Genomic DNA, 57,671 nt, shown 5'->3' with positions numbered 1-57,671 from the left:
TCCATATTTGTAAATTTTGAAATATCCTCTATGTCCATTCCGTTTTTATACATATCCTGAATCAATTGTATTTTCCCTTGCTCCATTCCTTTTTTCTCTGCATGTGCAGCCGCCACATCCTCATCTAACAAGCTTTTCTTCCTTGCTTCATACTCGCTACGAAACGACTGATTATGACTCATATCATCCCACTTCTGAATCGCTTCCTGCAATGGTTCATCTTGCTCCATCGCAATCGCCTCCAACGTTTCTATAAGATTCTGATCTTTATGTGACGCTAACAAAAGTAACCACCGTGCTAAAACGTCATGCCACAGGTTGACTGAATCTGGTGCAAAAAAATTAGGTTAATTGCAAGTAATCTTCTAATTTTGGACATACTGATACGATTACTCTGCAAAAGGGATGTGATCAGTATGAAAAAGGACAATTTGTTTAAATGGAAGCATTACCAACCAGATATAATTTTATTAACTGTACGTTGGTACCTACGGTACAATCTAAGTTTTCGAGATTTGGTGGAAATGATGGAAGAAAGAGGATTATCCTTAGCACATACAACGATTATGCGCTGGGTCCATCAATACGGACCGGAACTGGATAAACGGATCCGATGTCATCTTAAACAAACAAATGATTCATGGCGAGTGGATGAAACGTATATAAAAGTAAAAGGGCAATGGATGTATTTATACCGTGCGGTTGATTCTGAGGGAAATACGATTGACTTCAATCTTAGTAAAACTAGAAATCATAAGGCTGCAAAGCGATTCTTTAAGAAAGCTTTGCAATCTTTTCATGCCTCAAAACCTCGTACAATTACAATTGATAAAAATCCTGCTTATCCAGTTGCTATCACCAAATTAAAGAACGAGAAAAAAGTGCCGTTAGGCACTCAAATTCGGCAGATAAAATATCTAAATAACGTAGTGGAGCAAGACCATCGATTCATTAAAAAACGTGTACGCTCTATGTTAGGATTTAAATCTTTTGGCACCGCTACATGTATACTTGCAGGAGTAGAAGCCATGCATATGATAAAAAAAGAACAGGTTGATTTACGGGATCAGTCTGTTCAAAATCAAAAAGAATTTATTCATCAATTATTTGGATTAACAGCGTAAAGAATAATTCCAATAGGAATCCTCATTATTTCTTGGGAACGTATCCTTTCTTTGCACCAGAACCGAATTTATTTATATGTACTATCATTCCGTTCGCCCTCATTCATCATTAAATGGCTTGACTCCGTATCAATATTCAAAATCAATTGCATAATCTAATTGATGTTCCAGTTTTTCTTGACCAGGTCATCCTATATTGCTACACCTAACATATAATGACTATATAGACTAAGGGGAACTCTCTTTGCTTCCATCACTTCCACCGAATTATGAACGCTGAAATTATACAATAAGAAAATCATTTCTCGTATTACAAAAAACGGTATAACTAAGTAAATAATTTATAAAATAAAACAAAGGATTTTGATTTTAACGTGCTACTTAATTATGCCATCCGCGATCCTCATTAATTGTAAAGATAATTTCTTCATGGTAAGCAAAATAAAGGGTGATGTAAAATATAAGATTAATAAAATTTATGTTCTTCATTTACTTAATAGAAAAGTAATTCCTTCGTAACCAGAATAGTTTGAATTACTCGAACAGATGAAAATCTCCGTAAATATAGCTTGAAATATATAAATCTTTCTATTCGAAAATACAGTAACCTAAGTATACTATGAAAGGAGTAAATAAATTGCTCACAAGTATCATTGTTTTAACCCATAATCAACTCCCTTATACAAAGGAGTGTATTCGAAGTATACGAATGTATACAAAGTCAGAAGAATACGAATTAATCGTTGTCGACAATGCCTCCACAGACGGAACAACGGAATGGCTAACAAGTCAACCTGATAAGAATATAACTAATATGGGGTTTCCAAAAGGTTGTAATCAAGGGATTTTAAAGGCAAAAGGGGACAACATTTTATTGTTGAATAACGATGTTATCGTAACAGAGAGATGGTTAACAAATTTATTACGGTGTTTGTATAAACACGAAAATATAGCTGCTGTTGGACCCGTGACAAATAATTCCTCCTATGATACCGCCATTCCAGCTACTTATACAACTCTAAAAGAAATGCAACAATTTCCGTCTAGATATAATATGGGTGATGAAAACAAATGGGAAAGACGGTTGAAGTTAATTGGATTTTGTTTATTAATAAAACGACACGTCCTAGATGAAGTTGGTTTATTAGACGAGCAATTCACACCAGGAAATTATGAAGATGATGATATATGCCTTCGAATCACGCAACTAAATTATACATTTTATTTGTGTAAAGATACATTTGTACATCATTACGGAAGTCTATCTTGGAAAAAAGATAGACAACAATATGCACATATTTTAACTGAAAATTCACAAAAATTCAAAAATAAATAGGGGTTCTCAGCTACTACTTTAAATATCTATACGGGCTTAGTAAATCAACTACAACAAAATATCCCTTTTAAAAATGAGTTGCGGATTTTGCATGTCGGATCAGGATGTGGTGCAACATTATTAGAAATACAAAACTGATATCCACATTTCAAGGTTTTTGGTATAAAAAATAACTACCATGCACACTTGTTTTCAAAACAAATAGCACCTACATTATGTATGCCTTATGAGAATATAACTAAAGCATTCATCAACACTAAATTTCATGCAATTTTATTAACCATTCCTCCTTCAAAACAGCAGTTAGAAAATATATGTAATTCTCTCTCGTCACTCTTAACAACTAATGGTTTAATTTATATACCAAATGAAAATTTATAATATAAATTTTGCTCCCATTCCTATATTCAAATATTTGTAACATCATCGCACAAGAAAAGTATTGCCCAAATACCTTTTAATATTTTTAGTGTTGCTAATAGGGAAACAGCACATTTCTATTTATAAATTTTATGAATGAAAATTCCATAATGAGCGCCTATATTCATTTTTTCAAACGCTAATAGAAAATTGTGCCATTAAAAAAGAAGGAAAAAATCTTTTATCCCACATCAATACCAACAGAAACACCTATTTTTTATACGATTTGTATTTCTATTTATATAAGAATGGGCTCAAATTTCCTACCTCTTAGATTTCGTCTAATCGTAGCAGATAAAGTATATCCTTGTCCTTCTACTTCACGATTTTTAGCAAAATGAACAAGGTCAAGTAACATCCTCCTTTCCTTTGAACTACCTCCCTTAGAAGTGAGGAATCCTAAGTAAATAGTTAGAACGAACTCTAATTTATTAGGATAGCTCCGCAATCCTTGCAGTTAGAAAGATTTATTGATACGAAACGTATAAGCTGTATATATGTCTGTGGAATAAGTAAGATAGCTTTCTTTCATCCCTTGTCTGAATCCCTCACTACGCGTTCCTTGAGAAAGGAATCCCCTTGGTTAAAATGGTAAAATAACCTAACGATTTATATATTATTGGCATTTTTCAGCTTAATATTGTATTTCAATCCTCCATAAAATGGTGTTATTGTTATGTCAAAATCATATATGTTCAAAAATAACTTTTTAATAGTATATTTCATATTCTCCTTGAACTCCCTCAACTTCAAACCGCTAGCAACAAAATCTCTTTTCTTGATATTTCGCCTCTATACTATTTCGTCTTGATTTGTTCAAACCATTTTTTGAACTCTGTTCTACTATGCTTACCGCTAATACGGCTCGATTCCTTACCCTCCTTAAAATGAATAATAGTAGGAGTACCTGTTATTTTATACTCATCCCAAGGACCATCTAATGTTTCAATATCCATAACTTTCATATCAATATTCAAGTGTTGCGCCATCGGTACTATAATTGGAGATATTTTTTGACAATGAACACAAGAAGTTTGATAAAAGTAAATTATTTCTTCTTTGTTCTCTTCTAAATTTTTTTGAAGATTTGAAAAGGAAATTTTGTTTGTGTAGTAGTCAGAACTATTTATTTGACTACTACTAACATTATCCTTTTGCGTATTAGTGGAATCCGTTTGTTTTTCTATTTGTACGATAATTAAAATTGTTGCAAACAAGATGATAAGACTACCACCGAATATGAACATTTTTTTCATTTTTTCATCTCCTTGTTTGTTGTTGATTACAATGAAACTACAGACAGCGCTTGTGAAAAAACGATAAGTGTTGAATTCTCAAAAAAATAGCCGCATACATACATTACTACCAACAAATTCAAAACCTATATAATCTCAGAAAAATATATGTTTCCTACCTTAGCAACACATAAAACGCCTTATTCAATTCATAAATAATTTAACCTTTTATCGCCATCTGGATACCCCTTATATAGACTTTACAATCTTTTTATGTTTTTGATACACACGTAATTTTATAAAAATGTTAATTTAAAATCGAGCAATAGTATAATTACAGATAACCTTCATCAAATTTTATTACACAGTTTAAATTCGCACTAAAATCAAATTTACTCCTTACTTACATATACTGATTTTGATAATAAGTAATACATAGTAAATATCTTGCAATATTAAATGATATAACTTTTTAAGTTTAAGACCGGCAAAATTAAAACAACCTCCATAAGGAGGCTACATAGTCATATTGATTTGAAAATCAAATTATTGCTCTATTAAATTCAAATTATTAGTAAATGCTACACTATCATCAACTGGCCAAATATACATGCTTGGATTTACTTCCCCTATTTTAAAATGATTGTATTTTGCTGTTTTTCTACTTTTCTTATTTTTTCTACAGGAGCTCCTACAGGATTGTTATAATTAATATTCCCAGCTACATCTAACTCATAAGCCTGATAGATTACCGTATACGAATCATCCGTTTCTTTCCTGTCTATCATATTAATAACTCCTTTAAAGATAACTTCTTTCGTTCGATTATCGAGAGAAAATCCTAACTCCTGTAGTTTCTCCCAAATAATTGGGTTGTGTTGAGAGATTACCCTGAATTTATTATAAATGCCCAATCGAATCCACGTTAGATAAGTATCGACATAGTCCGTATAGTACCCTGCAATTCTAGAGATTCCTAATAGTTTTGATGCATATATAGGTTTACTCAATTTAGCAGTTTTTATAACAGCTGTACGAGGAGCCACTTCTAAGTTTTCTGGTAAAATTCGAACAAACTTTATTTCAATATCTATGGTTTTAGTTGCATTCATATATCCATGATTGTAATTAAATTCAACAATTCGATCAGTTTGCGCCTTAAGAATATCTTCCAAACCACCTGATAATGTAAGTTTCAAGGGTTCTTTCGCTCCCACATTCAGAATATGTCTGACAGATAATTCCTTACTCATTTGATAAGTCGTTACTATTTCTTGAGTTGATGCGGTTATTTTATTGGTGTAAAACTGATTAATGACTTTCATATCAATAGTCTGATACTGATTTGAATTAGAGTCCGGTCTAGGTGCTTCCAAATATTTATCTGCATTGGGATTAGAAATCTGCAATGTGTCAATACCAGTAATTGTATTTGTGTTACTATGATAGCCATCTATCGCTTTAAGGATCTGCTGAAGTGTTACATTGTCTTTTGGAATTGCATTTAACTTATTTAAAACACCTTGTTCTTGGCTTGGTAAAATTAAATAATTAAGACAAACAAAGTTATATGAGTCCCCTTTCCAATTAGTTTGTTCATGTAAATCGTCAACTTCTACAAGATGATTTATAGTTTCATACATAGAATAAATACGCCTATGATTACTTGCATCATTCTGTTCCACACACCCCTGAAAAAATACCTGTTTCATATAAATCTCAAGATTAGTTGCTGTAAAGTAACTAATTGTGTGCTTAATACCCCAACAGGTGGAGCGATTTTTAACATTTTATTATATCGTTTCATACGTTTTCCTCCTTCTTATGTATGTTGCAATTTAATTTTATCAAAAAAGAGCAGACACATAATACAAAGAAAGGGATTTTACAAAGGGATAATTCGAATTAGTACTTTTACTATCAACATAAAAATATAATTTCACCTTAAATGGAATTGGAACCCTTATTTCAGATTTAATTCTACAATTATTAAACTACCTGGTGAAGATGAAAAAATACGTACATGACAAAAAGAATACATTACAGTTGCAATTCAAATAGGATTTAAATTTGACCGAAAAAAATTGAAATTGATGATAATTTTATAGAAATTTACAAAAAAGTTCTCTTTCTAAAAAAGAGGTTGGCTTTTCTTATTCTTCCTCTAGTGAAGGACCTCGCATGGGCCCTACTTGCACATATCTTTACGAGCTCAAAAGAACAGACTAATGAACCAGTCTGTTCTTAGGTAAAACGATATAATTTGAGCGTTTTTTCACTAGGACCCATTTCATATAAATAATATCATTCCATTAAATTTATTTCGGAAGCACAATTTTTTTATACAATTGAACTGTACTGAAGTAATAAATTGAGTAAATCACTACGAAAATAACAATGGGTAACCAAATTCGATAATATGGATCAACCAAAAGGACACCGAATATATTCATACCAACTAATATGTGAACAATACCGATAATTACTGGAACTAAAAATACAAATAATAACTCTTTATAAATGGATTGTGTTAATAGCTCTCGGCGAACACCGATTTTTATAAAGCATTTGATAACGTGTACAATCTTTGGATGCACCAGCAGCATTCTTACACGAAAAATGAGGCCTCTTTTGCAAAAATGATATCATAAAAGTATAAAAATTACGCTTGTCAAAAGACCTTTTCATACATATCGATGCTCTCCCGTTTCGATATAATAAATATCTCTATAATAAATATTATTTTTCACGCCACCTATTTGATAAGGACCAAAAGAAACGGACAATATAAGCATGAAGCGTATATTGTCTTTTTCGTGTGGATTCAATCATGCGAAAAAGTCGGTTTCGGATATTTCTATCAAAAAAACAAAATAGAAATAAAACATAGAAAGGAGCAAGTGATGAAACTAATTTTATACCTATGTATCGCCATCAGTATCTTTGCTACAACTGGTTGTTCTTTTAATGCAAATAAATCATACACGTCCCATTCTAAACAATCTAACCAACAAACAAAAAATACATTAAATAAAGAAGAACGCCAAACATATTTACAGCACCAACTGCAAGGGGCTAATGCTTTTATCCAAGATCCTACGATTCGTGCAAACAAATATAAAAAAATGATGGCATCACCATTCAACTTTTATAGGGGGACAACCCCTTTATATTATAGTGACCTTCGAGCCGGAGTTATTCCGATACCGGCTGGATGGAATCAACATACCCCTATCCAAACCTGGTTAGAAGGAGACGCGCATGCTCAAAACGTAGCTATTTTTGATGATTGTGAGGGGACTTTACGATTTGATGTCACTGACTTTAAGAATTCTTATATAGGACCATTCTATTGGGATATTCTTCGTTTTATGAGTAGTATCTTTTTATTTACAGATGAATTGCCTCATATTAAGGTATCGACAGCACAACAAAAACAAATGGCTTCCGCATTTTTACAAACATATCAAACAACATTACAAAAAATCATCGAAAATCCGACGGAAAAATACAAGGAACTTCGTGCTGAACAATTGAAAGATGGATTTATCAAAAAACAAATGGAAGAAATGAAATCGTCCTATACATACGAGGTCTTTCTTGGACAGACTACTACATTACTGCAAAATGGAAAGCATATCTTTCTTCCAAATGACTCCTCTTTCGTTTCTCTTGGTGCAGAAGAACAAGAAGATTTTACAAAAGGGTGGAACGGGTATATCAAAAGTATAGCGTCTTTCGCTGATACGAAATCCGAAGGATATTTTACTCGAAAAGATGTGGTGCATAAACAAAATTCAGGTGTCGGCAGTGTGGGAAGGGATATTTTTTATGTCTTGATAGAAGGAAATACGGCAGAACCAGAAGATGATATTGTGTTGGAAGTCAAAGAACAACAACTACCCGCAATGTTTACAGAAGGCCAATTATCCAAAGAAGAATATGACGGATGGTTTTCATCTCATGCAGAACGGACGCGTATTGCTACGCTTGCAACAGGTATAAACATCGATTCGCATCTTGGTACTCTATATACACGAGGGCGGTCCTATTCAGTAAAAAAATTATCTCCTTGGTATCATGAGTTTGACTCAGCAGATTTCCGTAAAATTTCAGATGTAGAAGAATTTGTACAATACGCCGCAATAGCATTTGCTCGTATGCATGCACGGGCAGATTCAGATTATAATCAAACATATATTCCCCATCGTTTTGCAGAAAATACTGTGGAATTTATGAAAAAAAATCCACAGTTCCCTCAACAATTTTTGCAATGGAGTGAGGACTATTATCATCAAGTAGTCGAAGATTACACATTATTTCAAGAGTTAGTTCAAAATAAGAAATTATAAGATTCTGCTGCAAAGTTTTTTGAACTAAGCTAAATTGTAGGAAAATTGAACAGAGGCCGATGGTACATAATGCTTTAAAGGAAAACAATTTAGGAAAAATATTATTTTGGTAGCCGTTGGTTACTACTTTCATTTTCTTTAAACTATCGTGATATATCGGAACTTTTGAGCGAACATGGCATATCCATTTATCCTACAACAACCCTCATGCGTTCAGTTTATGAATATGAAAATTTGATTTATCAAATGCGGAAGGAGAAAACAAATCAACATATTTGGCATTTAGAGGAGACCTATATGAAAGTCAAAGGTAAGCGATGTTATCTGTATCATGCAATTGATTGAGAAGGGTATCACCTTAAGTATTCAATTTCGTAAAACCAAAAATTATCAAGCTACTTATATATTTATATAAAGACTCATGAAATTTGTTGGAGACCACCGGTTCTCACAACAAATCCGATTCCAATCCTACTTTGTACATTCAAAAAATTGAAAAAGATATGAAACATTGTACTGTTACGGTTAAACATTTGAATAACCTCATCAAACATGATTATAGATATATTAAACGACGTTTTGCTAAATCCGCAGGATTTCAAAATCTTCGTCATGTCTCACCTACCATTCCTGCTATATACAAACAAAAGAGAAGTCATAGTTCAGACTTCTCTTTTTCGACATACAAAGAATTACAGCCTTTACTTAGCACTGCTTAAACTAAAGTTGTATTTTATAAACGTACTTATGTTTTGTCAAAATTTGCAACAGAGCCGTCACTCTCCCTACTGAGATGAAGCGTTTCCATGGGGGGTGAGTTAGAACACTAGGTCTTTTCGTCTATCGCTAGACAGTTTGACATTTTAGCATTCATGCTCCCTTACGGTAACACCCCAAGTATATTTTTGGTTAATACCGCAATAATACGTTCTGATTCAAGGGTATGTCGGATTCCGAAAATAAAACCAATGGTCATAACCGCAAATGTAACTTCCATCAATTTTCTCCGCCATTTATTTTATTATTAAAACCCAAGGGGTTCCATTAGTTGGTAAGCCATGAATATTAGTATTTCCTTAGAAAGCTAGGGGGTTTATTAAACCATTCGTGACTAATTATATGGTGAAATTCAGAGAATAAATTTTCAATGGTTTGTGTAGTATTAGCTAAAACTCGTATGGTGAATCCCGGAATTAATAAGGATGACAATCCGACCTTATATTCCTTTGTATTAGCATCAATAGCATGATATAAAACATCAAGTAAATCTGGATTTGCTTTTTCACCAATCACAATCATAGATCCCAGGTGCGAATACCCTTCCATTAAGCCCATCTCTTTCATATCCTGTATAGCAGGCTTTAGTTTAATATGATCATATACTACCAACTCGCTTTCCATATAAATCTCATTAATCAACTGAAGCATATCATAACTAAATTCTTCTCCATCAGGAGACCATCCCGGAGTAATGATATCCGAATAAAAAAGTGTAGAACCTTTTTTCATATAAATAACATTTTTTTGTTTATATCGTGCATCCCGATAACCAATCAAAGGATCAGGAATATATTCGAGATAGCTACCTTCCTTAAGGTTAATTTCTGTTTCCTGATAAGCAGGCTTGTTTGGTGTCTTGTATATTTTTGTAGCTGACTGTGTGGTTAATGTTAACTTTGCATGTTTCTCTAACGAAATCTGGATTTGATAGCGATCACCATCCAGATAACCACCTCCTGGATTTAAAATATAATAACAGGCTTGACCAGATTCATCATGATAAATAGGACGCATGACTTTATACGCCCCTTGAAAATATACTTTCTTTGCTACTGTTTTTCCGTTCCTTTGCTGGGCGTCTAAACGTAAAATACCTGTCCAATTCTTCATCTTTATTCCAAGCCTTTTAAAAATGCATTCTTACTAATCCAATCAACGACTTGGTCAAGTCCTTCATTAGTTTTTAAATTAGTAAAAATAAATGGCTTATCACCACGGAATACTTTAGTATCAGATGCCATAATATCCAAATTTGCTCCAACTAAAGGAGCCAAATCCGTTTTGTTGATGATAAATAGGTCTGACTTAATCATACCTTGTCCGCCCTTACGTGGAATTTTTTCTCCTTGGGCTACATCGATGATATAGATGGAAAAATCAACAAGTTCTGGGCTAAATGTAGCAGCTAGGTTGTCCCCGCCGCTTTCTACAAAAATAAGCTCAAGATTAGGATGTCTCTTGATTAATTCTTCAATGGCTGCGAAATTCATAGAAGCATCTTCACGTATGGCAGTATGAGGACATCCACCTGTTTCTACACCAATAATACGATCTTCTGAAAGTACACCGTTGGTCATTAAAAATTTAGCATCTTCTTTAGTATAAATATCGTTTGTCACAACAGCCATGTCGATATCATCTTTCAGATGACGAGTTAATTTTTCAACCAATGCGGTTTTCCCTGCTCCTACAGGTCCCCCAACACCAATTTTAATGAGTTCCATCAAAAACACTTCCTTTCCATTAAGACATGAAAATGCGAATATTCACACGTTCATGTTGCATTTGCGATAGTTCCAATCCTGGCGAGACAATACCAAAGTCTTCTTCATTCAATGCCTTTATCTTAGCTATGGTCTCCTCTGTTAAAATCGTTTGAAATTCTTGAATAATTTTCTGACCTGAAGTTTGTCCCAAAGGAATGGCTCGTACTGCATTTTGGACAAGACTCAAAACAACTGAGTATAAATAATATAAAATAGTGGTAAATGTAGGAACCCCTAAATGGTAGCCCACAATCGCAAATACAATCGCTGGATGACCGAAAGATTGCATTTGTTTAATGCGCTCACTATATTCAGATAGAAGCGGAATATCATACAGAGATTTTACGAGCAATAACATCCGGTGCCCCATTCTTTGGGTGCCCTCTCTCGTTTCTCGTGGTAAATTTTGTACAGTCACCATCCGATCAATCTTCCATATCTTTTGGAAGTCTTCCTTTTCTAGTGCCTCGTATACAAGACGGCAAGCAAGTCCATCGGAATAAACGAGCTGCTCATTTATATATACACTCAACCAATGAAAAAATGATTTCTGATCATACACTTTGTCTGCTTGAATATAAGTTTCCAGCCCGTATGAATGACTAAACGCCCCTGTTGGTAAATTAGAATCGCATAGCTGTAATAATACAAGTAAATTTTCACCCATGACTATGTCCAATATGACGGAAAGCTTTTTTCACTTTCCGTTTTTCACATTTATAAGGAATTTGAAGTTCTTGCAGTAACTCTTCTACAAGATAATCATACTGAACAAGCATTTCATTTTTTTCAAATTGAGCGGGAAGATGGCGATTCCCCAATTGATGAGCAATTGTCCCCATCTCTTTTAAGCTGTGTGGTTTAATCACAATTAAATCATCGGACAGAACATCTATTATAATTAAATTTTTATCGTCCATATATAATACATCACCAGCAACGAGGTCACGCGGTTCTTTTAATCGAATTCCAATTTCCTTACCATGGTCCGTTTTTGTTCTTTGAACCCGTTTCATCAAATCTGCGCTTTCTAGGTAAATTTTCTCAATATGACGTTTTTCAATCTCTTCTTTTTCCATATTTTCAATATTTGTTATAATTTGTTCAACTATCAATATCTTCACCTCAAAATAGGAAATATCGTTGTCCCATCGGCACTTGGTCAACAGGTTCACATGTAATTAACTCGCCGTTTACTTTTACTTCATAAGTCTGTGGATCTACTGTGATTTCAGGAGTTTCACAGTTCAACTTCATATCTTTCTTCGTCAGTTTTCGAATGCCGTGAACTGGAAGAATCATTTTTTGCAATCCAAGCTTCTCATGTAGTTTTTCATCGAAGGATACTTGAGAAATAAACGTAATAGACGATTTGGATAGAGCTTTTCCGAATTGTGCATACATAGGACGATAAATAACTGGCTGAGGTGTTGGGATAGACGCATTTGCATCTCCCATCAAGCTTTCCACAACAAATCCATTTTTCAAAATCATTTCAGGTTTTACCCCGAAAAAGGCCGGATTCCACATCACAAGGTCAGCAATTTTTCCAACTTCAATAGATCCAACATACTCAGAAATTCCATGAGTAATAGCGGGATTTATAGTATATTTAGCCACGTAACGCTTCACACGATTATTATCAGAAAACTCACTGTCACCTTCCAATGTCCCTCTTTGTTTTTTCATTTTGTCAGCCACTTGCCAGGTGCGTAAAATGACTTCGCCGATACGCCCCATCGCCTGTGCATCTGAGCTAGTCATACTAAATACGCCTATATCTTGAAGAATATCTTCAGCAGCAATAGTTTCACGCCGAATACGCGAATCGGCAAATGCTAAATCTTCTGGAATAGAGGGATTTAAGTGATGACAAACCATCAACATATCCAAATGTTCGTCCACTGTATTCACTGTATAAGGTAAAGTTGGGTTTGTTGATGACGGAAGAATATTCATATGGCTAGCGGACTTAATTAAATCTGGTGCATGCCCCCCTCCTGCTCCTTCTGTATGATACATATGAAGGACACGACCTTTAATCGCTGCCATTGTATTTTCCATAAATCCTCCTTCATTCAAAGTATCTGCATGAAGTGCGACCTGTATGTCATATTTATCAGCTACCCTTGATGCATAGTCAATGGCGGAAGCCGTTGATCCCCAGTCTTCATGGACCTTCAACCCGATAGCACCGGCGCGAATTTGTTCCACAAGTGGATCTTCGGAAGCTGCTTGACCTTTTGCAGTGAAACCGACGTTAATCGGCATTCCTTCCGCTGCTTCCAGCATCCGGTGCATATGCCATTCTCCAGGAGTAACCGTTGTGGCTTTTGATCCTGCCGCTGGACCTGTCCCTCCACCAATCAACGTGGTAAGGCCTGAAGCTAATGCTACTCTTATCTGTTCAGGATTAATAAAATGAACATGGGTATCGACACCACCAGCTGTTACAATCATGCCTTCACCAGCAATAATTTCTGTACCCGATCCAATCACGATATCCACTTTGTCCATAATCAATGGGTTTCCTGCTTTACCAATACCAGCAATTTTACCATCACGGATACCAATATCAGCTTTGTAAATACCAGTATAATCCAGAATAACAACATTAGTAATAACCACGTCTGCGATTCCATCTCCACGTGTTACTAGGGGATTTTGCCCCATACCATCACGAATAACCTTCCCACCTCCGAATACCACTTCATCACCATAGGTAGTATAATCCTTCTCAATTTGAATAATTAAGTTAGTATCTGCTAAACGAATAGAATCTCCTGTGGTAGGTCCATACATTTGTGTATATTGTTTTCTAGACATTTTGAAACTCATTTTTCTCCCTCCTTTTCTCTCGAACCGTTCATTTTATTATTGAAGCCATAAATACGACGTTCGCCAGCATAATCAACCAATTGAACTTCCTTTTTGTCCCCTGGTTCAAAACGTACAGCAGCTCCTGCAGGGATGTTCAATCTTTTTCCCAATGCCTTTTCTCTATCAAATTGGAGGGCTGCATTAGTTTCATAAAAATGAAAATGCGACCCTACTTGAACAGGACGATCCCCCGTATTTATTACAGTTAGCTTGATGGATATCCTTCCCTTATTACAAATAATGTCTTCTTCTTTCAAAAATAATTGTCCTGGCTGCATGTATATAGCCTCCCGTCTTTTTATTTAATCGGATTATGTACTGTCACAAGTTTTGTACCGTCAGGAAACGTAGCTTCTACCTGTATATCATCAAGCATTTCTGGAATCCCTTTCATAACATCGTCACTCGTTAAAATGGTTGCTCCATATTCCATCAATTCTGCAACAGTTTTTCCATCCCGTGCTCCCTCTAATACTTCATAAGTAATAAATGCAACAGCTTCTGGATAATTTAATTTCAATCCTCTCTTTTTTCGTCGCTTAGCAAGATCTGCGGCAACAACGATTATGATTTTGTCGATCTCACGTGGTGATAATTGCATAAAAAATCCCTCCTCATTTTATCATGTAATCAACAGTATTTTGCTATAAAAAACATACTCAATTAATACATTCCCCTATTCCTTCCTTATTTATGCAAACTTTACCAGTAATCAATCATCAAGTAGCTATTCACATTTAAAATATGCTTTTCTACGTAATCAATAGTTTAGTGTAGCTAATGGTTGTAGAATAAACCGATAAAACACGTTCTTTCAGAATTTTAAGTGTATCTCGATAATTTAAAGAAACCAACAAGCATAACCTGACGAATTTGTTTTTCTTTTAAAATCGTTTATTTAAAATTAATCCCATTTTCACAAAATTTTAACTTCTTTCCAAAAACATAGAATTTTCCGATTATAGATTTGGCAAAATTTTTCTAGCTCCTAAAAAAATCCATGTACTTAAAACGAAAGGCATAGTCAAAGTCGGCAGTCCGTATGGTAAAAGCCAAGTAGCTATACTACCGGTGAACACCACGGTTAAACAAACCGCGACAATACCGGTGAACAATGTAAAACGATTTGGGAGGGTTTTAAATACTACCGATACAGCTAACATAGTCAAAATAGCATTGTATCCATAAAGTCCTAAATATATTAGATTATGCTCTCCCCCCAGAGTATACGATATCAACAAAGCACACGCATTTCCTACTATAGCGTACAGACCAAGTTTCCATCCTGCCAAACAAACTGCAATAATAATTAAAATCCCTGATAGGAATCCATGGATGAAGAAAATCTGTGCAAATCCGTTAAATACCCCTTCTCCCCAATCTATTTTCCCAGATATCTCTAATTTCCAATGAGAAAGATCCTGTGGGAGCAAATTTGAAGTTAAGTGAAAAACCTTTAAGCGATAAGAAGCCAACAGCATGAGCCATGTTAAAATGATAAAAGGAAAAGTAAGGACCGGAATCTCTGTCCTCTTCATGATATGCATCATAGCAGCTGTTAAAACCGCAGCTAATGCTGCGCTAATAAGAGCAATAATCCAGTTGTATGGTCCTGTTAAAAATATGGTCAACGCCATTCCCGTCAATACAGAATTATAGCCGAATAATCCCTGACTGATGATTTTGTCCTCCACTCCCCCTATTTTTCCGACTATAATGCTAATTAAGGATGATAACAAAGCAACAGCTCCTAAATAATAGGAAAAAATGGTTATCGCGAGAAGTATGATAAGCCCAGAAATAGCATTTTCAATAAGCATAACTTGAGATATATTTTTTAAAGTAGCTGTAAAAAAAGAATACCAATTTTCTTTAATCCATAGCTTATAATTAGTAGGTAGCATGACACTCCTTCTTTCAAAATATTTTTAATTTGTTGACTACACACAAAAATTAGGATTTAATGTAGTGTAGCCTAACCATACTATTTTTGGGGTATATAATTTTTTTACCTTCTCCACATCATTCTTAAAATATTCAAAACACTGTTATCATACATATTTAAATATTTTTTCTCATTAGATTAATTTTTTCATGTTTCCAAACCGGAAACATATACTCTGTATTTTCCTGAAAATATTAAACATCACAACGATTTTGTAATTTTAAATCCATAGAATCTTCCATCTTCAATACAAACATTGTTCGTAATACCTTTCGCTATAACTCCTATCCAAAATACATTTTTAACGTTTGTTTCATACCTGTCTGGATTAAAGCTAATCACCAATATTTGAGAATTGATGGTAATACCGATATTGTGCAACATATCGGTATCTGATTAATAGTCAACCAATGAAAGTATATAATCCTTGGGGAATTGTGAGTCTACCTTTTTGGGTTTGTATGCGAATTATCATTTCCTTAATTTCTTCTACACTGGCATTATGATAAAACTTTGTTTTACTTTTCCATAACATTTCGAGCATTCAAAAATAAAGATAGTTCAATTCCTTTGCAATCGCATGAACTGTACCAAAATTATTGCTTTTAAAACAAAATCAACCTTCTGATAACAGTCAATATTAATAACTTCTCGTTCTGTTACAAGGCGATAATATTCTAACAACTCCGTACGTATTAACTGAATTTCTTGAGATAAGAAAGGGATGTTCTCTATTTCCAGACAATCTGAAGTACTATAGAAGCGCATATCTAGTGAACAATTTACATTGGAATACACTTTTCAACTATTACATAGCTAATTCTGCTTCTTGTAGGGAAAGGACGTTTACTAAGCACGGATAATAACAACATCATACATAGTTTGATAATTCTCCATTTGATTTCTCCTTTTACTATTATCATTATACCTACTGTAAGACTATTGATACTCATGCACGTTTTTTATTAGGCTCGGGTACAAATATAATAGGCTCTAAAAAAGACCATTAGCTTCCTAATGGAATCCATTCTTCTGCTGATAAGTCAAATAGATGCTCGATTAACTATATCTATTTTTCGACAGACTTTATCCATTGATATTTTCTTAATATATATATATATTAAGTAATTTCATCCCCATCGGTCGTCATCGTACAGGGTTTATGACATGCCAAGAAACCCTGGCCTTCTTTAAAAAGCGCTTGGCATTTCGTCTTTGGCTTAAGTAAAAATCAACTATGTTTCCTTCAGAATCAATCGTACGATATAAATACATTTTCTCAATCAAAATGTTTGGTACATATAATAAAATAAATATAGATAGGAAATTTACGTATATTTGTCAGTATATCGAGGGATAGTATTAAAATCAGTAACTCACAAATCAACAAATAGTTATCAAAGATTCCTTCTACCTATTGGGCAGATAGAATAGAGTTAGATTTCCGGATTTTTTATCGGAATCTTCCGAAAATAAATAATATAACTAGAATAAATGATGATAGAAGAAGACTTCCACGTGATTGAGAGAAAAACCTCCGCGGTTCATGCAGTTGTAAAATTGATAAACGCGTTCTGATTTTATTATTGCTAGAAATGTACCAAATAAACACGCTGTTGAAAATCAAAAAATAGGAGAATTAAACGCATGCCACAAACCCTAACAGTGAAAGTGATTCCAACAAAATAACAGGTCTGTTTATTGGAACAAAGTAGTCAAGAATATATACAATTTATACATAGACTTGTATCGAACATAATGGAAACAAAGAAAATTACGAAAAAAATACGGCACGAGCTCGAAAATATAAATCTCAATGCGGATTTGAGAAACACAGCGATATCGTTGGGACGATGAATATTTGCTACGCCACTGTGATTGGCGCTAATAGTTAAACCAGCCTAAGAACCAGTATGGTCTCTCAAGGGGGATGGCACACCCTCCTCTTGTTGTTATTTGTACAGGGTTCGTTTCATTAAATCTTGGATAGCTGCAACGATACTAGTACTGTGAACACTTACAAATCATTATTATGGCACTTTTCTTTTCAAGAGTATTCAATTTCAAGTAGAAAGGGTTAGTAACTATGTGGAAAAGAGAACTAAAAAAGGCAATTAACTTTTTTGTTATTATTCTATTTCTTCATGTGCTTGGAGTTCTCTTATTATTACCAGCACTGTATAAAGGTAATAGCATAATTGGGATGGCTATCATTGCATATTTTTTAGGATTGCGTCATGCGTTTGATAGTGATCATATTGTCGCAATTGATAATACTGTTCGGAAGCTAATTGAAAAAGGTAAAAGCTCACAGGGGGTAGGTTTTTACTTTTCATTGGGACACTCTACTGTAGTATTTATAATGATTGTACTAATTGCTTTAATTGGACGAACGGCAAAACATGGAATGGAGAGTTTTTCTACTATAGGTGGGATTATCGGCACAATCATTTCTAGCACATTCCTTATTATTATCGGGTTTACTAATCTGTTGTATCTTATTAAAGTGCTACAAAGCCAAGAAGATACGCAGCCAGAAAACTTAGGAGTTATATATCGGGTCACGCAGCGTCTATTTAGTTTTATTGATAGTCAGAAACAATTGTATATAATCGGTTTTTTATTTGGTCTGGGCTTTGATACAGCAAGTGAAATTGGATTAATTGCTCTTTCTACAGTAACAGCAACAAGTCAATCTATTCCACTTGCAAGTATCTTTGCTTTTCCAATTTTATTTGCTGCAGGAATGTCATTGATGGATACATTAGATAGTACATTCATGAATACAAATTATAAGTGGGCAATGGACAATAGTCGAATAAGAAATTCGTATAATATATTAATCACCTCTATATCTGTTATAACGGCTTTTCTAGTAGGAGGTTATCAACTTTTATCTTTGCTTATTGAAAACTATAATTTACAGGGACCATTTTGGAATTTCATACAGGTAGTTAATTTTGATTATTTGGGTATATGTCTTGTTGTATTCTTTATTATTTCTCTTATTATTTTTGCTATATGGAACAAAAAGGCTTTTAAAGAGCCACTTTAATCTAAAGGAGAATGGGATGAATTTTGTTCTGCGAATCTTCCTCCTCAATATGTTGTCATGTTGAAACCCTTAGTAATATCGTAACTATTCAGCTTCCTTACAGCTCTTCCCGAACGAGAAAGCCCTAAGGTTTGTAGCACTTTAAGTATCCAAAATGTTGGTTTTATATTTTTTCATCTTACTCATTGCAGGTTTTTATCGAACTGATACAACGTGAACATGATAAATGAGTGTAGAAGAACCAAAACAACCGTATCATGAATGAACTATCATTTTGTATTTTGCCCACGATACAGAAGAAAAATTTTTCTTCACACAAAAGTAGAAGAGCGGTTCAAAAAGTCGGTTCAAGAAATATGTCACGAACTAGACATTGTTCTTGCATACACTTCTAACACGTAATCCTGCTGATACAATGGCGAAAATCAAAGGAGTGACTTCTAAAAAATGAAGAAAAGAATTTCTTCATTTCGAGCATGTGCCAAGCCTGTGGACACATTCTACTATAGAACTCACATTCCCCACCCGTATAATTGTTTCCTAATAACTTCTAGTATATATTCTTCTTCATACCGTTTTGTTTTTCTAAAAACATCTCCATAAAAAGCCAATATTCCGATTGTAACCAGTCCACAATTAGATCCTGTTGATTTAATTGCGACTTGTATTACTTTGGAGAATCTGTACCTCTACTTTTATGTTATTTTCATCTCCTCCGTATCAAATTCACTCCTTTCTTTTTCCATACTTGTTTTATCACATCTCACCTTAGATGGGCATATTATAATTAGGGACAGCAAAAAGGCATCTCCCCCAGGAAGATGCCTTTTTATATAGATTTCTTTAGATGTTACTAATATTATATATAATTTAATCATAAATATACCAAATAATCGTAGGTTAGTAAATTAGACGTGTTGTTCTTTGCAAACACAGCTATTCATATGCTAGGAAAGTTGCTGGCTCCACTACCCGATCCTTCATAACAATTTCGCTTGTGCCAGCAAAGAATCACTAATACACTTTTTTTCATCATAAAGTTTACTTCTTATTTTGTCAATAGCAGACCAATATAAACAAGATAAACAATAAAATAGTATACACATTTCAATTCTAGGATTCATACCTAATGATTTTTTATCCTTGAACAGAGTTTGATTGCATGCCCCAATAGTTCATATTGGTTTACATGGCAGTGTCCACTTCTTTTAAACAATATACTTTTTTCGTCAGATTAATTTAAGTACTTGCCAACTTTCTTTGTAAGATAACTTAATTTATTACATTAATTTTTAACGTATATTCATGAATGGGCTCCGTTTCCCATGGACGAGCATATTTTAATTGTATTTTATTCATACCTAAAGAATCTCCTTTAAATACAAACGTATGTAATCCACCACGCCCCACACCAATAGGGCCATTTTCTTCAGACAAGGGATCAATATTTTCTATATAATTCGTTATTAAAGAAATATTTTGTTTCATAGGGTCTAGCATCCACACATATCCCGCTGTAGGGTTCTCTTGCAATCGGATTGCAAAGATCTCCCCTTTTTTAATGGAAAATGTTTTATTGTGACTAGCCTCTGTAAAAATTGCGGAGTACGGAGCCTTATCAAGATAATTCATAGTTTCTGTAGTTAAAACAGATTCCGCGCTCAGATTGAGTGGTATAATAGTTAAGCTACTTACAACAACACCGCTTACAAATAAAAAATCTTTTATAGTTTTACATAAATTCATAAAAAATCTCCTTTATATTTTTATTGAAAGAACAAATTCATTGTATAAAAAAATAACTATACTGCCTATAAAAGATAGGTTGAGAAATAAATATACTGTATGGATTTTCGCCTAATGAATTTTAAAAAAATATAAAGAGACGCGTTTCTATTCAACATCTACGACTTAATGACGTATCTCCTTCTCTACTGTTTATATCCCTTGATTCTCTACACACTCTAGAGTTTTTGTACCAGAACACCAAATCATACGAATAACGTTTAACATTGCCACAGTGAGGTGGTACAGTAAAACTGGAACACAGTATAGAGATAAATTATTCTATATAAGAGGTGTTTCAGATGAAAAAACAGTATGATGAAATGTTTAAAAAACAATGTGTAGAATTGGTGGTTAAAGAAGGGCGTACAATTTCGAGTATTCAAAGAGAATTTGACCTAGGAAACGGGACCTTAAATGCATGGATAAAGAAATATTCTTCCCATTTTTGGATAATGAGAAATCTGATATGGAAGAACTACGTTCTTTGCGGAGAGAAATCCAGGCCTTAAAAAAGGAAAATGAATTTTTAAAAAAGGCGGCAACCTTCTTTGCCAGCAACCAAAACTAACACGCTTTCAATTTATCGGGCAATATCATCACATATTTGGAGTACGCTGGCTTTGCCATCGATTACAAGTTTCTGTTAGTGATTTTTACGATTATACTCATCGTAAGCCCACTGAAAATCAGAAAAAACGTAAAAAGACAGCGGCTTATATTGTCATGCAATTTAAATGTTTAAAAGGTAGAATGGGCTATTGAAAACTGTACCGTTACCTTGTAAATAAAAACGTAGTGGTGAGCTTATTTCAAGTGAGACAAGCTTTATGTGAAGCTGGATTAAAGTCAAAAGTTGTCACCTATTATAAGAAAAGAAAGCACGAACATCATACATTTCCAAATGTACTAGAGCGATCCTTTAAACCTGGCAAGAAAGACGTTCCGACTGTTGTATGTGATATCACAGAATTTCGTTTAATGAATGGGATGAAAGTATATTTTTGTGCCGCATTAGATATTAGCACCCGTCGGGTGCTTGGTTATTCGTTGGATACTCACCAGGATGCTCAATTAGTAAAAGACACAATTCAGCAAGTTAAACAAGCTTATGAAAGTCAAAAAAGAATCCTATTTCATAGTGATCAAGGATCTCAGTTTGCAAGTTATAAGGTTACTGATTTTTGTAATCAACAAAAAATTCAGCAAAGTATGTCCCGCAAGGGAAACTGTTGGGATAACGCTGTGATGGAATCTTTTTTTAGCATCTTTAAACGCGAATGCTTACATGGAGAAAATCTAATTTCTCTCGCTCAAGTAAATCAGTTAGTCGCTGAATTTATTTATATGTACTATCATTCCGTTCGCCCTCATTCATCATTAAATGGCTTAACTCCGTATCAATATTCAAAATCAATTACGCAATCTAATTGATGTTCCAGTTTTTCTTGGCCAGGTCACAGCAAAAAATAAAATTACTTTCATAGATAGTTTTTTTGTAGAATATCATTTTCGAAATTAACGTAACATTCAGATGGGAAATATTTTTTGTGCGCATCCAAACGGTATGAACAGAATGGCATTTTCAAAATCCCATAAAAAATTATTGATACAATTATATTTCAAATTCAAGTTTCTGCGTTCTTTATTATTTGCTAAGCTATGAATCCAATAAAATTAATATCATTTTTTATTGGTTTAAATTAAAACGTGGCGCAGAATACATATTCTGTAACAAAAATCCATAAGATACCTTACTACAGCATTTGAAAAATCACAAAATTATCGATTTACTCGAAGTCACTAGTTTTCAGTCCAATTTAAAGGCTGTCCCACATTCATCAACGTAAGGAATATTTTTAAATATCAAAGTGCTTACCTACAGCGCACGTCTTGCTTTTACATAATGAATGGTCCACAAGATTATAAGTCCAATCAAACTGTAGGTAATAAATGTAGAAACCAGTAGAAAGGTTTCTACTGGCAATGAATATACTAGCACAATTTTAATCATCGCCTCAAAGAGTAACGTAATTCCCCATGCCCTTGTTAAAACACGAAATGTACGCCTCATACTGGCACTCTGTTCCCACTTGTAATCTAATTGTGGATTATTTGAAAACCTCCTCGCAAAATAGAATATTAATGGTTTCGAAAATAAAAGAGAAACTAAAAAAACACTGCCCATTATCCCTGTTATATAAGATTCCCTGAGTAAAATGAATCTCTCATTGCCGCCGATTAAAACAGCAATAATACTCAGAACCAATGAGAAAAAAATAACAGCTGAAAACACATCTACTTTGTGCATCCGAATTAAACTATATAGCGTTTCAAGCAACGGAGCTATCGATGAAATAATTAATGCGTTTATATGACTAGTATATGGAACTAATACTATATAACTGATGTAGGGTACTATGATATTGATAACCAATGTAAAAATTAGGGATTTTTGGATTGAATTCATTATTTTTTCATCCTCTTATAGTATGCACGTATTATAGATGGAAAAAGATTTCTATAGAATTTCCCCCAAGTGAATATCCCCTTCTCTTTCACAACTTTTGGCAAAGCGATTACAACTAATCATTTTAACAATTCATATCTCTTGTTTCTTATATCGGTATATACGAAATATATGTTCTACTCATTAACATAGGTTGCACCTTAATTTATTGTAGAATATAAAAAAGTAGGCTGACTCCTATAGACATTCATCTCTCACCTAAAATTATTGTTTCACACTTTCACATTATTGAGGGAAGAACGTTCCTATTCTTCGCTATTTTGAGACAAAAAATGACCCTCTTCTTCTTCACGTACCTGAAACCATTCATTTTTTCTTAAATATTGATATTCTCTTTTGGTAATTTTGCATTCTTTGTGTAATAGAAAACGTTTCCCAAAAGCGTAGTAAGATGCGCCTTTGATTAAAGTTGCGTAATACATGCATTAACAGTCCCTTTCATACAAAGATAAGAATAAAAAGGAAACAAACTCCTTGTTTCCTTTCAATAAAAAAGATGGATTGTACAGCCTACTCTCTTTTTACTAGGATAGTTAATTAAATGGTTTTTTATACCAATTATTTTAAAACCCTAACTCTAGGGAAGTATCTAGACTTCATTACATCAAAAAACAAATTATACATTTAGACATATTTTAGATGCGAATTAACCGGTATCTTATACGTTAAAAAATCGGTTAATAATGTTGCTGTTCTCTTACTAAGTTTATTTATATTAGTTTCGTCAACTACCCCACCACTGAGATAAAGCGTTTCAGTAAGGATTGAGTTAGAACGCTAGGTATGTTTTTAGTTGGTACTGGAAACAAACTGTTGCTTTCCCACTTGCACCACCCTTTCGAAAAAGAGCAATTCTTCCTTGTGGAAGAAGCCACCACTCAGATAAATTCGATGTGCACTACAAGTCCTGACAAGTCGCATACACATGGATTCTTCTTGTTTTAAAAATCGGATGCCTTCTTTTACATAGTTATTCTCAATTGCTGTAATCCGTTTATAAAATGGGATTGGGAAAATGTTTGATTATTCTTTTCCCCATACCAGATGTTTGTTTCCAACCAGCATTATACCTTACGACAACTGTATCTATTTTGTATCCTTTCACTTTTTTGAACAACAGGCCTACAGTCTGTGCAATGTAACCATGTATTTGTCTTTCACGTTATATGCCAAAGTGCAGCTATTTTATTCGTTACAACGCATTTTGAAAGACCCTTTTCTATATTTTTCTGTTGGAGATTACAGCCCTTCCCGAACGAGAAAGCCCCTCGCGTTTAGGCAGGGGATGAAAGTGAGGTTGGATAAGGAGTGTTACTAAAACCGCAAGGTGTGCGGCACTCTAAGTATCCAAAATGTTGGTATCTTTTCTTACGATTATTCAATCTGTATTTTTAAATTTTTAATACATTGGTTATTACAAAATATAAGTATTCATTTTCGGGCATACTAAATATCCCCACTATGAATTCGTTTTTTTAGTAGGGGTAGGATGTGGTAGAATGAATGAAACTATGATGTTAGGCCGTTAACCGATAATCATAGTGTATATTGTGTGTAATAAGGTGAAGGAGAAGCTTCAATAACTTATTTACACATGCAATGGACGCAACTTTATGACACTTGTTATAGGGTTGCGTTTTTAATTTATCGTAATACTCTACAAGGTGATTGCGACCGTACCGCCGTATTTTAATCATGTTTTGAATAATAAGGTACAGTAATTTACGTAAATGCTTATTTCCGCCTTTATTAATTTTATCTTTATAAAAGGTTTTGCCTGATTGAAAGCGACGTATATCGATACCGGCATATGCATTTAATTGTTTATTGTTTTCGAAACGTGTCATATCGCCTATTTCAGCCATTAAACGTACAGCTGTATTGGGGCCAATTCCAGGGATACTTAGAATGATACGATATTCTGGGCGTTGTTCGGCCATATCTACCATTTTGTTAATACAGCACTGCTTTTGGTGAAGAAGTTCTTGATAGCGTTTTGCGTATGCTTTGAGCTGATCACATAGTACATCGTCTTGAGAAACAGCTGGGTAAGAATGTTTAGCTAATTCAAGAATTTGAAGAGCTTTTTTCTCGGCTAGCGTAGTTGATATTTTCTTATTAGTGTTAGCACGAATACGATTTTTTATAACCGTTTTAGAGAGAGGTACTACATAATCTGGATGAGGAAATAATTGAACAAAGTTTAAAAATAAATCAGATTTACTCGTAAACATTTTTTCTAATTCTGGAAATGTTAGTTGGATTACTTTATGCATACGGCCACGAATAATAGATAACTCTCCATCCAGTTCGCTGTAAAATCTCGAAAGAGATCGTAATTGAAGGTACACATTATCGGTTTTATGAGATACCCTTCGGGGAACTGTAAAGTGGGTAAGAGCTAACCGATGTGCATCACTTCGGTCCGTTTTATGGATTCGTAAGGAATCGCATTGTAGTTTTGCTTCTAAGGGATTTAATAAACAATAGCTGTACTGATTATTTTGCATGAAGCGTTCTAGCTGTCTAGAATAAATACCTGTGGCTTCAAATACGATGGCAGGTGGTTCACCTGTTTCGTTTGTAAGCTTAAGAATCTTTTCCTGTAGTTCTTCAAATGCAGGTTTAGAATGTTTCAATTCCTGTTCAAAAATGCATTGTTTGTGAGCATTATAAATAACCATACAACTTTTACCCATACTGATGTCAAACGCGATTACATGTTTCATAAAGTTCCTCCTTATATGGAATGGAAGTCTTCGGCTTACACTTATCGATTCCCATTTCTTATACACGATTTCAAAGACCTACACACTAAAAACTGATTCAAATAAGGTAAGCGAAGAAGGCCCGTTTATTTTACGGATTCTAAATCCTAAAGAAACCTCGGCCCTTTCTTCGCTTCTACTATATAAAAAAATAGTAGTGCGAACCAATGCCTTGGTCTGCACTACTAATCTTAGTATGTTTATTTTTTGTAGGATGCCATTGCTTTGCTAAATGTGGATAGTGATTACCAAAGCTTTCTTCTGGTAACACGCGCGTCTTTGAGCAGTACGGACAACCTTCACCATGATGAGTACGTCTATTAATTCCCATTTCCCAGATATGCTGTTCATCCCTCGTGCACTGCCATATCACTTTTTTCCCTGATTTAGGTGCCAACTGCCATGGGTCTACGCCCTCATTCAATTTCGAATGTAACTCTGAGAGCAATTTGGGATGTAGGGCTGCAAAGCTCTCTTCTGGCAACACACATTTTTTGGCACAATAAGGGCACCCTTCTCCTCTTATACGATACCAAACGGGCATATCCCAGATATGGTTCTTTTTACAGCGCCACCATACTTTTTTCATAGGTTTTAAGAATGGATCATCAGGATTAATTCCGTTATTTTGTTCATAACACCATTCGTCCATAAGTTTAGGATATCGAGAAGCAAATCCATTTTCAAAGTATGTTCGTAACTACTCAGCTTAGTTAGGAAAAAGGGCATACCAAATACATGTTTTCCATTCGAAAACATGAAAAAGAAAATACTTCAATAAGAAAAAGAATCTAGATCAAATAGAGAAATTCTCTTATAAAGTCATGCGATTCCAAGGAATCGTTCCGGTTTCTATAACCTGGCCTATCGCTTGTAAGACAGATTGTTTTTGTTTTTTCATGGTACTCATAAAGCTTCGTATCTGACAAAAAGATTCTGCGCCTTTTTTACTTCGGAAAGTTCCAGACACTTTCTGTTTTACTTTCGTCATTCGGATATCCCGTTCCGCTTGATTGTTATCAAATGGAATGTCTGGATGTTCTAAGAATGCTAAAATTCTGTCAGCATATTTGACGAAGCGATTCCATAAATTTTGAGCAGGCGTCTGCTTTCTTTTCTTTTTTAATTCTGCAGAAAAGACTGGTTGTTCTTTCAATATGGATTGATAAACGATAAATAGATTCTGTTGCTCCGATTTTGGCAGACTTCCTTTGTATTGCTTTTTCAGCGTGAAAGCCTGCGTTAGAAATTTCTGCATCTGTTGTGCCCATTTTTGTCCGGTACTATCTATAATTCCTTGCAAATCTCGCAAGAGATGGGCATTACATAATACATGACGACAATCTGTATACGCATCATACGATTTCCAACCATCATGCATTGCAATTCCAGAAAAAGACGGTAAAATTTCTCCCGCATTCATTGCTTCCTTTCCGCGTTTTTGATGAATATGTTGCAATGTCACCTCCGGTGTACTAGCAGTATGTAACCATTGTGTTTTATTTTCTACTCGCATACCGGTTTCATCAAAATGGACAACAGGAGACTGAAGAATCTTGTCTTTTACTTCTTGGAGAAAGGGCTGTAATTGAGCCGAAAAACTGTTTGTATGATTTATCAAAGTTCCTTCACTAATCGAATGTCCAAAACAATCTTGAAAGAATTCTTTTGTGCGTTTCAAAGAAAGACACTGATAATGTGTTAAATAAGGAACCAGTCTTTTTATATTTGGACCATATTGGACAGGACGAGAGACGGTAGAAGGAAACAGGGCTCCTTGGATGGCATGGCAATGTGGGCATTCTTTTTGTGACACTTTATGTTCCGTCACTTCTATCTGGATAGGTGGTAAATCATACACTTGGCGAATGCGGTATCCTTTTACAGGTTCTTGGTGTAAGGACGTGTTACAACAAGTACAATATGTAGGAGAATACGTAATTGTATGGTCTGGAGTCGCTGTCAAACCAAGAGTATGTCCTTTGTGGCCCAACTGGCCACCCGTTTGACGATGAGACGATTTGCGTAAACTTTTTGTAACAGGCTTACGCAAACCATCTGTAGAAGGTGGTTTATGACTATTTGTAGAGTTTTTTTTGAAGCATTTTCTAGTTCGAGTATCCGTTTTTCTAACTTAGAAAATGTTTCTTCAAATAAAGAAATAACAGCTTCAGGTCCTTTTTTATATGCATCTAAAATGATTTTTCGATCGACCATCCTATTCACCTCCCTTGTTTGATATACTCAGTATTTACAAATAGGAGGCATATGAAACTAGTAAAATTTAAAAAAACACCAAAAGGTAGCTGAGTAGTTACGTATGTTCTTGCACCCGCACAATATATACAAGTTGTTTTTCTATTCACTCGATAGGCAATACTCGTTTTCCATACGTGCTGTGTATTGTTTCGACACATCCAATACACAGTTTTTTTGGAGTTTGGTAAAACATCATTTTGTGTTAAATCTCCATTTAATGTCGGATGCCATTCTGCCGCAATTTCTGGATATTTACTCTGTAATGAAGATAATTGATTTAAGATTTTGTTTCGGCAAACTGGACAGCCTTTGTCTTTTCTTCCTGTTCTTTTAGCTATTTCCTCTTTCCATTCATATCCACATGAACAAATCCACCAAGCTTGAACATCTGATCCATATGTAATACCGTATGGAAGGGCTCCTTTATTTAATTTTGGATGCCATTGCGCTGCTATATCAGGGTGTGTTGTAAAAATGGAGTTGCAAATCGGACAATTTCTCCCTCCTTTTTTTCTTTGTTTCACAGGCGCTTCCCACTCATGCCCTTGCTTACATTGCCACCATACAATCTTGTGAGAATTAGCAGAAATATGTTCTGGCCCTACCACACTGTTTTTTGTATGGTGCCATTCCTCCGCAATTTTTGGAAATAATACTTTTAAACTTTTTTCTTTTTTATTAGTACGGTACTGACTCAAGATTTCTATCCGATCATTATACGAAGAAATAGATTGCATGACTTTTTGAATTATGTCCTTGTTCTTTTCATAAATTGATGGATATTGTTTTTGGAGGTGTAAATCCAAAGAAATAAAAATTTCGAGAATCACTCCATCTAAAGATGAATAATAGCGCCCCTGCGAATAATAATGAGTCAATAATAACGCTTCATGTAACTGTATCATTGGTAATCCATCCGAACGTACTCGTATTAGTTCGACTCCCACTTCTTTTAGAACGTAATTTTTCTGTTCATCATTTTCCTGTTGTCTTTTTCTATCATGAAAAGGTCTTCCATCATATTCCACAGCAAATTGAACAGACGGGATATAAACATCTATTTCTTGCTTTTTATCTTTAAAGGCTTCATGATAAAATTTATTTTCAGTGTCTTCCATTGCTTGTTTCAAATAAAAATGAATTGCCTGTTCTGGAAAAGATGTCTTTTGCCCTTTCCAACATCTTGGGCATCCTCGATTTAACCGACCTACAACTCTTGTTTGCCATGTGTGATTTTTATCAAATCGGCATTGCCACCATACGCGTTCCGATGAACCAAACGCTACCTCATATGGCATTAGCTCCCCATTTAATGTTGGATGCCATTCTGCCGCAACATCGGGATAAACAATTGCTAGGCAGTTATCATCACATATCTTTTTATTGCTACAATACGGACACCATGTATTAGAATTTTTAACATCATTAGGTATTGCTTCAAATTTGTGCCCTTTGTGGCACTCCCACTTTAGAGGAGTCATGATATTTACATAATCTTCAGATAAACACTTCCCATTATTTAGTTGAGCAAGTTTACACATATCTTTAATCGACAGCCGATTACGTGTTGTGCTTTTGGGTAATTTTTGTGAAAGACTCACTTCTTCTTCTTTCAAATCTTTGAGTATCTGTTCCACATATCCAGGAGTTAATTTTCTGACTTTCGCACAGAATGGGCACCAGCTATCATATGATTTTAAATCATTCAAACGTTTTTGAAAGATATGACCTTTCTTACACTTAAAAAATAACTTTTGCTTATTATTAATGTATCTTTTAGATAAACAAACTCCCTCCTTGGCTTGAGCGAGTTTTTGAATTTCTTCTATATCTTTCCTTATAGGCACTTTCTCCGCCCCCTTACCCAATAAATAAAAAGAAGAACCCATAAACAGATTCTTCTTTTTCAAATTAAAACAGCGATATATAACCGACTATTCCTCCAATTGTCGTTTTGTGCTTTTTAGAAATCTTGGAGAGAGCCTACCTTCAAATCTCATTTCAGACATTTCCTGCTCTATAGATATCTTTCGGTTAGGCTCTTTATACTTACGTGTAAATAAGTCAGGGTTATTAATCCAGAGTAATTCGCTATCATATTTCGCCAACTTACTTCTGGTAGTAGTAAATTGTTTATAAATTTTTATTACCCAAGCGGCTAAAATTATTATTGTAACAATTAAGACTATAGAATACGTATTTAAAGAAATATCGGTATATTTAATAATTAAATCTCTGGAGAATAAAAAGATAATTGGAATAAAAATAGAATACTTCAATAACATATCTAATTTTAGTCGAAGAACTTCAAGCCTGTTCTCTATCCATAATTTATGAGATTCAATCATTTTTATAGGATGTTCATAATTATATTTTATGTTGCTTACATACTCTAAAAACTTTTGAGATTGATAACGTTTATAGCATTCTAAAGACAGAAGTAAAACTACTACTGTAAAAAGGAGGTCTTTAGAGATATTATCCCATAAAGGTTGCGCCAATGTAAGTAAATTAATATCATAAATGGTTTCAATAAATATATAAGCCATTGTAACAACTACACCTAGTAATACGAGTTCAAAAAACATATGAAATAAAATTGTCCAAATAGTATAAAATTGTTTCTTATTAATAACAACCACGCCTTTCTATATATTTAGAATTTTATAACTTTATAGTACCATCTTTTACTTACCTGTGTATCAAACATATTTATATGACATAATTTAAAATAGCACCTACTAAAGGTGCTATTTTAAATTATGTTTGTTATGTTCATGGTTGTAAAAGTTTTTGTATATCTTCTACCCTTGAGACTCCCACGACTAAAGTCGCAAGCCCGAATCCTTACGGAGTTACGGGTGGGATTCTTGAATGCCGAAGCGTTCGCAGTCCATTTCTGTTTTGAACAACCTTCAAGATGAGGGTATCTCATTGCCCTTCCTAAACCAGACCATATAGGTGCTTAGGCTGATTGACTGTTACCATCAATCACAGTTGCGTAGCGAATATTCATCGCCCCAACGATATCACGATGTGTCTTAAACCCACATGGACACCTGTACTTTCTGTCTTGTGCCCTGTTCTTTTCAGCGTATTTTGGACAACTTTGACTTGTATAAGCTGGATTCACATATTCAACCTAAATACCAGCTAACATTGCTTTATACGCAATAAATCGTGACAAACGATAGAATGACAGAAATATGATTATCCATCGCAAAATCAATGATTTCACGACTTATTTTGTAATCTTTATCTTGCATCCATCTTTTTTCTTTATCATCCAATCGTCGGGTGGCATTCACTTTTTTGTCTTTTCCTAGCTTATTACGAACACTCCGAAACTTACGCTTCCTATATTTGTTTTGCCTACCATTCCCAAAGAAACGAACCTTGTCATCGTCTGTGATTGCTACCGCAGGGACTTTGAGACCTAAGTCTACTCCTAAAATCTTCGTCCTTGCTTTTTCATTTGTAGTAAGCGTGATAGATATTTGGGCGATCCACTTATTCGATTTCTTTGTGATACGAAGTGTACCTAATTTATGTTTTAACAAATTCAAATTGCGATTGTTTTTATCGATTCATAAAGTGCGGACCTTTAAACGAGTGGACTTTCCATTTCTCTTAAACGGGATTGAAATATGAATGGCATCAAATGAGTAATTTTGATTGTTCCATACACAAACAGGTCTCTTTAAAACCGGAATGATTTTATACTTGCTTTTCTTTACTTTTGTAGCAAACAAACTTTTCACGTCTTTAATCGCCTGATTCTTCACCGCACTTGGGATATTTGCTTCCATATCTTTTGTGCTTTTTTTCGTACTTTTCTTTGCTTCCACCATTTCCGATACAAGCGTATTTATAACTTTGATATATTCGTGACTGCTTTGTTCCAACAAACGGATTTGTTCTCTTGTTAGAATCAATTTCACTTTCACTGTTAGGGTCTGTGACATACGTTTCATCCCCTTATTGTTTGATTTTCAGCATCGTTTATTTGATACATTTCTAGCAATAGAAACAAAATAAGAACTTGTCCATAAACTTTGCAACTACATAAGATGAGGAGATGTTCCTCTCAAACACTTTGAAACATTCTTCTATTATCATTTATTCTAGCTACAATGTATCATTTACTTTCGAAAAATTACAACAAAAAGACCCAAAGAAACTACCTATAATTTGGATACTTAAAGTACCACGAACCTTGCAATTTTTAGTGGTACTCCGTATCCAACCTCACTTTCATCCCGTGCCTAAAGGCGAGGGGCTTTCTTGTTCGGGAAAATCTGTAAGATGAACAGCAATTCCCCGCTCCTATAAAGTTTTAAATACATCTCAACAACTAAAAGAACAAAAACAGGGATAGTCAACGGCCACCAGACCTTTTATGGTTAAAAAACAAGTCTTTCATCAAATAGGATACACAAAACATTATGCTCCACTTTCAAGGGTTAATTTCCTTTAATATACTTAGCACATATACCTTAATTTCTTCATATAATGTTTTAACAAAATCATATGCAAAGGATGAATTACTATATCCCCTAAAAACTACCTTTTAAAAATCACATGTATGTTCCTTGTATTATTTCCTCTTCACACTGATATAAATACGGAGGAAAAACAAACTACTGCTTTATACAAAGATATTAAAACATTGCCACCATCACTACTTACTCCCCAAAAAACAATGCCTATCATATCTTCAAACTTTCTCCAACAACTTATTATTGTACAAACTTCTGGCAATTATAATCAACAAGAAGCATCATACATGATTCAGCGTATCAGCAAAATTAATAACAATATTTTATATGCACTCTATACAAGAAATGTACGTATTAAACTTATTAATTTCCCTATTACGTATCTGTCTGAATACACCTATCTACGAGGAAAAATCCCCAGAGGTTGGGAAGGAACTGGGTATACTTGGGATGATGTCCCTGGGATTGGAGGCAATCCTGTGATCGCTCGTATTGGTTATAGTAACCCTGGGCATATGCATTCCTCTATAAATTTAGAACTTCATGAAACTGCTCACGCTATTGATAACTATGTATTTCAAAACATTAGTTATTCCCAAGAATTTTTTAAAATTCACGCTAAAGAATATGCTTCCTTTTCAAACAACTCTTATTACTATTACCCCGAAGAATATTTCGCCGAAGCCTTTGCCTATTATTATTTTAATAATCAAACTAATGAAATGTTAAAAAGCGAAGCTCCTTCCAGATATCAATTTATTCAAAATTTACCTTTCCGGCTTTGAACCTGTACATCCCTTGAGAAATACATCTTTTTAACTATCATAATAAAATAATTATTTCTCAAATTCTTAATATGTATATCTATCCCAAATAAGAAACTTGATAAAAATTTTAAGGTTCCGGATTGGTATAACCAAAACAATTTGATATAGGACACACATGCATTCAATAAATAATGATGTAGCACGCCATACATGTCGAACAATTCATAGTCTACAGATACCCTCAAGAACTTAGAATTTTTTCCTAAGTTCTTGAATTTACCTACAAACTTATTATCCACTTGCACATGATCAAGAGCAAAAATGCATTCTAGTCATTTAAAAATTTATTAACCATACTTTTTAATTTACTTTTATCATAATTTATATACTGGTTAGCCATATTACGTATGGGATCACCAGCATAAAATCGTTCATATAATTCATGCCGTGATCCTAAAGGACTACCTATTATATCCCATGCTAGCTTGAACAATTTAGTTTTTTTGTCTGCAGAGATATTAGCACCTTTAAAATATTTTTTCAACAAAGGTGCTAATGGACTTTGAAAATCATTTATGCTCGAAGGTAATTGTATAAACCCGCCTGCTCCTATAAGTTGTAAAATTTCAATAGCTCTGGGATAATACTTGGGCCCTAAATTTCTTGCTGTTTCAATATATTTAAAGTTTGGTATATATACGTTACATTCATTTATTTCCCCTTCTCTTTCTGCTGCTAATAAAAGCGAACGAATCACCTCTATCTGCATAATAAGCTCTCCAAGTTTTTCTTGCACATGTAAATAAGATTCAGCACCAATAGCTTCTGCTATCTCGCAAGCAATTGCTGTGACAAATTCTAATTTTATTAATAATCGAACAACAGCTTGATGATACGCCAAACTACTAGAAGCTATATCGGCTTTTAATGCCCATAGCGCCTCTGGACTATCGTACAACAATACGCGCTCCCACGGTACAAATACATTATCAAAGATTAATAGCGCATCCATTTCATCATAGCTTGCGCTAATAGGTGCATTTTCCTGTTGTGACAAATCTGTTGCAAACGACTCCCTACAAACCATATGCAAGCCAGGAGAATTAGCGGCAACTATAAGAAAATGAGCTAAGGAACTCAATTCACTTTTTATTCTAGTCAAGGGATAAATTAGTAAGTCATTGGAATAGGGGGCTGCAGTGCCAATCATTTTAGCGCCACTTAAAAAAATTCCATCTGTAGTTTTTTTCGTAATTCGTAGTAGTCCTAATTCATCTATATTAGCTGTCTGCTGAATAGATCGATTAATTTGTGGGTCACGTTGAATAACACTTATAAAACGATGTTGATCTCTGGCTTCCTCATAATAATTTGTAATTTTATCAGGGAATTGCGAATCAAATTTTGTATATAATTTGCGAGATGAGTACCAGCCTGTTAAGCGCGAGCGAGCATAATCAGATAGACGGCTCATAACTCCATCTGTCATATAACTCCATGTTTCAAAAGCAGCTCTTCTTTTTAATATATCTTCATAAGAACTAGGGACTAAAAAAGCCCTATGAACCCATGTATTCGTTTTAGGACTTAGATAACCTACTAATTGCTGGTGAGAAGGATTCGCAAACAAATCATATAATTTCGTAATAGTAGTCAGTGTACCTTCAAAGTTCTTATTCATTGTGACATCAATTTTTTTTCCTTCAAGCCACACACTCCGCCCATCCTGCAAACTTTGGACAAAATGATTTTTAAATTGATTCATAATAGCTCCTTTCAAAGTAAATAAAGTATAAAAAGTAACTATCTCTTAGAATAATTAATTTAAGCAAAGTGAGTCTTGACTCCTTCTAATGGCGGAGAATACACATGAAAGGTAATAGTTGGAAAAAGGGTGGGATTTTGCATCATGTGAATCGTATCATTATTAATAGAAAACAAATCACCTTGTGTAAATTGCTGTACTTGAGTATATGTGGGTTTGTTCTCTCCGGTACCCTCAATATATAAATGATTTTGTAAGCTACCTTGCACGACATACACACATCCTATGGAGGTACCATGATCATGAATCAGAGTCTTTGCTAAGCTCGGAAAATAGAGGACCATTACCTCAAGTTTTTTAGTATGATAAATGATGTTTCGCCCGTATTCCAGCTGTTGTGGTTCTGTAATATAGGGCATGATATTTTCAAGTGATAAATCTAACGTTTGTACAGATTGTATTAATTCCTGTTGACTATATGATTGCAGAGAATCAAAATTATACTTTATAATTTCAATAAAATTCATATCAGATAACTCCCTATACATATACTGTAGAATTAACCAAAAACATACCGAATTCAAATCGCTCGAAATGGTTCATTTTGTGAATTTTCCCGTCTTACATACGATTATAAATTTCTAATCAAAAAATAAAAATCTAAATTACTTAAGAATAACAATCCTTTAAATTATTTGTTTATTTAGATGGAAAAATAATTGTATAAAAGATTTTTTCATTGATTAATTTATATAAAAAGCAAGTAACTCTTACAGTATATATCTATTCAATTTTTAAAAATACTTTCATAGATGCAGAAAAAATACGAAGAATCCGCATGAGCCTAGAAAACAACATAATTATGTGAACTACTCCCCCCCCCCCCGTAATTTTCTAACGACAATTTGAAAATATATCTTCTTGGAAAAATCATACTTCTATATACTAGATGGGCAGAAACACGATACTAATACCGCTATTTTAATATGCCTCGAAAAAAGGATAAATTCTTCCTAATTTCATTAAATAGTTTATTACTGTTATTATTTTTAACATTAAAAGACCCTATTTTAAAAATAGGGTCACAGACTGTTGGTAATACATATACACAGAATACTAATTACATAACTTACTACAACGTAATAACAAATATATTCCGCCATGTAATACAATTGCACACTAAATAAAATAGGCATTTTATATAATTTTGATTATGAGAGAGAATATATACTGATAGGAATTAGTAAATAATGATTTAACGTACTCTACGAATAATATTAATACAGTATGTTCCAGCTATTAATGTTTTTTCTGAAAAAGGAGAAACTGTTACAATTTTAACAGCAGGTAATGTTTGTGTTTGTGAATTATCAGGATTTAACCCATTATCTAAAATAATGGTCCCTGAAGGGGTCTTGGCTGTAACTAGAATAGGTGCAGAATTTGAATCTGCCTTAATTGTAATTGTCGCTAAGTGAAATCCCGTAAAATCATTAAAAACATCGACTGGAAAATCCGCATGAAAAACTCCACATATATTTTCAGACACAAATTGAGATGGCGGACAACAGCCACTAGCATTTGAAGAATAGCACATTTAGTTCACTTCCCATTATGAATATGATTTATAATATATAAAATGATAAATAACAGGAAATGATTGTACAAGTGTCCTATAATACATACATATTTTCACAAGACATATTGAAGCTGTAAAGAATACTCTCCTACAATATATGGAGATTTTGCAATTACGGCTAGTGATTTTAAAAGACTAACTGAAGTTGTATACGTTGTATCTGAATCGATACACATCATTCGTTTTCCACAAGAATCCAAAATAATTATAAAAAACGCCGAATCACTTTCACGGAAATTTTGAACACTGATAAAACCTACATTTTTATAAATAAACGGATTATAAAATAAAATTTTAGTATGCGAATTAGAAGAAATAGGACCACAAAAAGAATATACCGTATGTTTATTTTGTGAAGCACCCATCATTTAATTATCCTTTCTATAACAAATTTATCTTTCTTAAAGCGTGTAAAAAGCGCTAGCCTAACATTAAGTAGGCGAATTTTGTCGCTTTGGTTATACCAACAGCATTTCATAAACTAGCTACAAGAGGCTACTTGCTAACTTAATATAGGAAGTTCTAGAAAGAAAATAGAGTACGAAAACCACCCCTTTCATCTTCTCTATAAATTATCCCTAGAAATAACATTCTGTTCACGGACAGAGAAATATTCCCTTCAATCCTTACTAAATGATAGGCGTTCAATATATACGAGATGTCTAGAAGCGTTTAAATAAAGACGTTTTTCATTACTTGTAAAAAATCACCACTTAATACCCTTATGGATTAATTAAAATAGGAAGTTCTCGGAATATAGATATTTTCATTACCTATGTTTACCAATCTATAAAAGCACCCTCCCTACTCCTAAAGAACATATTCATTATATGGTTAGTTTTAACAAATTGATACATTATAGAAGAATGAAAACAACCCTATCATGAATGAACTACCATTTTGTATGTTGTCTACAATATAGAAGAAAAATTTTTCTTAACACAAAAGTAGAAGACTGTTTCAAAGAGTCAGTTCACAAAATATGTAACGAATTGACATTGCCTTCTCTTTAGCATTTACCAAGTCTGTGGATGCAAGACCAACTTCTTGCCGAAAGAGATAAAATTATCCTTTATTTGTACAAGCTCAAAAAAGAAAGCTTGTTATGATTATACAAGCTTTCTTTCACTAACAAACTTCAGTAACATGTATCTTTATACATGAAAATCAGCTATATTCAATTTTAATTTTGTGTTGAATCCTCTTCTATCTTTAAATCCTTCAATCCTTCTTTTAATGTGGTTGCATCTGTTTTTAACGTTTTCCAGTTCTCTTTTGCTGTATTTAACGTAGGAATTAGGAATGTAAATTTATCGGCATTTACTTTTTTATCCGCTGCCTCAATGCTTTCAAGTACACCCACATATTGAGCATCTAAATCATCCCATTGGGTTTTCATATATGTTACAGCTGCAATTGCATTATCAATTTCTATGTGCATTTTAGTCACACTATTCGCTGCAACTCCTACCACTCGATTCAATGTTTTTTTATAATCTATAGTTTGATTCAGTTGTAATAATAGTGGCTCTAACTTATTTAATTCAGATTGTGCTACACCTAACATTATGCCACCAGCTATCCATGTCCATATTGTCGGTACTGCAACAACAATAGTTCCATCACGTCGTACTCGTTTAAAGTGATTAATTTGATCTAACACTTTTTGCATAGCTATCTCATCATCGTCGAGACCCGTTGTTTGATTTTTTAAAATTGAATTCAACGTTTCTTTATTGGTTTGAAATGCTCTAGAATCTTCTCCCATCGCATCCCTTAATTGTTCTAATGCCTCAATTAAGACAACTGCTTTCTGCTTATTCTTTTGAATATCAGATTGCAAGTCCGTAATACCTTCTTTTAATACCTCTTTATCTCCCGTTCGAGTTGCCTGTACCAGAGTATCATAATAATTATCAAAGGTAGTATCATATACAATAATCCCTGTTAATGTATCTATCAATTGCCGCTTGACTTGCGTATCCCATGTAGTAGCATGTTTTCTCGCATTCTGTTGATCTCGTACAACTTTACTAGGTAATTCACTATGTCCTTTAATATCAATTCCTTCGAAGCTTACATCTGGGTTACGAATTAACATATATGAATATTGATTCATAACTTGTGCAAATTCCCCAGCCTTTTCTAAAGTTTGTTGCATCTTATCTGTATTCGCAGAAAGGTCATTAACTCCAATATTAGACTGATCCATTTCGGCCGCGAACGTCATTACAGGCGGTGTTAAAGCCGTACTTGTAAAGGTTAAAAGTGTAGAAAGTGCAATGACTTTATATGGTATTTTTTTAAGCATGTGTTTCCCTCCAATATAATTTAAAGCCTTCAAATATCATAACTCTACTAGCTTCATTAGACAGTCTCTGCTAATTTAGTAGTCTCACTCCACTTTAAATCCCATGTCTTTTGCGATTGAATCTGCATCTTGATAAATATCGTTCCATTCTTTTCTAGCTGCATCTAAGTCATTCACTAATAGAGATGTGTTTTGTGGTTGCATTGAATCCACACTATCTAGTAATACACTATAATTTGCGCCCATTGTGTCCCATTGCTTTTTCATATTTGTTAGAGAAACAATTGCTTGATCTACGGTTTGATATAGTTCCGTTAATGTCGCTTTTGTATTTGTAAGTGCAACCACGGCCTGCTGAGCAGCACCTACCTGTTCACTGAGTTGACCAATCTGATCCGAAATTTGATTATATGCGGTTAAATTTTTAGATAGCATTACTCCAGAAGCTGTACCAAGTGCAACGCCTGCTGCAGTTAATGCTCCAAGTGCTCCAACAACTAACGGTGTCGCTGTTCCACCCGTCACGACAATTGCCACTGTCCCACCAATAGCTCCGCCAAGCAAAAGAAACATTCCTAATCCGCCGCCAATTCCCCAGCCTAACGCATTATCTAAATGTGCTTTTTGAGTGCCACGTAAACTCTCAATTTCACTTTGAAGTTGCGGGATAAGTGCATCTTTTCCTGCTAAAATAGCTGTTAATCCACCTTTATCATCGGGTCCACTAACATCATTTTTTAACTGCGTCGAATCTACATATAGCCTTTGTTTGAATTTTTGTAAAATTTGTATAACTTCACTTACTTCTTTTGCATTAAGATTAATTGTATTATAAAGATCTTGCAATCCTTCTTTTAATTCAGGAGCCTTATTTTGTTTTGCTGCATCCACAAGCGTATCGTAGTACTGTTGAAACTGAGTATTGTAATTGACAATATTACGCGTCGTTTTTTGGATTTTCGGTTTTGCGGTATCCATCCAATATTTTGCATTTACTCGACTCATTTCTTGATCACTATGAATTTGTTTAATTAATTTTTCACCCTCTGCCCCTATATTTATTCCAGATAAATCCACATTAGGTTGTTTTAACATCGTACTTGCATATAAATTCATTACCAGTATATTCGATCCAGTCTCAGCCAACGCTTCTTTTATCCCTGTAGGTCCTAGTGAATATGTACTTTTGGGTTCTTCTTGCACTATTTGTTCCTGCGCTAAAACATGTGTAGAAGGTAGAATGTTACCTGTTGTTATTGCTGCTATAATGGTCGCAGCAGATATAATTTTATAGGGGGATTTTTTCATATGTATTCTCCTTACTTTTTCATCCACTCTTCTATGCTATTCGTCTATTTCATTAAAGTGAATTACCTGTATTATTAAATTGAGTTATTTGTTCTTCTAATTGCATGCTAAACTCTTTTAATCTTTTAAGTTGGATAACTTGCATATCATGATTACTTGTATTTGTAGAGAGTTGCGTCATACACGTTTTAATTTGCTCCCAATCTTTTTTATAATTATCTAGTAATGTTAACTCTTGATTGATTAATTCTTCAAAAGTATCTACATCATTTTGCATCTCAAGTAACATTACCTTTTGTATATCTGCTACAGTCAATTTTGTTGTTAATGTATAAATGAGTTGATTCTGTTTTTGTAAATCATCTAAATATATTTTTTGTGATGCTGTTAATTTATTAACTTCTGCAAAACTATTATATGTTTGTTGAATTTTTTCAATATCGATTGTTTTCATTAAATCATATTCTTGAGATTTTGCTGCAGCTGCGGCTGCCAATTCTCCTTTTTTACTCTCTTCAATTTTGTCTCTAGCCTCTTTTTTTGCTAATTCTATTTCTTGAGTAGATTTTCCAGCTTCTTTCGCTGCCTTCTCTGCCGCCTTTTCTGCCTCTACAATAGATTCTTCAATTTCTTTTCCTTTATTGATTGCTGCTAATGCTATTTCTGCAGCTGGTGTAATGATTCCTTTAGATAAACCATACATGTCTTTAAAAATTTCAAATCCTTTGGCATTTAAAGCTCCTGGTATCAATGCAATTTCTTGTAAATCTTTTTGTATCGTAGTCTTAGCATCCACTAAATCTTTTTTATATTGATCTATCTTACCCGATTCTGATGTTGTTAAGATTTGTTGTCCCACTGCTATTTGTTTATTTAATTCTTTTATATTATTACCCAATTGCGTTCGGAAAAATTGCAGTTCATTGATATGATTTTGTATTTTATCTTGATTAGAATTACCCAACTCTCGGAGCGCTTCTAATCTATCTGAAAATTCAATTCCAAAATCATCATTATCAACACATTGTTTTAGTGTTGGATAGTAACTATTCATTTTAGAGGTAAACCCCTTAATTTTTGCATTTATTAAGATAAGATGTGGATATATTTCAGACGACCATTCTTGTAAATCTTGTTTAATGAATACTTGACGTGTGAGTAATGCCGGAATCTCACTCATTCGTATATTAGGGCGTGTCAAAGCTTGGTCTACAAACATTTGTATCAGAGTAGACTGTGCTCCCAATTTTCGTAACGAAGGGGAAAGCCCTGTATATTCTTGTGTATTTTCAGCTAAAGCTATAGGTGTGGTCACAGTGGGAATGAAAATCCCCCCTCCTGTTAAAATTGATGTTACTAAAAATCCTTTTAATGCTTTCTTTTTCATTTCACATCTTCCTCCGTTTAATCTGTTATATATTTATTAAACCTCCTTTTGAATATTTATTACGTTTAACAAAATAAATAAGGTAACTACTCAGCTTCTTCAAATAAAAAAACAGGCCAAATACATGTTTCCGATTCGAAAACATGAAAAGAAAATACTCCAATCAGAGAAAGAATCTATGCCAAATAGAGAAATTCTCTTATGAAGTCGTGTTATTCCAAGGAACCGTTCTAGTTTCTATGACTTGGTTTATCGCTTGTAAGACCGATTGTTTTTGTTTTTTCATGGTACTCATAAAGCTTCGTATCTGACAAAAAGATTCTGCGCCTTTCTTACTTCGGAAAGTCCCAGACACTTTCTGTTTTACTTTCGTCATCCGAATATCCCGTTCTGCTTGATTGTTATCAAATGGAATGGCTGGATGTTCTAAAAACCCTAGAATTCTGTCAGAATACTTGACGAAGCGATTCCATAAATTTTGAGAAGGCGTCTGCTTTCCTTTCTTCTTTTGTTTCGTGGAAAGAATCTGTTGTTCTTTCAATATGGATTGATACATAATAAACAGATTCTTTTGCGTCGCTTTTGGCATGGTACCTTCGGATTGCTTTTTCATCGTCAACGCTTGCGTTAGAAATTTCTGCATCTGTTGTGCCCATTGTTCTCCAGTACTATCTATAATTCCTTGTAAATCTCGTAAGAGATGGGCATTACATAAAACGTGACGACAATCTGTATACGCATCATACGATTTCCAACCATCATGCATCGCAATTCCAGAAAAAGATGGCAAGATTTCTCCAGCATCCATTGCTTCTTTTCCACGTTTTTGATGAATATGTTGCAATGTCACCTCCGGTGTACTGGCAGTATGTAACCATTGTGTTTTGTTTTCTACACGCATACCAGTTTCATCAAAATGGACAACAGGAGACTGCAGAATCTTTTCCTTTACTTCTTTTATGAATGGCTGCAATTGAGAAGCGAAAGCCTGTGTATGATTTACCAGGGTTCCTTCGCTTATAGAATGTCCAAAACAATCCTGAAAGAATTCTTTTGTTCGCTTCAAAGAAATGCATTGATAATGCGTTAAATAGGGAATCAGTCTTTTTATATTTGGACCATATTGAACAGGACGAGATACTGTCGAAGGAAATTGGGCTTCTTGGATAGAATGGCAATGTGGGCATTCTTTCTGTTCTACTTTATGTTCTGTCACTTCGATCTGAATAGGTGGTAAGTCATACACTTGGCGAATGCGATACCCTTTTACAGGCTCGTGGTTCAAGGAAGTATGACAACAAGTACAATATGTAGGAGAATGTGTAATCGTATGATCTGGAGTCGCTGTCAAACCAAGAGTATGTCCCTTGTGGCCCAACTGGCCACCCGTTTGACGATGAGACGGTTTGCGCAAACTTTTTGTAACGGGCTTACCCAAACCATCTGTAGAAGGTGGCTTATGACTATTTTTGGAGTTTTTTTTTGAAGCATTTTCTAGTTCTTGTATACGTTTTTCTAACTTAGAAAATGTTTCTTCAAATAAAGAAATAACAGCTTCAGGTCCTTTTTTATATGTATCTAAAATAATTTTTCGATCGACCATAAGATTCACCTCCCCTGTTTGATATACTCAGTATTTACAAATGGGAGGCATATGAAACTAGTAAAATTTAAAAAAGACACCGAAAGGTGGCTGAGTAGTTACTAAATAAGATACGAAAAAAGAAATTATTTCGTATCTACAGAGGAAATTATACGTAGGTATAGCATGAACCTCCACTCAGTATAATACTTTTGTCAAAGGTAAATTTGGTGTGATGTATAACTTTTGATAAATCATTCTTTAGTTTCTTGTATATAAGAATTTATAGAGGCATCATAGATAAATCATAGGCTCTTGCTTCTACACAGTTGTTACAATCATTCAACCAAAAACGATCCTCTACTCATAATTCCGCATATCGTAATCACACCCTTCGGAAATAAAATGTTAAAAGAACACCGTCAACTTAAGAAACTATTTAGTAAACCAAAAGATTCTGATTCATTATGTCCAAAATCAACATCCATTTCATATTCAGCTAATTGTTGATTCATAACATGTTTATTTTTAAAAAAATTTTGGTATAATTGTAAAATTAAAAATGATTTTACAACAAAGAGGATTCCTAATGGAATCCTCCTTGTTTGAAACGTATCTTTTATTTGTACCGGAATTTATTATTTCGATATAATTCGATTCACCCTTATATAATTACAAAAAGATAGTTCTGGCAAACACACTATTTCTTTGTTACTTGTTATAATCATTGTGTGCAACTAAACGAATAATAAATCCGTTTTCCTATGGAGATTCTTATTAGAAAAAATATTAAATTAATTTTAACTAATAAAATTCAAATTAGAAAATCACACAGCGTATAAATCCTATGATACTTACAGTTGAAAAATAGCATATTTAAACCATTCGAAACGATCCGTCTTATTATTAGGAAAATTGGAACTAGGAGTAGTTTTATGGTAAATCTGTATTTGTTTCCGCTATTAATTCAATCGTATCCAATACAAATGCATTATTTTCGGATTGAATACTCACTGTAATAGAAGGTCCACTAAACGATAGATGTTCTAACATTTTAATTTGAAAAGATTCTCGATTCATAGCTAATTCATACGTGTTTGTATCATCTTGTAAGATAATCGTTCCGAGTCCCTGTGTACGAACACGTAATATATATTCCTTATCCAATTCTGATGGAACTATGATTGTTTTTTGAACTTGTGCATCCCAATGATTAAATTCTAACATAGGGCGGCCATACTGCACGGTGATATTCACATCTCCTGTTATCGACCATCCATCGAACCCTTTTGTAAAACTACCGTTTTTAATCCAATTGGTATCTTCTACTTGTTGAAAAGCACGATTTACTGCTTGTTTTAATATACGTGTAACGGCTGCGTGTGGGCCTTCTCGATCAGACATAAACCAATGTTTTTGATTTGGTAGGTCTGGTAAAGAAATGTTTGTAACATCTTGATACATTACATATGATTTAATACTTCCGTTCCAATCTTCATTTTGATACAAACGGTTTAATTTCTTCACTATACTTTGTAACGTTGTTATCACTTTTCCCTCTTCTTGATTCAGTTGTTGTCTCCATATTTGTTCTTTTCTTTGTATATCACGGATTTCTTTAGCTGTAAGAGGACGTTGCTCTCTCAGTTCGATATTACTCAAACGAGCCATTCCTGTTCGAGAAATAATTTTAAATCCAACTTCAATGCCAACATTATAATCAGATTGTAAAGAGCCAACATCAATTGTATATTGAAAATAATGTGTGTCTTGTGAAGACGAATGATTAGAGATCATTGTTGTAGGCTCACCTAGATTTGAAACGGGTTGACAACAATTTGCTGTAGCTTCAGATGTTGTTGGAAATGCTGTTTCAAAGGGGATTTGTAAGGTTTCATCGACTTCTTTTCCATAACGAGATACGATTACTTGTAAATCTTGCGCATGTGATGCAAAACCTGAGAATAGATATCGTGTATGGGATTTTAGTTTCGATTCATCTACTTTTTGATACACATAAGAAGGATATATACTCGCTGGTGGTAATAACGCATGTTTACCTTTAAATAATGGATTATGATTGGTTATTACTACCTTTCGACCTGTTATCCAAGCATTTATATTTTCAAAATTACCACTTTTCAAAAGATTACGCATTTTACATAATTGTTTGGCTTTGTTTATTTGTTGACGTAATTGTTTTTTTTCTTTTCCAAATACAGCAGGATCTAACAAATCTACTTTCATAACCACCTGGTCAATCCAATAGTCACTGGTATTTAACGCTAACTGATCTTTTGTTAAATTGGTAAATAAACCGTTAACTTGTGCAGTAATATTCCTTAAATCTTGCAGAGTGTTGAAGTTCACTTGAGAGAACATGGATTCATCCATGTTTAATATTGTCATACTATTCATCTCCTTGACTTGTCATAGTTGTTTTTTATATTTATATTATAGTAGTGAAAAATGAATTTTATCATACGGATTGTTTCGGTCCATAGATTGTACCGCTTACAGATACATCTAGCAGAAAAGTTTCAGGCCATTCTCTTTCGTGTATTTTTATTTCATCAAATCCTTGTGGTACAGGGTCATATAAAAATTGTCCATCTTGCGCTTGTTGAGTGGATTGTGATACGTTTTTTAAAAGAAAGTCTACTACATATCCCCCCAGCCATTCCGGTGGTAGTGGATATAAATCTAATTCCGCTCGTACAGCCATAACATTAGTGTTTTTCCATATGCTAGGCGGGGCAGGTGTTCCAGGAAAAAATTGGTCAGGAATACGATCTACAATCGGTCCAGGAGCATTAGGATTTTCAACAGGTATTAATTCAATCCGATCTAGAATAATTTTTTTACCTCCTGTATTTCGTAAAGTGAACTGACATTTACCTTGGCCGAAATTGATTGGTATCGTATCTGTAGAAATCATATAGGTACCCAATAAACCTTTCGTACTTGGGTAACTTAGTAATATATTTTCTTGTACATCTGAAGGTTGTTGGTTACTTAAAGTTACTGTATTGGGTAATTTTATACTACTTTGTGTAGGATAGTATTGTGCGTTATATCCATAATTAATCACACTTAATTCTGCTCCATCTGCATCTGTGGCATAATGAACACGTAGTTTATATTGCGTCCAACTACCATTTGGAGGCAATAAGTTAATAACGTTAAAAGCTAGATCCTGATTTACAGCTGTAGAAATTAATGGCGTAGAACCGGTAACAGCTTCATTTGGATAATTTAGATTGGCTTCTAGAACGGATTTCCATCCATTTATTAGGGAATACTTTTCAGCTGGAATAGATAAAATAGAATTTGCATCATTTGAGATATTTTCTGGTACCGTTAAAATATTGACAAAATTAAAATTAAAAAAACTGTTAATTTGAGATATTTTCATTCCGTTATGAATGACATTGTTTCCAAAACCAGGTTCTCCAATATACAGAAGATTGTCTATATAAGGGAAAAAGAAAATTCCATCAGGAATCGTAGTAGGATCAGTCCAAAAGGCGAATGCACGGCCTATAGGAGGTTGACCTGGATCGAAAGAATCAGGATTGCTAAAATATCTAGACCATTCAGCAAGTAATGGGAGCATTGGGTCTATAGTATAGGTCTGTGCACAGGCGGAAGGATCAGTTGGTTGTAAATACCAGGCGTATGTGTTAAAATCTACCATACCTAAACCGTAAGAATTATTAATAGTATCTATCGCTGTTACAAATGTCTTATTATTTGTACAAGGAACCGACTTTAATTGGGCTATAGGTGTACGATCAAACATTTTATACTCAGTTATCGGTGGATCCCCTGGATTTGGATTATATACTTTGTATTTAAATGTTTGAGTATTATCTAAATTATTTTTCATTTTATAGTTTATAGGCGATATTCCTGGCCATGTAGACATAAAGCCTGTAACATTTTGATAAAAGTCTATACTCTCTACTTGTTCACGTGTCATAGTTTGCATTATCTTTACAATTTGCGAACTATATTCTTGCGTAGCAGCATTAAATTGTCCTTCAAAGAATGGTATATCGTCAGAACTATACTTCCACGATAACCCATGTTTTACTTTATCAGACAGTAAAAGTAAAGATATTGTTGCAAACATAGTATAATACGGTAATCCTAGTACTTCATACTCTTTTGTTTTGAAAAAACTTAAGCCTGTTTGTAAAACATTATTTGTATAATCTATTTGATTATGAAGATCATTTGCTTGAATATCAGTAGGGTTTGTTAAGCTATAAAAATGTTCCATTGCATCTTTGTAGATGCCCAGTTGTTTTTGTAGTGCGTCAGAATGATTATTCATCTGGTTTAATTCGGTTTGAGTAAGTGATCTATCTATCATATCTTGAATTGCAGGCTGCATAGCTTTAAAAATATCTTCAACAGTCGGTGGTTCAGGTCCAGGATTAAGAAGTGAGAAAAAAAGTCCGACAAAAGGGGTAAGAAGGCCTAATGCTGGTACAGCGAAAGAGGCCAAACCTAAACTCATCATAACAATAGTTTGATAATTAATTTTATTGTCTGCAATACGTTCTAAAATACTTGCAATTGCTCTTTCACTGCGTCCAAGGAACAATTCCGTTTGTAAATCTTCTATTAATTCATCATAATTTGAAACAGGAACATCTGCGTTTTGTAAAGGGGAAATAGCTAACACATTATAAGGTCCTTTATATATATCTTGTAAAATAACCATAATACTACCTCCTTGAAAATCAATAATTTTTAATAGTATATGAAAAAACAAAAAAAAAGAACCGTTTTATTCAGAATATAGATTTTAGTGCAAATAAAAGATACTCTTCCAATAATTGATGGTAACTACTCAGCTTCTTCAAATAAAAAAACAGGCCAAATACATGTTTCCGATTCGAAAACATGAAAAGAAAATACTCCAATCAGAGAAAGAATCTATGCCAAATAGAGAAATTCTCTTATGAAGTCGTGTTATTCCAAGGAACCGTTCTAGTTTCTATGACTTGGTTTATCGCTTGTAAGACCGATTGTTTTTGTTTTTTCATGGTACTCATAAAGCTTCGTATCTGACAAAAAGATTCTGCGCCTTTCTTACTTCGGAAAGTCCCAGACACTTTCTGTTTTACTTTCGTCATCCGAATATCCCGTTCTGCTTGATTGTTATCAAATGGAATGGCTGGATGTTCTAAAAACCCTAGAATTCTGTCAGAATACTTGACGAAGCGATTCCATAAATTTTGAGAAGGCGTCTGCTTTCCTTTCTTCTTTTGTTTCGTGGAAAGAATCTGTTGTTCTTTCAATATGGATTGATACATAATAAACAGATTCTTTTGCGTCGCTTTTGGCATGGTACCTTCGGATTGCTTTTTCATCGTCAACGCTTGCGTTAGAAATTTCTGCATCTGTTGTGCCCATTGTTCTCCAGTACTATCTATAATTCCTTGTAAATCTCGTAAGAGATGGGCATTACATAAAACGTGACGACAATCTGTATACGCATCATACGATTTCCAACCATCATGCATCGCAATTCCAGAAAAAGATGGCAAGATTTCTCCAGCATCCATTGCTTCTTTTCCACGTTTTTGATGAATATGTTGCAATGTCACCTCCGGTGTACTGGCAGTATGTAACCATTGTGTTTTGTTTTCTACACGCATACCAGTTTCATCAAAATGGACAACAGGAGACTGCAGAATCTTTTCCTTTACTTCTTTTATGAATGGCTGCAATTGAGAAGCGAAAGCCTGTGTATGATTTACCAGGGTTCCTTCGCTTATAGAATGTCCAAAACAATCCTGAAAGAATTCTTTTGTTCGCTTCAAAGAAATGCATTGATAATGCGTTAAATAGGGAATCAGTCTTTTTATATTTGGACCATATTGAACAGGACGAGATACTGTCGAAGGAAATTGGGCTTCTTGGATAGAATGGCAATGTGGGCATTCTTTCTGTTCTACTTTATGTTCTGTCACTTCGATCTGAATAGGTGGTAAGTCATACACTTGGCGAATGCGATACCCTTTTACAGGCTCGTGGTTCAAGGAAGTATGACAACAAGTACAATATGTAGGAGAATGTGTAATCGTATGATCTGGAGTCGCTGTCAAACCAAGAGTATGTCCCTTGTGGCCCAACTGGCCACCCGTTTGACGATGAGACGGTTTGCGCAAACTTTTTGTAACGGGCTTACCCAAACCATCTGTAGAAGGTGGCTTATGACTATTTTTGGAGTTTTTTTTTGAAGCATTTTCTAGTTCTTGTATACGTTTTTCTAACTTAGAAAATGTTTCTTCAAATAAAGAAATAACAGCTTCAGGTCCTTTTTTATATGTATCTAAAATAATTTTTCGATCGACCATAAGATTCACCTCCCCTGTTTGATATACTCAGTATTTACAAATGGGAGGCATATGAAACTAGTAAAATTTAAAAAAGACACCGAAAGGTGGCTGAGTAGTTACAATTGATGCATGAGTTGTTTTTAATTGTGAACAGACTAATCTCGTAATCAATCTATATGAAAAGTTTTAAATCCTAGCATGACTTGCACTTTGGAATGAAACCATAGCCTTGCTCTACGAATTTATTTAGACACTTTATTTTCCTGATTTGAATGAGTATCTCTTTCTTCCATCCATTGCAAAACTTCAAATTTTATAGGTCCTTTCATCTGACAATTAGCGAACTCTTTCAACCCTACATCTATTCCTATATGCAAGTGTATTTTTTGAAACTCTTACCCTTCTGTTGCAACTAACAATCATACCAGATATCTGCCATCAGGCCCCCTCTAACTGTAACATTTATAATGCGTTCCTTTACTTCGCAACTTTTGGCAAATCAAACAAGACCTAGTTTTTGCAATTTTATTTTATGCCTTGTGATGGTAGCGTTTTCATTTTTTTGACAAAGCGTATATTAATATCCGTAAAAGCCATCAACGGATAACTGAATAGCTACTCGGTTTATTGATTATAATTCCTTTCTCCTCCATTCCAATATGTGTCTATCACAAAATACACATGTATGGGGTAGATAGTTAGATAGTTACATAGTTACATAGTTACATAGTTACATAGTCCTATTATCACCGAACGTATTTCCCCTATATTTCACAAGCAATACAAGATGGTAATACACCGATAACACTGAGTGGTTATTCCTATCTATTTTCATTTTTATACCAATATCTATTATTTATACGACTGATTTTATCAGAGGCAAAATAAAAAGCAAAGCCTTCTGGCTATGCCACACCGAAATACATCTCCCACCTATTTTTGGACTACGCTCTTCACACGCTTGAGGAAGGAGAATTCTTTCGGGGAATACATTAAATCATGAGCACTAAATCCATCAAACTTAATAAATTTAATATGCTTCTGAAGAATATTACGGATAGTTCTTTCTTGTAGTCGCCTTCCTTTTTAAGAAGAAAATAAGTAATTATATAAAATATCACCTAACTTGCTGTACTCTTCCAGTACATAACGAGTGGAACTATAATATTTTACAGTCCCCTAATAAAAATCAATGCATTCTCCTCATACCCAATAATCGATTGCACTGTTCTTGTATATTTTGAAGTTGTAGACTTAACCCTTTTACAAATGGTGCCATCTTAGGATCATGTTGTAAAGCGAGCAACAGTTGAGACACCTCTAAAAGAATCTGATGAATCCCTTCTACTTCTTCTGCAACCGCACCTTCAGAAATCTGCTGAATTATAGACTCGAGTATGCTCATTTTCCGATCAATTTCTCGTAATAACTGTATAGAATCGCACGACCATAATTTGTTCAATATACCAATCCTCTCTTATCCAATATATATGAAAAGAAGATGATAATTATATAAGACCCCCTTGTTATAGAGATTTAATACATGGTAAGGTCTTCATATTTTGTATTGTATACCAATTTTGACATTTGCACAAGTTGGATCTTTCTATACTATTATATAGTATAGAAAGTCTAAATTATTGGGTGTCCTATATTTCCCCTGTAAATAATGGATTTTTATATCTACTCTATTTTTCTTTGGAATGAAACCCATGTTAATAGCACCGTTCCTCTTTATTTATACCATTTAGTATTTATTTTAGCTTCGATATAAGTACTATTACAAAAAAAAACAGATTTCTAAAGAAAACTTTTCATTCCATCCATTCAAGCGTCATTGTATAAGGAAACCTCAACGATTTGACGATTTACATCCTAACATAGAACGGACACGACATGTTTCTTTATAAAAGAAAACTTATATTCTAACAGAATTCAAGTGTTTTTCTTTAAAAAATTCCATTTCAATATTTTCACAGTCCAACTTCAGTAAAAATATTAAAATGGATCTTTGAAGCTTCCTTTACAAGAAAAATATATAAAAATTACCCTTACTAAAAGTATTTTCTGTACCAACCGCCCCCACATCTTTCCTATATAATAAATACCTCTACTATAATAGGTTATTTTTCACACCATATATTTTGTAATTTTTAGAAAAAACTAACAATTACAGCATGTAGCACCGTATAAGCTTTTTCTTGTTCAATAAACTACAAGCAGATAAGAAAATATATGTATATTAAAACCAGTAATAGAGAAACTAACCATGAGAAATGATGTAAAAAGGCTCGATTAACATCTCAATAGAACATACTTTTTTCATTTCACAAAAATCCTTTGGTATTTATGAAACAAAATAAAAAGATATAGTCTAGTATATAGGCACTTGATTCACATCAAAATAAAATACAAAGGAGGCAAAAATATGATTAGAAAACAAGAGTTTCTCATAGTAGCATGCTGTCTTTTTCTCATACAAGGATGCTCAAAATCAGAAACAGTACCACAAAAAAAGGATACTAAACCTCAACTAAAACAAAGTGGATCAACAGAACAGCTCAATTATAAAGATCAAGCTCATTGGAAATTTGAATCAGGAGATGCACAATCTCCTATTAATATCGACACATCAAAAGTCGTTCCTATGCAGGATGTTGGGGACATACATCTCGATTACAATACCACTGTACAGGATGAAGAGGATAATGGACACACCATCCAAGTCGATGATACAGGGACAGCACAAATCAACGGAAGAACATTTGCATTTACACAGTTCCATTTTCATGCTCCCAGTGAACATACCATAAACGGACAACATTATCCTGTCGAAGTGCATTTTGTTCATAAGAGTCAAGATGGACGTCTCGCAGTCATTGGTGTACTTTTTCAGGAAGGAAAAGAAAATAAAGGGTTTCAAGATGTGCTAAATCATGTAAAAACAGGCAAGAAAAATACAGATGTCGGAACATTGGATATCGCCTCTATGATTCCAACCGATAAAAGTTATTATCATTACCTTGGATCTCTAACGACCCCACCACTTTCTGAAAATGTAGAATGGTATGTCATGAAAGAAATTATAGAAATTTCACCAGCACAGATCAAGGAATTTCAAAAGATATATTCAGCGACCAACAGAAAAATTCAACCTTTACATCAGCGTATTGTTTTATATCACCAAGACCAGGGAACTTCTCAAAAATAAAAAAATTAAGTATCCCAAAAAGAAGAGAATTAGTCTCTTCTTTTTTATGAAGAAAAAATAGGCACTGATACTTCTTATTATAATACTTATTAGATATTATATTTAATTTTTAAAAATATTTATATTACGTTTTATAAAATTATGCAGCAAAGTGATTCCAAATCAGTTTTCTATGGGCCTAATTAGATAAAAAAATATTTTTCACTGGTTTTCAGATAGTAACTTGGACATGTTTGTCATCATATTTCTAGAACCCCCATATAAAAAAAGGAAATTAATACAAAAAATAAACGCTAACATTAGTTTTAGGATACTTTAAAAATATAGTAATATCCCCTTTTTCCTCTTTTAATTGTTCACACATATCTTCTTTTAAGTTATACATAAAATACGCGCCCCTATTTGTATTTCTTTTTCCTTCTAACACTTCGTTCATTATTGAATGTTCGTATCTTCCATTCTCTGTCTAGGTTTCTAAGCCATTTCCCTAATTTGTTTACATAGTATTTTTAGTTCTGATACAATTTCTATGCACATGCTATTTCGAAGAAGGACGTATGGTCACAAACAATATTTTGTAAACCACCCTAAAAGAAAATAGTTCCATACAGTGTAAATCCCTATTTAGCATATATCTCAACTTTAACAAGAAACAAAAATCCTCACCGTCTGAATGTTACCGGAAATTCCTGGTGAAGAAAGTGGATTATAAACTTTCATTGAAAGACTTCATCCTATTTTTCAAGGTATATTTGTATTGAAGTTAAACAAACTATACACAATTATATCTATTGTTAAGGATGTGTATAGTAGATGATTTTCGAAATTGTGAAACATACACCTATATGGGTATGGCTATTGTTTTATTTTTTACTCTCTAGGGGCATAGCTGCTTCTCAGGAGCGCGAAGTAAATATTTCTCAGTCACTCATAGTTCCAGGAATTTTTATTTGTAACTACTCAGCCACCTTTCGGTGTCTTTTTTAAATTTTACTAGTTTCATATGCCTCCCATTTGTAAATACTGAGTATATCAAACAGGGGAGGTGAATCTTATGGTCGATCGAAAAATTATTTTAGATACATATAAAAAAGGACCTGAAGCTGTTATTTCTTTATTTGAAGAAACATTTTCTAAGTTAGAAAAACGTATACAAGAACTAGAAAATGCTTCAAAAAAAAACTCCAAAAATAGTCATAAGCCACCTTCTACAGATGGTTTGGGTAAGCCCGTTACAAAAAGTTTGCGCAAACCGTCTCATCGTCAAACGGGTGGCCAGTTGGGCCACAAGGGACATACTCTTGGTTTGACAGCGACTCCAGATCATACGATTACACATTCTCCTACATATTGTACTTGTTGTCATACTTCCTTGAACCACGAGCCTGTAAAAGGGTATCGCATTCGCCAAGTGTATGACTTACCACCTATTCAGATCGAAGTGACAGAACATAAAGTAGAACAGAAAGAATGCCCACATTGCCATTCTATCCAAGAAGCCCAATTTCCTTCGACAGTATCTCGTCCTGTTCAATATGGTCCAAATATAAAAAGACTGATTCCCTATTTAACGCATTATCAATGCATTTCTTTGAAGCGAACAAAAGAATTCTTTCAGGATTGTTTTGGACATTCTATAAGCGAAGGAACCCTGGTAAATCATACACAGGCTTTCGCTTCTCAATTGCAGCCATTCATAAAAGAAGTAAAGGAAAAGATTCTGCAGTCTCCTGTTGTCCATTTTGATGAAACTGGTATGCGTGTAGAAAACAAAACACAATGGTTACATACTGCCAGTACACCGGAGGTGACATTGCAACATATTCATCAAAAACGTGGAAAAGAAGCAATGGATGCTGGAGAAATCTTGCCATCTTTTTCTGGAATTGCGATGCATGATGGTTGGAAATCGTATGATGCGTATACAGATTGTCGTCACGTTTTATGTAATGCCCATCTCTTACGAGATTTACAAGGAATTATAGATAGTACTGGAGAACAATGGGCACAACAGATGCAGAAATTTCTAACGCAAGCGTTGACGATGAAAAAGCAATCCGAAGGTACCATGCCAAAAGCGACGCAAAAGAATCTGTTTATTATGTATCAATCCATATTGAAAGAACAACAGATTCTTTCCACGAAACAAAAGAAGAAAGGAAAGCAGACGCCTTCTCAAAATTTATGGAATCGCTTCGTCAAGTATTCTGACAGAATTCTAGCGTTTTTAGAACATCCAGCCATTCCATTTGATAACAATCAAGCAGAACGGGATATTCGGATGACGAAAGTAAAACAGAAAGTGTCTGGGACTTTCCGAAGTAAGAAAGGCGCAGAATCTTTTTGTCAGATACGAAGCTTTATGAGTACCATGAAAAAACAAAAACAATCGGTCTTACAAGCGATAAACCAAGTCATAGAAACTAGAACGGTTCCTTGGAATAACACGACTTCATAAGAGAATTTCTCTATTTGGCATAGATTCTTTCCCTGATTGGAGTATTTTCTTTTCATGTTTTCGAATCGGAAACATGTATTTGGCCTGTTTTTTTATTTGAAGAAGCTGAGTAGTTACTTTTATTTTATGGGGAATATATAATATTTTTGCGAACTTCTCATTTCGTTTTTATGCTTTCTTACTCTATATTATATTTCTTGGAATCGGCACATTTTTAGGCTATAAACTTTATAGTAGAAAACACCGCTTCTTTCTAAAAAATGGTATACTGTTTCGTTCAAAAAACTACCTACCATTAATGGTTATATTGATTAATTTTATTATCAAATATGCTCTAAATACCTATATGCACATAAATACCGATGCTATTCACAGTTTAGACTTTATCTTTTTATATACTATAACTAGTGGTACTACCGCTGGACTTTTCTGCGGAGGAATAATAAACACTCATCAACAGAAGAAGAAATTATTAGAACCATTAGAATAACATTCATTCTGTATTTCAAAAATACTATCGGGCACTCATCTACACATCCACTAAAGAATCTCCATTTCTCCCAACGTTATGCTTTCTAAAAAGCTACTAGTCATAGAACTAGTAGCTTCGAACAAAATAATGAGCCTTCTGTCGAAAAACAATAAAATATAAGAAAAAAATCTCTTTAAAACGGCTGTTAGATAGTAAGAGCTTTATGCTAATATAAAACACACACCATAATAAAATTAAAGCAAAAAACACAAATAATCAACTTTAGTGTACTTTATCCGCGAAACCTATACTTATCAACAAATGTACAATCCAATGATTTTTCCAGTATATCATCTATAGGTACCCACATCCTACGCAAAGAAATTTAGTTATTGTTTTTATAAACAACAGTCGTAATTACACTATATGAAAAAATCAACCACAAATCATCCTTAACTATATTTGTATTGAGCAAAAAGAAAGTATATTAAACACTTTTTTATTTAAAGAAAAAATCCACACGTAACTAGACTCATATACTCACACCATCCTTTCTAGACGAGCATAAGATGTATTAACGAAAGAAAGGGGGTAATATTATGGGTTTTGGTTTTGGTGGAGGTTGTGACTGTAACAGATGTAATGGTCATAGAGAACAGCCTAGAAGAGAAGAACAAACTTTTAATGTAAACAATGTTAATAACCCAGAGTTATTACAATTTTTAAGAACATTAGCTCCTGGAACTTGTCTTGTTATTCAGTACGCTTGTCAACCACCTACAAGTGCAACATTCCAAGGATTCCAAGGAAACAATGTAATAATCCTCTCAGATTTTGATTGTTTCCCTGGATTAGCACGAATTACCATTAATAAAATTAACGTAGTCTCTGTAAATTCACCCGATTGTGGCCGTTTCTGCTGTAAACGTAAAGAATGCGACCATCACAATGTTTGTGATGAATATGAAATCTAGAAGTTAAAATATAGAAAACACATTCCCTTAATTTTATAAGCTTGCTATTTTGACACTCCCACCCCTAAAGGGGCAAGCTGACTAACGTCAGTGGGATTCTTGCTACCAAAGGCGAAGTCCATTTCTGGTATCGCTGACGTGCAAGATTGCGGTGTGCCATCACCACTCCCACAACAGACCATATAGATTCGTGGGCTACGGTACTGTGACCATACCGTACAGATTGTTCGTTCTCAAATGTTTTTACGTCTTTTGCATGACTATAAATAAAGTATACCATGTTTTGCTATGCAAAAACGATGCTTTCATCCCACGTCTAAAGACGGACTAAAGTCTTGCGTGGGCTTTCCCGCATCATAAATTCTGTAAGAACACCACCCATGCTACCTGTTTCTTTTATTCTATAAGGGACGGGTAGTTTAACCTTTCTTGAAATATGCTTCATTCTTTTACTTTTGTCCCATATTATCAAGTTGTCGCAGAGCATGCAGCTTCTTCACTTCTCCTAGATTCTGACGAACATTACGAAACTTACGTATCATGCATTTGTTTTTCCGTTTCCCAAAAAACAAATCCTACCCTCATCTGTGATGGCTACCGCAGGCACCTTGAGATCTAAATCAATTTCTAAAAGGTTTGTTCCTATTTTTTCTACATATAGGAATTGTGACAAAAATTTGAGCAATCCACTTATCAGATTCCTTTAT

39 protein-coding genes and 12 pseudogenes (2 of these 51 only partly in view) are annotated in these 57,671 nt (G+C 34.0%); 15 read left to right on the top strand and 36 right to left on the bottom strand.

Annotated features, from left to right (window positions below; genetic code table 11):
* Positions 1–317, bottom strand: partial view of a hypothetical protein gene (locus AC3WVZ_RS31310; protein WP_282082075.1) — the 5' portion only. 31 nt of this gene lie to the left of the window's left edge; 317 of the gene's 348 nt are visible here — the first part of the coding sequence; the start codon lies at positions 315–317; the stop codon falls past the left edge of the window.
* Between the two features lie 99 nt (positions 318–416).
* On the opposite strand from AC3WVZ_RS31310, the gene AC3WVZ_RS31305 reads away from it, so the two are divergent.
* Together AC3WVZ_RS31305 and AC3WVZ_RS31300 are read left to right on the top strand one after the other, a co-directional pair.
* Positions 417–1,124: an IS6 family transposase gene (locus AC3WVZ_RS31305; RefSeq protein WP_233936150.1), complete on the top strand. Its 708-nt coding sequence runs from the start codon at positions 417–419 to the stop codon at positions 1,122–1,124.
* A gap of 637 nt (positions 1,125–1,761) precedes the next feature.
* A pseudogene (locus AC3WVZ_RS31300) lies at positions 1,762–2,841 on the top strand (glycosyltransferase family 2 protein).
* 836 nt (positions 2,842–3,677) lie between these two features.
* Here the strand turns inward: AC3WVZ_RS31300 and AC3WVZ_RS31295 are convergent.
* The 3 genes and pseudogenes from AC3WVZ_RS31295 to AC3WVZ_RS31285 all read right to left on the bottom strand — a co-directional run.
* On the bottom strand, positions 3,678–4,136 hold the full coding sequence (locus AC3WVZ_RS31295; protein WP_233936737.1) for a thioredoxin family protein: 459 nt from the start codon (positions 4,134–4,136) through the stop codon (positions 3,678–3,680).
* A 608-nt stretch (positions 4,137–4,744) separates the two neighbouring features.
* The gene (locus AC3WVZ_RS31290) at positions 4,745–5,800 is read right to left on the bottom strand and encodes a hypothetical protein (RefSeq protein WP_233936736.1); all 1,056 of its coding nucleotides are present in this window, start codon (positions 5,798–5,800) and stop codon (positions 4,745–4,747) included.
* Between the two features lie 633 nt (positions 5,801–6,433).
* Positions 6,434–6,725: pseudogene (locus AC3WVZ_RS31285) on the bottom strand (ABC transporter permease); the annotation flags it as partial.
* Between the two features lie 293 nt (positions 6,726–7,018).
* Here AC3WVZ_RS31285 and AC3WVZ_RS31280 point away from each other — a divergent pair.
* A complete protein-coding gene (locus AC3WVZ_RS31280; protein WP_233936734.1) occupies positions 7,019–8,467 on the top strand; it encodes a DUF2252 family protein in 1,449 nt (482 codons plus the stop codon).
* A gap of 100 nt (positions 8,468–8,567) precedes the next feature.
* Positions 8,568–9,186: pseudogene (locus AC3WVZ_RS31275) on the top strand (IS6 family transposase).
* A gap of 346 nt (positions 9,187–9,532) precedes the next feature.
* Here AC3WVZ_RS31275 and AC3WVZ_RS31270 read toward each other — a convergent pair.
* The 9 genes and pseudogenes from AC3WVZ_RS31270 to AC3WVZ_RS31230 all read right to left on the bottom strand — a co-directional run.
* Positions 9,533–10,357 (bottom strand): urease accessory protein UreD, encoded by an 825-nt coding sequence (locus AC3WVZ_RS31270; protein WP_233936733.1) that lies wholly within the window; start codon positions 10,355–10,357, stop codon positions 9,533–9,535.
* 2 nt (positions 10,358–10,359) lie between these two features.
* Positions 10,360–10,971, bottom strand: a complete 612-nt coding sequence (gene ureG, locus AC3WVZ_RS31265) for an urease accessory protein UreG (RefSeq protein ID WP_233936731.1) — start codon at positions 10,969–10,971, stop codon at positions 10,360–10,362.
* 19 nt (positions 10,972–10,990) lie between these two features.
* Positions 10,991–11,680 (bottom strand): urease accessory protein UreF, encoded by a 690-nt coding sequence (locus AC3WVZ_RS31260; RefSeq protein WP_233936729.1) that lies wholly within the window; start codon positions 11,678–11,680, stop codon positions 10,991–10,993.
* Complete coding sequence (ureE, locus tag AC3WVZ_RS31255; RefSeq protein ID WP_233936728.1) at positions 11,673–12,128, bottom strand: urease accessory protein UreE; 456 nt, start codon at positions 12,126–12,128, stop codon at positions 11,673–11,675. The genes AC3WVZ_RS31260 and ureE overlap by 8 nt, the downstream gene beginning before the upstream one ends.
* Before the next feature lie 10 nt (positions 12,129–12,138).
* Entirely contained in the window at positions 12,139–13,851 is a 1,713-nt protein-coding gene (gene ureC / locus AC3WVZ_RS31250) for an urease subunit alpha (protein WP_233936727.1), read from the bottom strand.
* Positions 13,848–14,171 carry an urease subunit beta gene (gene ureB, locus AC3WVZ_RS31245; RefSeq protein ID WP_233936726.1) on the bottom strand — a complete coding sequence of 108 codons (324 nt, stop codon included), beginning with the start codon at positions 14,169–14,171 and terminating at the stop codon, positions 13,848–13,850. Before ureB ends, ureC begins: the two co-directional genes overlap by 4 nt.
* Before the next feature lie 20 nt (positions 14,172–14,191).
* The gene (locus AC3WVZ_RS31240) at positions 14,192–14,494 is read right to left on the bottom strand and encodes an urease subunit gamma (RefSeq protein ID WP_233936725.1); all 303 of its coding nucleotides are present in this window, start codon (positions 14,492–14,494) and stop codon (positions 14,192–14,194) included.
* A 358-nt stretch (positions 14,495–14,852) separates the two neighbouring features.
* Positions 14,853–15,797 carry an urea transporter gene (locus AC3WVZ_RS31235; protein WP_233936724.1) on the bottom strand — a complete coding sequence of 315 codons (945 nt, stop codon included), beginning with the start codon at positions 15,795–15,797 and terminating at the stop codon, positions 14,853–14,855.
* A 1,196-nt stretch (positions 15,798–16,993) separates the two neighbouring features.
* Positions 16,994–17,119: pseudogene (locus AC3WVZ_RS31230) on the bottom strand (DDE-type integrase/transposase/recombinase); the annotation flags it as partial.
* A 497-nt stretch (positions 17,120–17,616) separates the two neighbouring features.
* Here AC3WVZ_RS31230 and AC3WVZ_RS31225 point away from each other — a divergent pair.
* From AC3WVZ_RS31225 to AC3WVZ_RS31215, 3 genes and pseudogenes are all read left to right on the top strand, one after another.
* Positions 17,617–17,733, top strand: a pseudogene (locus AC3WVZ_RS31225) (RNA-guided endonuclease TnpB family protein); the annotation flags it as partial.
* Between the two features lie 191 nt (positions 17,734–17,924).
* The gene (locus tag AC3WVZ_RS31220; protein WP_233936723.1) at positions 17,925–18,893 is read left to right on the top strand and encodes a HoxN/HupN/NixA family nickel/cobalt transporter; all 969 of its coding nucleotides are present in this window, start codon (positions 17,925–17,927) and stop codon (positions 18,891–18,893) included.
* Positions 18,894–19,154: 261 nt separating this feature from the next.
* Positions 19,155–19,341 (top strand): annotated as a pseudogene (locus tag AC3WVZ_RS31215) (transposase); the annotation flags it as partial.
* Between the two features lie 824 nt (positions 19,342–20,165).
* Here the strand turns inward: AC3WVZ_RS31215 and AC3WVZ_RS31210 are convergent.
* Positions 20,166–20,639 carry a protease inhibitor I42 family protein gene (locus AC3WVZ_RS31210; protein WP_233936722.1) on the bottom strand — a complete coding sequence of 158 codons (474 nt, stop codon included), beginning with the start codon at positions 20,637–20,639 and terminating at the stop codon, positions 20,166–20,168.
* A gap of 341 nt (positions 20,640–20,980) precedes the next feature.
* Between AC3WVZ_RS31210 and AC3WVZ_RS31205 the strand changes: the two are divergent.
* From AC3WVZ_RS31205 to AC3WVZ_RS31195, 3 genes and pseudogenes are all read left to right on the top strand, one after another.
* Positions 20,981–21,058: pseudogene (locus tag AC3WVZ_RS31205) on the top strand (hypothetical protein); the annotation flags it as partial.
* A gap of 41 nt (positions 21,059–21,099) precedes the next feature.
* Positions 21,100–21,249, top strand: a complete 150-nt coding sequence (locus tag AC3WVZ_RS31200) for a hypothetical protein (RefSeq protein WP_233936921.1) — start codon at positions 21,100–21,102, stop codon at positions 21,247–21,249.
* Positions 21,250–21,446: 197 nt separating this feature from the next.
* The gene (locus AC3WVZ_RS31195; RefSeq protein ID WP_282082074.1) at positions 21,447–22,112 is read left to right on the top strand and encodes an IS3 family transposase; all 666 of its coding nucleotides are present in this window, start codon (positions 21,447–21,449) and stop codon (positions 22,110–22,112) included.
* Between the two features lie 445 nt (positions 22,113–22,557).
* Here the strand turns inward: AC3WVZ_RS31195 and AC3WVZ_RS31190 are convergent, their stop codons facing one another.
* The 9 genes and pseudogenes from AC3WVZ_RS31190 to AC3WVZ_RS31150 all read right to left on the bottom strand — a co-directional run bounded on the left by AC3WVZ_RS31190 (position 22,558) and on the right by AC3WVZ_RS31150 (position 32,200).
* Positions 22,558–23,148, bottom strand: coding sequence for a VC0807 family protein (locus AC3WVZ_RS31190; protein ID WP_233936720.1), 591 nt, complete (start codon positions 23,146–23,148; stop codon positions 22,558–22,560).
* Between the two features lie 305 nt (positions 23,149–23,453).
* Positions 23,454–23,630 carry a YqbF domain-containing protein gene (locus AC3WVZ_RS31185; RefSeq protein WP_078187824.1) on the bottom strand — a complete coding sequence of 59 codons (177 nt, stop codon included), beginning with the start codon at positions 23,628–23,630 and terminating at the stop codon, positions 23,454–23,456.
* Positions 23,631–24,135: 505 nt separating this feature from the next.
* Positions 24,136–24,449: pseudogene (locus tag AC3WVZ_RS31180) on the bottom strand (RNA-guided endonuclease TnpB family protein); the annotation flags it as partial.
* Between the two features lie 276 nt (positions 24,450–24,725).
* Positions 24,726–25,937 carry an IS110 family RNA-guided transposase gene (locus tag AC3WVZ_RS31175; RefSeq protein WP_233936719.1) on the bottom strand — a complete coding sequence of 404 codons (1,212 nt, stop codon included), beginning with the start codon at positions 25,935–25,937 and terminating at the stop codon, positions 24,726–24,728.
* Between the two features lie 178 nt (positions 25,938–26,115).
* Positions 26,116–26,628, bottom strand: coding sequence for a zinc-ribbon domain-containing protein (locus AC3WVZ_RS31170; RefSeq protein ID WP_233936717.1), 513 nt, complete (start codon positions 26,626–26,628; stop codon positions 26,116–26,118).
* Between the two features lie 162 nt (positions 26,629–26,790).
* A pseudogene (gene tnpC, locus AC3WVZ_RS31165) lies at positions 26,791–28,193 on the bottom strand (IS66 family transposase).
* Positions 28,194–28,198: 5 nt separating this feature from the next.
* Positions 28,199–30,082 carry a zinc-ribbon domain-containing protein gene (locus AC3WVZ_RS31160; protein ID WP_233936714.1) on the bottom strand — a complete coding sequence of 628 codons (1,884 nt, stop codon included), beginning with the start codon at positions 30,080–30,082 and terminating at the stop codon, positions 28,199–28,201.
* A gap of 87 nt (positions 30,083–30,169) precedes the next feature.
* Positions 30,170–30,784, bottom strand: coding sequence for a hypothetical protein (locus AC3WVZ_RS31155; protein ID WP_233936713.1), 615 nt, complete (start codon positions 30,782–30,784; stop codon positions 30,170–30,172).
* 416 nt (positions 30,785–31,200) lie between these two features.
* A pseudogene (locus AC3WVZ_RS31150) lies at positions 31,201–32,200 on the bottom strand (RNA-guided endonuclease InsQ/TnpB family protein).
* 620 nt (positions 32,201–32,820) lie between these two features.
* Here AC3WVZ_RS31150 and AC3WVZ_RS31145 point away from each other — a divergent pair.
* A complete protein-coding gene (locus AC3WVZ_RS31145; RefSeq protein WP_233936712.1) occupies positions 32,821–33,519 on the top strand; it encodes an anthrax toxin lethal factor-related metalloendopeptidase in 699 nt (232 codons plus the stop codon).
* Positions 33,520–33,829: 310 nt separating this feature from the next.
* On the opposite strand, the gene AC3WVZ_RS31140 is transcribed toward AC3WVZ_RS31145, so the two are convergent.
* From AC3WVZ_RS31140 to AC3WVZ_RS31125, 4 genes are all read right to left on the bottom strand, one after another.
* Complete coding sequence (locus tag AC3WVZ_RS31140; protein ID WP_233936711.1) at positions 33,830–35,266, bottom strand: 4-hydroxyphenylacetate 3-hydroxylase family protein; 1,437 nt, start codon at positions 35,264–35,266, stop codon at positions 33,830–33,832.
* A 59-nt stretch (positions 35,267–35,325) separates the two neighbouring features.
* Positions 35,326–35,793: a cysteine dioxygenase gene (locus tag AC3WVZ_RS31135; RefSeq protein ID WP_078186828.1), complete on the bottom strand. Its 468-nt coding sequence runs from the start codon at positions 35,791–35,793 to the stop codon at positions 35,326–35,328.
* Between the two features lie 728 nt (positions 35,794–36,521).
* Positions 36,522–36,863, bottom strand: a complete 342-nt coding sequence (locus AC3WVZ_RS31130) for an S-Ena type endospore appendage (RefSeq protein WP_078186827.1) — start codon at positions 36,861–36,863, stop codon at positions 36,522–36,524.
* Between the two features lie 95 nt (positions 36,864–36,958).
* Positions 36,959–37,273 carry a hypothetical protein gene (locus tag AC3WVZ_RS31125; RefSeq protein ID WP_233936710.1) on the bottom strand — a complete coding sequence of 105 codons (315 nt, stop codon included), beginning with the start codon at positions 37,271–37,273 and terminating at the stop codon, positions 36,959–36,961.
* 519 nt (positions 37,274–37,792) lie between these two features.
* On the opposite strand from AC3WVZ_RS31125, the pseudogene AC3WVZ_RS31120 reads away from it, so the two are divergent.
* Positions 37,793–37,900 (top strand): annotated as a pseudogene (locus AC3WVZ_RS31120) (transposase); the annotation flags it as partial.
* Positions 37,901–38,088: 188 nt separating this feature from the next.
* Here the strand turns inward: AC3WVZ_RS31120 and AC3WVZ_RS31115 are convergent.
* From AC3WVZ_RS31115 to AC3WVZ_RS31080, 8 genes are all read right to left on the bottom strand, one after another.
* A complete protein-coding gene (locus AC3WVZ_RS31115) occupies positions 38,089–39,216 on the bottom strand; it encodes a ClyA family alpha-helical pore-forming toxin (protein WP_233936708.1) in 1,128 nt (375 codons plus the stop codon).
* Between the two features lie 84 nt (positions 39,217–39,300).
* Positions 39,301–40,524: a ClyA family alpha-helical pore-forming toxin gene (locus AC3WVZ_RS31110; RefSeq protein ID WP_233936707.1), complete on the bottom strand. Its 1,224-nt coding sequence runs from the start codon at positions 40,522–40,524 to the stop codon at positions 39,301–39,303.
* Between the two features lie 52 nt (positions 40,525–40,576).
* Positions 40,577–41,911, bottom strand: coding sequence for an HBL/NHE enterotoxin family protein (locus AC3WVZ_RS31105; RefSeq protein WP_233936706.1), 1,335 nt, complete (start codon positions 41,909–41,911; stop codon positions 40,577–40,579).
* Between the two features lie 199 nt (positions 41,912–42,110).
* Positions 42,111–43,514 (bottom strand): IS66 family transposase, encoded by a 1,404-nt coding sequence (gene tnpC / locus AC3WVZ_RS31100; RefSeq protein WP_233935200.1) that lies wholly within the window; start codon positions 43,512–43,514, stop codon positions 42,111–42,113.
* A gap of 912 nt (positions 43,515–44,426) precedes the next feature.
* Positions 44,427–45,902, bottom strand: a complete 1,476-nt coding sequence (locus tag AC3WVZ_RS31095; protein ID WP_233936704.1) for a hypothetical protein — start codon at positions 45,900–45,902, stop codon at positions 44,427–44,429.
* 70 nt (positions 45,903–45,972) lie between these two features.
* Positions 45,973–48,225 (bottom strand): insecticidal delta-endotoxin domain-containing protein, encoded by a 2,253-nt coding sequence (locus tag AC3WVZ_RS31090; RefSeq protein ID WP_233936703.1) that lies wholly within the window; start codon positions 48,223–48,225, stop codon positions 45,973–45,975.
* Positions 48,226–48,463: 238 nt separating this feature from the next.
* Positions 48,464–49,867, bottom strand: coding sequence for an IS66 family transposase (tnpC, locus tag AC3WVZ_RS31085; protein WP_233935200.1), 1,404 nt, complete (start codon positions 49,865–49,867; stop codon positions 48,464–48,466).
* Positions 49,868–51,038: 1,171 nt separating this feature from the next.
* Positions 51,039–51,311, bottom strand: coding sequence for a hypothetical protein (locus AC3WVZ_RS31080; RefSeq protein WP_078186819.1), 273 nt, complete (start codon positions 51,309–51,311; stop codon positions 51,039–51,041).
* Between the two features lie 966 nt (positions 51,312–52,277).
* Here AC3WVZ_RS31080 and AC3WVZ_RS31075 point away from each other — a divergent pair.
* The 3 genes from AC3WVZ_RS31075 to AC3WVZ_RS31065 all read left to right on the top strand — a co-directional run bounded on the left by AC3WVZ_RS31075 (position 52,278) and on the right by AC3WVZ_RS31065 (position 56,964).
* Complete coding sequence (locus AC3WVZ_RS31075) at positions 52,278–53,060, top strand: carbonic anhydrase (protein ID WP_233936702.1); 783 nt, start codon at positions 52,278–52,280, stop codon at positions 53,058–53,060.
* 1,054 nt (positions 53,061–54,114) lie between these two features.
* Positions 54,115–55,518, top strand: a complete 1,404-nt coding sequence (gene tnpC, locus AC3WVZ_RS31070) for an IS66 family transposase (RefSeq protein WP_100910632.1) — start codon at positions 54,115–54,117, stop codon at positions 55,516–55,518.
* Between the two features lie 1,071 nt (positions 55,519–56,589).
* Positions 56,590–56,964: a hypothetical protein gene (locus AC3WVZ_RS31065; RefSeq protein ID WP_078186817.1), complete on the top strand. Its 375-nt coding sequence runs from the start codon at positions 56,590–56,592 to the stop codon at positions 56,962–56,964.
* A 452-nt stretch (positions 56,965–57,416) separates the two neighbouring features.
* On the opposite strand, the pseudogene AC3WVZ_RS31060 reads toward AC3WVZ_RS31065, so the two are convergent.
* Positions 57,417–57,671 (bottom strand): annotated as a pseudogene (locus AC3WVZ_RS31060) (RNA-guided endonuclease TnpB family protein); its annotated part runs 60 nt beyond the window's last position; the annotation flags it as partial.

Source organism: Bacillus sp. CPT56D-587-MTF (assembly GCF_058792335.1).
The sequence above is the reverse complement of the archived record's forward strand: the minus strand, read 5'-3'. Positions and strand labels throughout refer to the sequence as shown.

Excerpts from the sequence above, each read along its gene's own strand:
- AC3WVZ_RS31305 (WP_233936150.1), top strand. The coding sequence starts at position 417 with ATGAAAAAGGACAATTTGTTTAAATGGAAGCATTACCAACCAGATATA.
- AC3WVZ_RS31295 (WP_233936737.1), bottom strand. The coding sequence starts at position 4,136 with ATGAAAAAAATGTTCATATTCGGTGGTAGTCTTATCATCTTGTTTGCA.
- AC3WVZ_RS31280 (WP_233936734.1), top strand. The coding sequence starts at position 7,019 with ATGAAACTAATTTTATACCTATGTATCGCCATCAGTATCTTTGCTACA.
- AC3WVZ_RS31270 (WP_233936733.1), bottom strand. The coding sequence starts at position 10,357 with ATGAAGAATTGGACAGGTATTTTACGTTTAGACGCCCAGCAAAGGAAC.
- ureG (WP_233936731.1), bottom strand. The coding sequence starts at position 10,971 with ATGGAACTCATTAAAATTGGTGTTGGGGGACCTGTAGGAGCAGGGAAA.
- AC3WVZ_RS31260 (WP_233936729.1), bottom strand. The coding sequence starts at position 11,680 with ATGGGTGAAAATTTACTTGTATTATTACAGCTATGCGATTCTAATTTA.
- ureC (WP_233936727.1), bottom strand. The coding sequence starts at position 13,851 with ATGAGTTTCAAAATGTCTAGAAAACAATATACACAAATGTATGGACCT.
- ureB (WP_233936726.1), bottom strand. The coding sequence starts at position 14,171 with ATGCAGCCAGGACAATTATTTTTGAAAGAAGAAGACATTATTTGTAAT.
- AC3WVZ_RS31240 (WP_233936725.1), bottom strand. The coding sequence starts at position 14,494 with ATGCAATTATCACCACGTGAGATCGACAAAATCATAATCGTTGTTGCC.
- AC3WVZ_RS31235 (WP_233936724.1), bottom strand. The coding sequence starts at position 15,797 with ATGCTACCTACTAATTATAAGCTATGGATTAAAGAAAATTGGTATTCT.
- AC3WVZ_RS31220 (WP_233936723.1), top strand. The coding sequence starts at position 17,925 with ATGTGGAAAAGAGAACTAAAAAAGGCAATTAACTTTTTTGTTATTATT.
- AC3WVZ_RS31210 (WP_233936722.1), bottom strand. The coding sequence starts at position 20,639 with ATGAATTTATGTAAAACTATAAAAGATTTTTTATTTGTAAGCGGTGTT.
- AC3WVZ_RS31200 (WP_233936921.1), top strand. The coding sequence starts at position 21,100 with ATGGATAAAGAAATATTCTTCCCATTTTTGGATAATGAGAAATCTGAT.
- AC3WVZ_RS31190 (WP_233936720.1), bottom strand. The coding sequence starts at position 23,148 with ATGAATTCAATCCAAAAATCCCTAATTTTTACATTGGTTATCAATATC.
- AC3WVZ_RS31185 (WP_078187824.1), bottom strand. The coding sequence starts at position 23,630 with ATGTATTACGCAACTTTAATCAAAGGCGCATCTTACTACGCTTTTGGG.
- AC3WVZ_RS31175 (WP_233936719.1), bottom strand. The coding sequence starts at position 25,937 with ATGAAACATGTAATCGCGTTTGACATCAGTATGGGTAAAAGTTGTATG.
- AC3WVZ_RS31170 (WP_233936717.1), bottom strand. The coding sequence starts at position 26,628 with ATGGACGAATGGTGTTATGAACAAAATAACGGAATTAATCCTGATGAT.
- AC3WVZ_RS31155 (WP_233936713.1), bottom strand. The coding sequence starts at position 30,784 with ATGGCTTATATATTTATTGAAACCATTTATGATATTAATTTACTTACA.
- AC3WVZ_RS31145 (WP_233936712.1), top strand. The coding sequence starts at position 32,821 with ATGTTCCTTGTATTATTTCCTCTTCACACTGATATAAATACGGAGGAA.
- AC3WVZ_RS31140 (WP_233936711.1), bottom strand. The coding sequence starts at position 35,266 with ATGAATCAATTTAAAAATCATTTTGTCCAAAGTTTGCAGGATGGGCGG.
- AC3WVZ_RS31135 (WP_078186828.1), bottom strand. The coding sequence starts at position 35,793 with ATGAATTTTATTGAAATTATAAAGTATAATTTTGATTCTCTGCAATCA.
- AC3WVZ_RS31130 (WP_078186827.1), bottom strand. The coding sequence starts at position 36,863 with ATGTGCTATTCTTCAAATGCTAGTGGCTGTTGTCCGCCATCTCAATTT.
- AC3WVZ_RS31125 (WP_233936710.1), bottom strand. The coding sequence starts at position 37,273 with ATGATGGGTGCTTCACAAAATAAACATACGGTATATTCTTTTTGTGGT.
- AC3WVZ_RS31115 (WP_233936708.1), bottom strand. The coding sequence starts at position 39,216 with ATGCTTAAAAAAATACCATATAAAGTCATTGCACTTTCTACACTTTTA.
- AC3WVZ_RS31110 (WP_233936707.1), bottom strand. The coding sequence starts at position 40,524 with ATGAAAAAATCCCCCTATAAAATTATATCTGCTGCGACCATTATAGCA.
- AC3WVZ_RS31105 (WP_233936706.1), bottom strand. The coding sequence starts at position 41,911 with ATGAAAAAGAAAGCATTAAAAGGATTTTTAGTAACATCAATTTTAACA.
- tnpC (WP_233935200.1), bottom strand. The coding sequence starts at position 43,514 with ATGGTCGATCGAAAAATTATTTTAGATACATATAAAAAAGGACCTGAA.
- AC3WVZ_RS31095 (WP_233936704.1), bottom strand. The coding sequence starts at position 45,902 with ATGACAATATTAAACATGGATGAATCCATGTTCTCTCAAGTGAACTTC.
- AC3WVZ_RS31090 (WP_233936703.1), bottom strand. The coding sequence starts at position 48,225 with ATGGTTATTTTACAAGATATATATAAAGGACCTTATAATGTGTTAGCT.
- tnpC (WP_233935200.1), bottom strand. The coding sequence starts at position 49,867 with ATGGTCGATCGAAAAATTATTTTAGATACATATAAAAAAGGACCTGAA.
- AC3WVZ_RS31075 (WP_233936702.1), top strand. The coding sequence starts at position 52,278 with ATGATTAGAAAACAAGAGTTTCTCATAGTAGCATGCTGTCTTTTTCTC.
- tnpC (WP_100910632.1), top strand. The coding sequence starts at position 54,115 with ATGGTCGATCGAAAAATTATTTTAGATACATATAAAAAAGGACCTGAA.
- AC3WVZ_RS31065 (WP_078186817.1), top strand. The coding sequence starts at position 56,590 with ATGGGTTTTGGTTTTGGTGGAGGTTGTGACTGTAACAGATGTAATGGT.